The following is a 40,620-nucleotide window of genomic DNA, read 5'->3' as shown; positions in this document are numbered from 1 at the left end:
ACGTGGCAGCATTGGTGTGCTCTTCATAACAAAACGCCCTAGGCCAGCGAGGCCCAGGGTGGTGAAGATGTCAAAAATCCGGTATCCGGTTAACCGCAAGGCTGCTCCGCTTAAGTGAACAGCATTGCGGTCATGACCGGGCTCCGTACAGGTAGCCGTTAATTCAGGCCTGGCGCCACACCACTTGTTCTATGCCGAATTTCTCTGCCATGGGTTTGCTGGTTTTGCGCACTTTTTCCAGCCCGAACCGGCCGATACGGCCCACGCCAGCGTCGCAACTGGCCCAGTGCCAAGCGTTAGCGTTATCCATGTTGTCGGCGCGGATGATGAACGACTTGGCTGCACCGTGCTGGGTGTAATCGATGACGAATAGTTTTGCGCTCATGTCTAGTTCCCTCTCGTATTGAAAGGAGAAACCAAACGGCGCAAATAATTCAGTCTAATTGCTGGGCAACCGGAACCTGTGTGTTTTAAGGGACACGGTTCAGGCGCTCAGCAGCTCTAAGGTTTTAGCGTCTTGCTGGCCCTTGAAATAGCGGCTCAACAGGCCTTCGAACACTGCATCACCACTGGATGCCCGAAGAAAAAGCGTTAAACAAGAGTGCAGCTTCATAGCATCGACGCTGCCAAAAATCCCTTCGGCGCTGGTATTGGCAGGGTTATCGAGTAGCTCGCAGCATTCGCGCAAGCGCGGCCCGAGGGTAGGGTGGTCCCAGTACGCCAACGCTTCGGCGGCACCACTAAGGCCGTAATAATGAGCGGTATCGCTGCGGCCCAAGCCACGAAGCTGAGGAAACACAAACCACATCCAGTGGCTGGTCTTATGCCCCGAGCGCAGCTCTTTCACCGCCTGAGCATAGACAGGCGCCTGGGCTTCCACGAAACGTTGTAGGTCAAAGTCAGCGCTCATCAGGTAGCTCCCTAAGGTTTGCAAAGGCGCAACGGGAGCCCAATGACTCCCGAAACCACCTTGCACTTATGGCAGTGGATCGCCGCCCGTTACGCCGAATATTTCACCGGTGATGTAGCTGGATTCTTGCGACGCCAAGAACACATACAGCGGCGCACATTCGGCCGGTTGGCCAGGGCGCTTCATCGGGGTCTGCTCGCCGAAGTGAGGGATCTTTTCCCGCGGTTGGCCACCACTGGGTTGCAGCACGGTCCAGATCGGGCCCGGTGCGACCGCATTAACGCGGATACCTTTCTCGATGACCTGCTTGGACAACGCCTTGGTAAAGGCAACGATCCCGGCTTTGGTGGTAGCGTAGTCGAGCAGGGTAGCCGAGGGCTGGTAGGACTGGATGGACGCGGTATTGATAATGGTCGCGCCGGCTGGCAGAAGGGGGACCGCAGCCTTGCAGATCCAGAACAGGCCATACAGGTTGGTCTTTAGGGTAGCATCGAACTGCTCGGTACTGACCTCTTCGATGCTCTGGCGAGCGGTTTGCTTGCCGGCTACGTTGGCCACGATATCCAAGCCGCCCAAGGCCTTGTGGGCGTCTGCTACAAGGCGCTGGCAGAAAGCTTCGTCTTTAAGGTCCCCTGCAATGCCAACGGCTTTGCCGCCTTCGCTTTCGATCAAACGAATCACTGCCTGAGCATCTGCTTCTTCTTCATGCAGGTAGTTGATCACCACACTGGCTCCTTCACGGGCGAAGGCAATCGCAGTGGCACGGCCTATACCGGAGTCACCACCGGTGATCAGCGCCTTGCGGCCTAGCAAGCGTTCGGCGCCTTTATAGGTGCTTTCGCCATGATCGGGCTCGGGCGACATTTTGCTGTCCAACCCAGGGGCGTCTTGCGGTTGGTCCTTAAAGGGCGGCTGTGGATACTGAGTAAGGGGGTTTTGCATCTGGTATTGGTTCTTTGGCGTAGACACAGGTCTTTTCCTCTTGAGTGATAATGATTTTTCGAAAGGCACTCAAGGGCAGGCGTTTCACCGGACCGCGATAGTTTACGACCAGCGGACATTTGCCATCTGGTTCGCTACCGCCCCGGCTGAAAGGGTTATGCGGCGGGATCCAGTCGGCAATAGCGGAGGGCGGCGTTTTGCCGCGCGGTTAAGGTGTTGCCAGCAGTTACGTTGGTTTGCTGGGGGGGTGCCTGGGGTCTATAACTCAAGAGCAAGCCCGGGGATTGATGCGCTGTTGTGCTTCATCGCTTTCGCGGCCCGGCCATTGCCCTAGGAGAGTCACCATGAGAACCATCGGCCTAAGTGCCCTCGAAATGAGAGGTATCGTTGAGCGTGCGTTTGAACCCCTTACCTGCGTCTGCGAGACTACCTTCGGTCACTGCTTCAACCTTCGCATCGAAGACCCCCATACCAGCAAGGTGTACCTTGTCGTCGAAGGTATATCCGAGGATCGATTCGCCAGCAGCCGAGAAATCAGTAACCTGATCGCCCAACTACGCGCTGAACTGGAAAGCATCAAGTCGCCTATGCACCCGCTTTTGGGCAGCCAGCGAACCGCTTCGCGCGCCTTCTGAGGTACGGCCAATCGCTCAAGCCATGCGGCTCGCGGTCTGCATAGCCATAGGGCGCTGCAAGGCGCTACAGGGTCAAAACCCCTCCAGCACAATTTTGCCCTGTGCGCGATGGCTTTCGATCAACCGATGAGCCCTACGCAGGTTGGCGGCATTGATGGTGCCGTAATGCTCGCCGAGGGTGGTCTTGATGACGCCCGCATCGACCAGGCGGGCAACACGGTCGAGCAATTCGTGCTGCGCGATCATATCCGGGGTATTGAACAGGGAGCGGGTGAACATAAGCTCCCAATGCAGGGATAACGACTTGCGCTTGAGAGGCATTGCGTCCAAGGCCGCTGGATCATCGATCAATGCCAGTTGGCCTTGGGGCGCAAGGGCCGCGATCAATTGCTCGTAGTGAGCATCCGTATGGGTCAGGCTGGCAACGTGAGTCACCTCAGGTACGCCGAGCGCTTCAAGCTGAGGCGCCAAGGGCTGGCTATGGTCCACCACATGGTGGGCGCCAAGTTTTGTTACCCAATTGCGGGTTTGCTCGCGCGATGCCGTACCGATGACGATCAGTCGCGTCAGCTGGCGAGCCAACTGCACCAGCGTGGAGCCTACACCGCCCGCGGCGCCTACGATCAACAGGCTTTGGCCTTCACCACCGCCTTCGGGTACTTTCAGGCGGTCGAACAGTAGCTCCCAGGCTGTGATACTGGTCAGCGGCAGGGCCGCCGCTTCGGCGTCACTTAAGCTGCTTGGCTTGCGCCCAACCAAGCGTTCATCCACCAGTTGGTATTCACTGTAGCTACCTGGGCGCTCAAGGGCACCGGCGTAATACACCACGTCACCGGGCTTGAACAGGCTCACCCGCGCCCCCGTTTCAACCACAACACCCACTGCATCCCAACCCAATACCCGCGGCTCGGTTACTGGGGCGCGTGCTCTGACCTTGGTATCTACGGGGTTTACCGCGATAGCACGCACCTGCACCAGCACGTCTCGGGGCCCTGGCGTGGGTTGAGGCAGTTCGATATCCAGCAGGCTGTCTGGGTGATCGATAGGCAGCCCGGCTTCGAGGTAGGCAACGGCTTTCATGGCAAAGTACTCAAGGTAGTAGGGGGGGCTATAGTGAGGCTTTGTGTTTTCATGAAAAACGGGCAAAATCCAGCAACACTTTCTTGATATTAGTGAAAATGGTCCGGCTGGACGACTTGGCTTTATTCATTCGTACCGCGGCTTTAGGTAGCTTTTCCAATGCCGCGAGGGAGGCCAACGTGCTGCCTGGCCAGGTGAGCGCGGCGATCAGGCGGCTGGAGCTGGCGCTAGAGATCCGCCTGTTTGCGCGCTCCACCCGAAGCTTGAGGCTTACGCCCGAAGGCCAGCAGTATTTGCCTTTTGCTCGCCAAGCCTTGGATGCTCTAAGCGAAGGGGCGGGGCGGCTGCATCACGCCCGGCAAGCCTTACAGGGCGACCTGCAACTTTCAGCACCTTCGGATCTGGGCCGCAACCTGTTGCTGGGCTGGCTAGGCGAATTCCGTGAGTACTACCCTGGCGTTAGCCTGCGGTTGCGCTTGTCTGATCAACTGGCCGACGTGTTTCGTGACCCAGTGGACGTCGCTATTCGCTATGCGGTCAAGCACGATGCCAGTTTCGTAGCCCTGCCACTTTCCCAAGGCAACCGCCGGGTCGTCGTCGCCGCGCCCAGCTACTTGGCTCGGGCTGGGCGCCCCGCTACCCCGCAAGCCCTGGCCAACCACACCTGCTTACGGTACTTACTGGGCGGCGCCGTTTATGACAAATGGGGTTTCGAGCATACCGACGGCGCGCGGCTCAACGTGACGGTGGCCGGCAGCCTGGTCAGTGACGATGCCGATGTGGTGCGCCGTTGGGCGGTAGCCGGGGAGGGCATTGCGTACAAGTCCTGGCTGGACGTGTGCATGGATGTACAGGATGGGCGCCTGGAAGTGCTGCTATCGGCCTGGCGGGGCGAGCCGGTGCCACTGTATTTGGTGTGCCCCCATCGCGGGCAATTTTCGCCCGTGGTTCAGGCGTTGCACCTGTGGCTGCGCGAACGCCTGGCGCGGATGCCGCTGGCGCCAACGCAGCTGTAAATACCGCTCGCAAGCGCTTGGCGTGCCTAGGCTGTGCAAACCACAGCCTAGGAGCCTGTTCATGCCTGCCAGTTCTGACATCACACCGTTGTACCATGCCCTGATCAAGTCACGCTTACCCTTGTGGCTAGCGAAGGCTGGCCCCGATGATCTTCAGCGCCTCAATACCCTGGCCCAGCATGCCGAAGTCTCTCGCCGTGCGCTGGCGGCAGAGGCAGCTCATTTGCCTCAATACACAGACTATGCTGCCCAGGCATTGGCAAGCCTACTGGCCGAGTCAGGTCAGTCTAGGGTCGACCCCACTACCGCGGTGCTGCACTGGACCGACCCGGACGGCGAGAAGCCGGCCCTGACGTGTACCTTGGTCGAGGCGGCATTACGCAACTTTGCCGAAGCCGACGCCCTACCAGAAGCCTTTGGCCCAGGCTCTGGCGTATTTCGCGAGCGTCAAGCCCAGGACGCGCCAGTGCCCGCGACTCAACTCGGGATCACGCCATGGGCCTTTGCCCAGGCTTGCCGGCGATTGGATATCGGGGGTGGTTTCATGCGCCACCTGGCCGCTGAACTGCCGCTGCGTGTTACCCAAGGTGATTCTGACGAGGCCTCAAGCCTGCCGCGGCTGTTTTGCCAGGCTGACCGCGATGCGCTGGCGGCCGAGGCCTGCATCGCAAAACTCAAGGGCGAGGTGGACAACACGGGCCTGAGACTATTGGCTACCTGGGGGCTGGCCCCGGAAGCGGCGCTGGCGCCCCTGCCGGGCAGCGCCAAACGCCTACGCCTGAGCGGCTTCGAACTGGACCGCGTGCTCGTGATACTGTCTGATCACAATCAGGCTCAAGGCCGAACCTGCTTGCTATACGTCCCCAACGACCCGCGTGCCCCGCTGACTCAGTTCTCCAGCGTCGATGCCATGGCCAACGCCTTGAACGCCCGCTTGGAGGACCCTGGCTACCTGCGCTTTTTCGCAGGCTTTGTCGCCCTGGCACAGGAAGCCGCGTTCATCCGCGCAATGGAACGCGTACCGGCGCAAGACTTCGATGTGGTATTCCGAACCGCTTTGAATCCGCTCAAAGCATTGACGCTTGCGATCGGGGTGTTAAAAGGCGAACCAGTATTGCGTCGGCCTCGGTTGGTCATGGGCTTTTTACCGCTGCATGAGCTGTTCAGCGACCGCTACGCCAACTGGGCCCAGCGGACATTGGCCGACACCCAGGTACTAGCGGTGCCCACCGCCCGGGCCGACCGCCTGGCAACCATGGCTCGGCATGAACATTGGCTGGGGTTAGGGGAGCAGTTGGGCCTGTTCGTGTTGTCGTTCGTGCCGGGGGTGGGCCAGGCCATCGCGGTGTATTCTATGGTCCAGGCGCTGCACAGCGTATTCGAGGCCTCTCAGGCCTGGCTCGAAGGGGATGAAGCCCTGGCTCGTTCCCTGTTGATGGGTGCTGTAGAGAACTCCCGCAACCTGCTGCCCAGTCAGCCTCGCCCCGGCGAGGCCGAGCCCCAGGACTTACTCGACCGCCTGCGCCTGATCGCCCGCCCCAACGGCGAAACCCGCTTGTGGTTACCAGACTTGCACATGCGGAGCACAGCCCAACTGCCCGGCGGCGAAGGCGTGGCGGCCGTGGACGGGGTGTACAGGCAAGGCGGGCGGGCCTGGGTCAAGCTCGACGAGCGCTATGTGGAAGTACGCCCCAGCGCTACCCCCTATCGGGCCGAGCCGCTTATGCCGGTGGGGTTCACAGGCTATGTTCCCCGTTTGCTGGGCAACGGCGCTGGAGGTTGGCACGCCGAACATGAGCGGCCCTCGCAATGGCCGTTGGCGGCGTTGGTCCGCCGCAGTGGGAATGAGGCCATAGGATTAAGTGACGCGACCATCGCACAGGCATGGCGCTTCGCCGGCTTGGCCGAGCATGAGTTGCAGGCTGCCACTGGGCGCGGGGAGCGCCTGCCTGGACTGCTGCGCTATTGGCTGCATAGGCGAGCCAAGGCAGCGCAACTGGAGCAGGCCATTACCTTGTTGCGCGGCCAGGCGCGACAACCCGTGGCGCATCCGGCGGTGGTCCGCACGTTGCTTGACGTACCAGGCTGGCCGTCGGAAATCGGTGTGGCCCTAAAGCAGGCAGACGGCACCTTCCTCGAGCTGAAGGCCCAAACCATCCATAGCGTGCGCCTGACGGCAAAGCAATTGGCCAACGGTGACTGGGTGTCGGCCTTGGTGACTCAGTTGGGCGTGAACGACCTGGCTTCCTTGCTCGATGAACCCGGTGCTCTGACAAACGCGGCTCGGCGCCTGGCGGCGAGATGGGCGCGGGTATTGGAGGCCGAGCGCGGTAATGTGCTACGCGACTTGAGCGAAGCGTCAACGGATAACGCGCCAGAGCAGGCTAACGCGCTGTCTACCCTGGGCAGGCACTTTCCCTCCGTGCCTCGAACAGTGCTGAAGGACGTTCTGGACCTGGCTGACAGCGCGCAGCGCGAGCGACTGGAACAGGGCCGCGTGCCACTGCCCCTCGCTGAAGTGGCAGTGCAGTGTCAACGCCAGCTACGCATCGGCCTGGCCTGCGAGGCCTTGCAGGAAGGGCTGTCTACCCCTGACCGTGACGTTCTGCTCATGGGCCTCTTGAGCCGGCTGGAGGGTTGGCCACCTACGTTGGCCCTCGAACTGCGCCAGGCAGGCCCCTTTGGCCGCCTGGTCGGCCGGACAGGCCCCGCCGAAGGGCCGGCCCGAGTAATCGCCCTTTCCGCTGGCCAGTACCGGACCTACAACGCGCCCAACACCCCGCCAATGCAGGCGGCCAGCCTGGAGCAGGCGGTGGCGGATGCGGTTCGGGGCCAGGGCGGCATGCTTGCCACGAGCCTCGCCGATGGCACGGCGTTGCGCGAACGGCTTGTCCCTCTGGCGTTGGCCAGTCGCGCCGAAGTCGCCAGGTTGTTGGGCATGGCCAGTCAAAGCGCTCGTTTATTCCGACCGCCTACCCGCCTGGCCGACGGCCGCCTAGGCTACCCGCTGAGCGGGCGAGGCGCTGGCCACCCAGTAAGGGCTATTGAGAGTGAAATCGTCCAGCAACTCATAGAACTGTACCCAGAAGCGGACGGGCGCACTCACCACCTGCTCAGAGTCGAAATCGGTCAAGGCGCCGCGGCTTTGGAGGAACTGGCCCGCCGTCGACAAGCGCTGGCGGACTTGAGGGCCGAATTGGGCGAGTGGTTACGTTCCTCCACGGCTGAGGGTGCTAGCCAGAGCGCTTTACGGCCAGCGCGGGAGTTGGCAAGCCGGATCCTCCTGCAAGCCTGGCAACGGCGTTTTGTCAGCCCCCTGGCGGTCCATGCCGATGGGGTGGTACGCCATGCGTTGAGTCTGGCCTACTTACGTTTGGGCAACCGCCTGCCTGTGTTGAGCGCAAGCTTTACCCACATTCTCGAACTCGACCTCAGCGGCATGGAGCTGGAAACCATCGACCCGGCGTTCTTACGCATGTTCCCCAATGCCCGCGTGCTACGCCTCAATGACAATCCACTGAGGACGTTGCCCAGCGGTCCCGCCTGGCTCACGCAGCTTCGTGAACTGCACCTGCGTAATATCGGCCAGGAATGCGCCGGGCAATTTCTGAATTGGTTGCAACCGCTTACCGCCACCCTTAGACGCTTCCAGCTATCGGATAACCCAGGCCTTCCCGTTAACCAGCTAATGCCGCGGCTGAGTCATTTCCCTGGCCTGCAAAGCTTAGGTCTCGAGAATAACCAGATCCGCCTCACCCCTGAGACGCAAGGCGCGTTCAGCACGCTCGTCCGGTTGGGCTACCTCTCCCTGGATAACAACCCTCTGGGCCTGGCGCCGCATGTACAAGGCCTGCGGGAGTTGACCTGGCTATCACTGGCCGATACGCAGATAGACAGGTTGCCAATGGGGCTTGAGCAGTTGATGGCCGAACCTAACCTGCGGTTGATGTATGTCAATCTGTCAGGCAATGCCATCACTCACGTGCCCGACCTGTCAGCGACTGAGTTCTTCCGCCGTGCCGCCCGAGAACCGGAAGAGCCAGCGGCAGTGGAGTTCAACTTGGAGATAAACCCCTTGGACGCCGAGTCGGTGGCGCTGTTGGATCGTAGCGGCTTTGCTCCCGAGCAGCGCCTGGACGGCGAAAACGATGTGCCCGATCGCGACCCCGACCGTTGGCTCGAAGGCTGCCCAGAGCCATTGCAAGGGTTGATTCGCAACGCTCGGCAGGCACGCGACGGGGCAGACTTTTATGCCTTGCTTGGGCACGTTACGGATACAGCGTTGTACAGACGCGCGCGCTCGGTCGAAGAACGCGCCCAGTTGAGGGCACGAGCCTGGGCACTGGCGCAACGCTTCTTGATGCCGGGTGAAGATACCCTACCAGGCCTGACGGTGCTGCGGGACCACTTCTACGACATCGCCAGGGACGCCAGGGGCACCTGTGGCGATGGCGTAGCCTTGACCCTGGACCACTTCGAAGGGGAGTTCAACGTCTGGCAAGCCATTGCCGGGTCTATGCGGCCGGGCGAGGAACAGGCATTGATCGGGGCGCTGGGGCCTGCTCGACGCCTGTTCCGGCAAGCATTGGTCGATGCACAGGCGCAGCGGCTGGTGCAAGCTCGGCTCGCGCGGTTGGCTGGAGAGGTTGCTACGGACCCCGCCGCGGACCTCGCCGACAATGTACCCCCGCACCAATTGGACATGGGCGTGGACGAAGTCGAACTCCGGCTGGTGTTGCGCCAGCGTCTGGAAACCGCCTTGGACCTGCCGCCCACCAGTGCGCGGCTGTACGATTCAGTGGTCGGCGAGAGTACGGTGAACAGGATCGCCGGGCGTGTGCGCGCGCTGGACAGCAATGAAGCGTTTGCCCAATGGCTGGTGAACCATCAGCACATCTGGCGCATGGCGTTGGAACATCACTATGCTAGCCGGTTTGCCGAGGCCAGGGCGCCCTACGATGCCGCGCTGGAGTATGTGCTTGGCACCGCGGCCGGCGATGCCGTGGAGCCATTGTCTGATTCGGCTGTCGCCTTGCTCGAAGCCCTGGACCCCGAGGTCCAGTGGCGCCAAGAGACGGACCAGGGGCCGAGGCTGACCGAACAACAAGCCTACGACCTAAGCAACCGCTTGAGCGAAGCCTGCACCCGCACGGCCGATGCACTGCGGCTGCGCTTGACCCTCGCGTTGTTGAGCTGAAACCACGCAGGCCCCGAATCGCGGGGCCTGCGCGCTGCCCGTTCCATGGGGAACGAAGGCGGTTTCACCTTATACGGCACGATTGCGTGATGATGAACACGGGAAAGGGCCGTTACAGATCAGACAGGGAACAGTTCGCTTAGCTTCATGGCAAGCATCATGTCGCCTTCAGCTCGCAACTTGCCCTGCATGAACGCTTGCATGCCATCGGTTTCGCCGCTCACGATCCCGTTTAGGGTATCGCTGTCCATCACCAGGGTGACATTCGCATCGGGGTTTTCACCCTCCTGGATGTCACAGGTGCTGTCTTTCACGACCAAGTTGTAATGCTTGGTCTCGTCGATACGAAAACCAAATACCAGGTCGAGGCCCGCGGCAGCGGCGGCGTTGAACTTGCTTTTCATGGTCTGGATGGCTGAATTGACGTCGCTCATGGAATAATCCTGTTCAGATAAATGAAGGTTGGCGCTCGCGCCCAGTGATAAGTTCGGGTACCTGGCACACCCTGTTGGCGATAGCACGTCAGGGTTCCGAGCACCGAAGGACGCCCGACCAGGCTGAATAGGTAGGGGTTACCCATGCGCTATACCGCCGCTGCCAATGGAGGCAGGTTAGGGGGTGCCCCAGGCCCTGTCAACGGTGGTTCATACAAGCGTTTCAAAAGGCCGTTTCATCGTGCTTCACCCTTCGCACGCTCGTTAATCCCGCCCACCGTCCAGGGCGGCTATGCCGCGGCAGCGCTCGCCGGTATGCTGATGCACTTTCTACCCGCCGCAGGAGTCACCGTGGAGTTCCTCTCCGAATACCTGGGTTTTCTCGCCCGTACCGTTACCTTGGTCATCGCTGTACTGGTGGTGTTCGCCGGCATTGCCTCGTTGCGCGCCAAGAGCCGTCGCAAAGGGGGCGGGCAATTGCAGGTCACCCGGCTCAATGATCTTTATAAAGGCCTGCGCGAGCGCCTGGAGGCTTCGCTTCTGGACAAAGACGGCCTGAAGCGGCTTCGCAAGCAGCAGGCCCGAGACGACAAGGCACAGCGCAAAGCCAAGGTAAAGCTGGGGGACACCAAGGGGCGGGTATTCGTGCTGGACTTCGACGGTGATATCAAGGCTTCGGCCACCGAAAGCCTGCGCCATGAAATCACCGCCTTGCTTACCCTGGCCACCCCTAAAGACGAGGTTGTGCTGCGGCTGGAGAGTGGCGGCGGCATGGTCCATAGCTACGGCCTGGCGTCCTCCCAATTGGCGCGTATTCGCCAGGCGGGCGTGCCCTTGACCGTGTGCGTGGATAAGGTCGCTGCCAGTGGTGGCTACATGATGGCCTGCATTGGCGAAAAAATCCTCAGCGCGCCTTTTGCCGTGCTGGGCTCGATCGGGGTAGTGGCGCAGTTGCCCAACCTGCATCGCCTGCTGCGCAAGCATGACATCGACGTGGAATTGCACACGGCGGGTGAGTACAAGCGTACCTTGACCGTATTTGGCGAAAACACCGAGAAGGGGCGGGAGAAGTTCCAGGAAGACCTAGACGTTACCCACAAGCTGTTCAAGAATTTCGTGGTGCACTACCGCCCGCAACTGTCCATCGACGAAGTGGCCACCGGTGAAGTGTGGTTAGGGGTAGCGGCCCTGGAGCGCAAGCTGGTGGACGAGATCAAGACCAGCGATGAATACCTGGCCGAATGCGCGCGCGGCGCGGACGTGTTCCACCTGCATTATGCCGAGCGTAAAAGCCTTACCGAACGGGTAGGGCTGGCGGCCAGTGGGTCATTGGAGCACCTGGTGGGGCGCTTATGGAATACCCTCGGCGCCGGACGCTTTTGGTAACCCCTATATACCACTGAGCTTGGCGCCACAGCGCTACCCTCGGGCCTCCAGACAAGGAGGCCCCATGCCCAATACCCTGATCGTTCCACCGCTGCCCCACCAAGGTTTCCTACTGTCCCGCCTGCCCGCGTGGCTGGCGCGAGCGCAACCTGAGCAACGCCAGCGCCTTCATCAACTGATACAGGCAGCGGAAAACGCTCGATACGATCTCAAGGCTGCCATTGCCAAGTTGCCCACCGTAGAGGCCTTTGCCCTGTCACACTTGCAGCCTGTGCTGGCACGGCTGCTCGACGCAGGCCAGGACCCTCGTAAAGCGGTACTGCACTGGGTAGATCCGCAAGGCATGCGCCCGCCTATCGAACGTACCCTCCTGCAGGCGGCCTTGCAAAACTTCCATCAGCGAGAGACCCACGCCAGCGCCTACGGGGATGGCTCCGGGCTGTTCGCTGGGCTTGGGAGCGATGGCAAGGCTGACCGAAGCCGGGCGCTGGGCTTGCGCCCGGAAGCGTTCGCCAAGGCCTGTCGGGGCCTGGACTTGGGCGGGCGGTTTCAGCGCGCGCTTGCAGTGCAGGTTCCGGCACGCTTGCCCGGCGAGGGAGACCCCGTTACAGGCGTAACTTCCCTGGCCTGGCTCATGTTCACCTGCCAGCAGGCCGCGTTCATGGCGGATGCCTGCATTGCGCGCCTTGTCGGGCGCCTTGGGGCCGAAGGCCTGGCCTTGCTGGCCCATTGGCGGATGTCCCCTGAGCCGGTGGCGCCCATAGAGGCTCAGGCACAGCGGCTGACCCTGTTAGGCTTCCCACTCGCCCAGGTCATTGTGGTTGGCAGGCAGGCGCCTGGTCGCTCGGCGGCGACCGTGGTGGCCTACCTCCCGGGAGACCCGGAGGGTTCCGTGGCCGAGTATGCCGACAAGCGTAGCCTGGCGATGGCCTTGGGCGAGAGGCTTCGTTCCTCGGCCTTCTTGAAGTTCCTTGCAGGCTTTGTGCCTCCGACCCAGCGAACGGCGTTCATGGAGCGGGTGAAGCATGCGATCACCGCGGGGCGTTGGCTACCGCCCCATTTGGAATGGGTGCCGGTAAACGTGCCCGGCAATCCATTCGTAGAGGGTTACCGTATTTGGGCGCAACAGGCCATGGCAGAGGCCGCCACCGTGGCGGTGCCGACTTCATGGGTGGACCATCAGGACAGTTTCGAACGCTACGCTCATTGGGTAGAGGTGGGCGAGCAGTTAGGCCTGAGCCTGACCCTCATGGTGGGCTCGGCCATCCCAGGGGTAAACGTGATCGCCGACGCGGTGATGTTAGGGCAAGGCCTCTATAACGTGTACGAAGGCGTACAAGCATGGCAACGTGGCGATACCCGAGGGGCCATCGACCATGTGTTCGGCGCGGTGGAAAACGCCGCGTTCTTCGGCCTTGGCAAGCGACCAGAACCCGCTACGGTAGATTTCGCTACCCGACTGGTACCGGTGACCGGTGCCGATGGTCAGGTCCGCCTGTGGCAGCCGGCCTTGGAAGACTTTCGCGCCCATGACCTGCCTCCTACATCCATCAGGCCTGATAGCAGCGGGTTATACCGCCATGATGGCCGAACCTGGCTATGTATCGAGGACAGGTTCCATGAGGTTGTACCTCAGGGGGCGAACGTAGCGCGCCTGATTCATCCCACGCGCGAAGGCTATGCGCCAATGCTTTATGGGGACGGCTACGGTGGCTGGCGCACCGCTCATGAAAACCCGGCGCACTGGAGCAGCGCGACGCTGATCCGAAGGTTCGCTGATCGCTACCAGGCGCTGTCTGATCAAGCCCTGTTGCAGGCGCAACGCCTGGCAGGTATCAGCGATGCACAGTTGCGCCAGGCACACCTGGATAGAACGGGCATGCCGACGCCATTGGCCCATCTATTGGCACGTCAATTAGCGGCGAGGCAACTGGACACCGCCTTGGTCGCCTTAAATGGCAATGGTGCACCCACAGCTCCGGCTCCAGCTCCAGCACTGGTGGACGTACTGCGTGCTGTTCCTGGCTGGCCAGCAGAGGTGGCTGTGGCGTATCGAGCCGGGGAAAATACCGAAGTGTTTGGCTCGGCAACTGCCACACGGCGAATCCACCTGGATGAGGCGGACTTTACTGAGGGCAGCTGGGCCGGCAAGATAATCTCTCAACTGGACCCTACAACCATCAATGCTGTATTGGGTATGGATACGTCCCTGGTACCTGCTGATCTGGCACATCGGGTCTTGGCCGGCGCGTGGGCCCGGGTATTGGCGTCGCGTAGAGCGTCACTGGTTCAGCGCCTGGCCGAGCCCATCGCGCCCGCGGACCCAGCCCACGGTACGCTGCGCAGACACTTCCCAGGGCTTGTGCCGGAATCGATCGAGGCGTTGATGCAGGGTTGCCCCCGGACGGAACGACAGGCCCTGGCAGCTGGGCGACTGCCACCAGGGCTGGGTGAGCAAGCAGCCGAGGCCCTACGCCAGTTACGGCTAGCCAGGGCCTGCGAGGCATTGGGGCAGGGGGAAGCCAGCCCCGATCGCGACCGGCTGGCGTTCGGGCTGTTTTCAAGCCTGGGGCAGTGGGCTGGCACCCTGCGTCTAGAGTTGCGGGCCGACCATTTCCATGGCCGGGTACTGGAAACAGCTGGCGAGCCGATCGCTCCGCGCTGGGTCATCGTTCGCCATGGCGATGGTTATCAACCCTTCGACGACCAAGGCCTTGAGCTTGGGCCGCGCTCCCAGTTGGAGCAGGCCATCATGGCCACCCTCCCGGACAGGGTCCGGGCAGCCGCCGCTGGGCAAGCCGCGGATGCCGGCACCCTGCGCGAAGTACTGCTGGAGCGGGCGCTGGCTCGGCGAGACATGCTGCGCCAGTTGCTGGGCATGGCTCCAGATAACCGCCGGTTCTTCAGGCCTCCCGCGCGACAGGCCAGCGGCGCGGTAGGATATGCGCTCAGTGGGCGCGGTCTGCCAATCCCACGTGTGCTGGCGCCCCAGGATCCTCACCGGTTGGCTTTAGAAACGCTGTATCCAGAAATCAGCGAGGCCGAACGGGAGGAGTTGCGTGAGTCCCTAGGCGAAGGCGAAGCAGCTACCACGTCTCTGGCCCGGCTAAACGCGGACCTGGCCCGGTTGCGCGTGGAGTTGGGCCGTTGGGTCGCGCAAGCGGAGGCTAACCCTTCGCAGCAGGCCCTGGCCCATGAGGCGGAGCACCGCAGAACCTTTGCCGACAGAATGATCGACCTGTGGCAGCGACGGCTGAGCACCTTGGGGTTTGGCACGCACGGGTATGGGCTGACCGTGCGTGGCCTGGATATTGGTGAGTTGCCTACCCTTACCGTGCGTTTCGACCATGTGCGGCGGGTGGCCCTGCTGGACATGGGCCTGAACCAAGTGAATGACGGTTTCCTGGCCAATTTCCCCAATATGGTCTGGCTTGACCTGAGCCTGAATCACCTGCAAGTGCTACCGAACGTGAGTAGATTTCAGCAACTTGAACGCCTGAGTCTGGACTACGTGGGCAGGCAGGAAGCCCCGGCGGTGTTGGAAATGGCGACGCCCCTGGCTGCAAGCCTGGCGCACCTGGACTTGGCGGGGCTGGGCTTGAACCTTGGGCCTGCCGAGTTTCAGACCCTGGCCCAGTTCACCCGGTTGCACACCCTCGATTTGGAAGGCAATGCCATCACCCTTACCGAGCAAACCGCCATGGGCTTTGCCCTGTTGCCACTGTTGCAAAACCTCTCCCTTGGGACCAACCCACTTGGCCGGCCGCCGGTGGTCACGCATCTGGCAAACCTGGCCGTCCTGGACCTTAGCGATACCGCAATACGGAGCTTTCCACCCGGTCTGGTCGAGCTAATGGACCAGGAGCCGACCCGGCTGCGTGAAATCAACCTGTCCGATAACCTGATCCAGGAATTGCCCAATTTTTCCAACACGCGTTTCGCGCAGCTTTCACGGGACTATCACGACAACATCGAGTCCCTTCACTACGGCGCGGGAATCAACCTTCATGGCAACCCTTTGTCCGGCGACGCCAGGCAGAGGCTGCGTCGAGCGGGCCTGAGCTTCTTTGCTCGTTGGCACGCCTCCAGCGAATCGGAGAACGACGTGGGCCAGCCGGACCAGGACCAGTGGTTGCAAGATTGCCCGCCAACCCTTGCGCGGGCCATCAGCCAGGAACGCGCGCGGCACGAGGCTGCTGAGTTCTATCAATTGCTCAGCCGGGTAGTAGACACCGCGGACTACCAGGCCCAACCACTGCAAACCCGCCAGCGGGTGTGGGCCCTGGTACAAACCTGGCTGTTGCCGGGTGATCAGGTACTGCCGGGGCTTGAAGCCCTGCGTGACAGGCTGTTTGCCATGGCGCAGGACACCATGGGTACCTGCGGCGACGGTGTGTCCTTGACCTTGGACGAAATGGAGCATGAGGTCGAAAGCTGGAGAACGGTCGCCAACTCAAGCGCGCCTGGGGAGGGCCCCTTGAGGGAGTTGCTCGATTACCAGCGCCGAGTATGGCGGCGGGTGCTAGTAGACGACGCCGCCCGGCGCTTGGTCAGGGCCCGGGTGGCGCGCGAGGAAGGTCTCAGAGGTGCTCACCCCGAGCAGGCGCCACCGCTCGACCCACTGGACGACTTGCCCGACGCGCTGCTTGAGGAGGGCCTTGATGAAGTCGAGGTGCGCTTCTATCTGTTCCAGCAATTGGAAACCACCCTGGGCCTGCCGGCCAGCCGCGGCATGCGCTATAGCACGCGAGTGAGCGCTCAGACCGTCAACCGCGTGGGCACCGAGGTGTTGGCGCGCGATACCGTCGATGCCTTCGCCCGTTGGGTCGCTCATAGCTCAGGCTTTAGAACGTACTTGGAGCATGGCCACGCCGAGGCGTTCTCCCCTGTGCGCGAGCGCTGGCAGGAGGCCGCTGATTACCTGTATGCGGTGAGCAGCGACAGTGGCGAGCCCGCCCCTGAATGGCCCTCGACCCTCGACGGGCTAAGGGAGCAGTTGCCGAACGTAAGCTGGCCGGCGCCTGGTGAAGGCTTGACTGAACTCAACGATCAGCAGGTACGCACGGCCTACGCCTGGGTAAGCCAGCGGCAGCAGCAGGAGATGGACGCGCTGGCGCTTGAGTTGACGCAACGATTGCTGGGGCTTGAAAGGCCGGAGGCGTGAAGCATGACCGGCCCGGCGCACTCCTGTAAGGCGCCGGGTCGCCCGCAAGCCGGGGCTCGAGGGGTCGCACCGTCGCGGACGACAGCTGAACGCCCCTGTTTATCAACGACGTCGGAACAGCGGTCGGGGTTCGTCACTCGCGCCTTGGTAGGCTACGGAGAAGTCCCGCAGGCCTTCCAGCGCTTCGTAGGGGTCTTTATCGGCTCGCACGGCGAAGGCGTCAAAACCACACCGGTGCATGTAAAACAACTGATCACGCAGCACATCGCCTATGGCCCGCAGTTCCCCCTTAAAGCCGTAGCGATCCCGCAGCAACCTGGCATTGGAATAGCTGCGCCCGTCGGTGAACGCAGGGAAATTAAGCGCGATAACTTGAAAGTGACTCAGGTCACTGGCGATTTCCTCGGCTTGCTCATCGGCATCCAGCCAAACGCCCACGCCACCATCGCGGGCCTTGAGCGCGTGGGCATGTTCACGCCACAGGGCCAGTGGCACGATGTAATCATCGCAGTTGCTCAACTCGTCCAAGGTGACGGTCTTGGGCAATAGGTGCCAGGTTTCATCCACCACCTGGTTGTTTTTAATGATTCGCTGCATAGACGCGCTCCTTGAAGGGTTCGATGCCGATACGCTGATAGGTATCGATGAAGCGCTCGTCTTCAGTGCGCTTTTCCACGTACACGTCGATAAGTTTGCCGATCACATTCGCCATGTCGTCTTGGGCAAAGGAGGGCCCAAGGATCTTGCCGATGCTGGCGTCGCGGGTCGCGCTGCCGCCCAGGGACACCTGATAAAACTCCTCGCCTTTTTTATCAACGCCCAGAATGCCGATATGCCCCACATGGTGGTGGCCACAGGCGTTCATGCAGCCGGAAATGTTCAGGTCTAGCTCGCCGATGTCGAACAGGTAATCCAGGTCGTCGAAACGGCGTTGGATGGATTCGGCGATCGGAATGGACTTGGCGTTGGCCAGGGAGCAGAAGTCGCCGCCCGGGCAGCAGATGATATCGGTCAGCAGGCCGATGTTTGGCGTTGCAAAGCCAAACTCGCGGGCTTCGAGCCACAGGGCGTGCAACTGGGCTTGTTCTACGTCGGCCAGGATCACGTTTTGCTCATGGGAGGTACGCAGCTGGCCGAAGCTGTAACGCTCGGCAAGGTCAGCGATGGCATCGAGCTGCTTGTCGGTCAGGTCGCCCGGGGCGGTGCCGGTGGGTTTGAGCGAGAGGGTAACGGCCGCGTAACCCGGGCGCTTGTGGGCGAAAACGTTGCGCTGTCGCCAGCGGGCAAAACCTGGGTGCTCGGCGCTCAGGCGGGCGAGGGTGTCGGCCTGGTCACTCAACGCTTTATAGGCCGGGTCAACGAAGTGGCGCGCAACACGTTGCACTTCGGCCTCGGTCAGGGTGGTCGCGCCCCCACGCAAGTGGGCCATCTCGGCCTCGACCTTCTGCGCGAATACTTGGGGGGTCAGTGCCTTGACCAGGATTTTGATCCGCGCCTTGTACTTGTTGTCCCGACGGCCATAGCGGTTGTACACCCGCAAAATGGCATCCAGGTAGCTCAGTAGGTCTTGCCAGTGCAGGAACTCATTGATAAAGGCACCCACCACCGGAGTGCGCCCCAAGCCACCGCCAACCAACACACGAAAGCCCAACTCGCCCGCGCCATTACGCACCGGCTCCAGGCCAATATCATGGACCTCGATAGCGGCACGGTCGCTGTGGGCACCGTTGACCGCGATCTTGAACTTGCGCGGCAAGTAGGCGAACTCTGGGTGAAAGGTGGTCCACTGGCGCACGATCTCGCACCATGGGCGGGGGTCGACCAGCTCATCGGCGGCCACGCCCGCGAACTGGTCGGTGGTCACATTGCGCAGGCAGTTGCCACTGGTCTGAATGGCGTGCATCTGCACCGTGGCCAGCTCGGCCAGAATGTCAGGCACGTCTTCTAGCGCGGGCCAGTTGAACTGTACGTTCTGCCGTGTGCTGATGTGAGCGTAGCCTTTGTCGTAATCCCGAGCGATCTTGGCCAGCATGCGCGTCTGTCGCGAGCTTAACTGACCGTAAGGCACCGCGACCCGCAGCATAGGGGCAAAACGCTGGATATAGAGGCCGTTCTGCAGGCGCAGCGGGCGGAATTCTTCCTCGCTGAGCTCGCCGGCAAGGTAGCGGCGGGTCTGGTCACGGAACTGCTTTACGCGGTCCTCGATGATCTGTTGGTCGTAGTCGTCGTAAACGTACATAGGTGTCCTGTCTTCAGGCGGGTCAGCGCTCACGGTTGCGCACTCTTCGCAGAGCCGACGGAAGATACCTTTTTTGGCTTATCCACTGAAGCGAAGTTTTCTTATAAGGAAATAGCTAAAGTCGATATGCAAAGTGATTGATCCCGGGGCGTTCAGCGCGCAGGTGGCGAGTTACCCCAAGCTGAGCTTAACTGGGACTAACGTCCTACGTTGTGGACGAACAACAATAAAGGTATCGACCATGCGCCACCTTTCTGTGAAGCCTAAAAAAACCAGCCATCCTATCGACGCTTGGGCCACGGCCTTTATGGCCGTGATCGTCATTGCCGCCGTAGTGTTTTGGGCGACGACCCATTAGCTGATAAATTGGATTAGCCAGTGGAGGTAAGTTGTTGAAAAAACGCTTAGGAACGAGCAAAGCTTGCGAATTTTACCCTTTCTTATGATGGTATTCGCCAGCTAGCGCTGGCTCCTACAGAAGGAAGTTAGGTGTGAGTGGCAAATAACTGAAATCGTTATACTTTCTGTAGGAGCAAGCAAAGCTCGCGAATCCTGGCATGTCTGCCGATGGCATTCGCCAGCTAACGCTGGCTCCTGCAGTTCTATTTAAATAAACCAGGTAGGTTATTGTTTTAAAAGGGTTATGCCTCGTATCCCAGGTTTGGCGAGAGCCACCGTTCGGTTAGGGTCATGTCCTGCGCCTTGCGCTTGGAATAGCTAGTCACCTGGTCCCGGTCTACTTTGCCCACGGCAAAGTACTGGGCCTGTGGGTGAGCAAAGTACCAGCCGCTCACGGCCGCCGTGGGGAACATTGCATAATGTTCGGTCAGGGTCACGCCGCTGATGCCTTGCGGGTCAAGCAAGGTGAACAGGGTGCCTTTCTCGGTATGATCGGGGCAGGCCGGGTAACCAGGGGCTGGGCGGATGCCACGGTATTGCTCACGGATCAGGGCGTCGTTATCGAGCTGTTCGTCGTTGGCGTACCCCCAATGCTCCTTGCGAACCTGCAAGTGCAGCCACTCGGCGCAGGCCTCGGCCAGGCGGTCTGCCAACGCCTTGACCATGATGGAATTGTAATCGTCGCCAGCATCTTGGTAGGCCTTGGCTACTTCCTCGGCACCAATGCCGGCGGTGGTAATGAAACCGCCGATGTAGTCCGTCACGCCGCTGTCCTTGGGCGCCACGAAATCCGCCAGGCTCAAGTTCGGCTTGCCGTCAGGCTTGATGGTCTGCTGACGCAGGTGGTGCAGTAGGGCAACGGGCCGACCCTCGGTGCCGTAGACCTCGATGTCGTCGTCGGCCACCTGGTTAGCCGGCCAGAAGCCGAACACCGCCTTGGCCTTGATCAGCTTCTCGTCGATGAGCTTGTGCAACATGGCCTGCGCATCTTCAAACAGTGCCGTCGCGGCTTCGCCTACCACCTCATCGGTCAGAATGCGTGGGTATTTGCCGGCCAGGTCCCAGGAAATGAAAAAGGGCGTCCAGTCGATAAATTCCGCCAGCATCTTTAGGTCAATGTCTTCCAGCACTTTGACGCCAGTGAAGGTAGGGCATACCGGGGTATAGGAAGCCCAGTCCCACTTCGGTTTGGCCGCTACCGCCTGGGGATAGCTCAAGCGCTCGGTGCGGCTGCCACGGGCGGCGGTACGTTCGCGAACTTCCTGGTAATCCACGCGCGTGCGCGCCACGAAGGCCGGCTTGAGTTCCTTGGACAGCAGCTGGGTGGCCACCCCCACCGCGCGGGATGCGTCAGTAACGTAGATCACTGCATCATTGCTATAGCGCGGCTCGATCTTCACCGCCGTATGGGCCTTGGAGGTCGTAGCGCCGCCGATCATCAGCGGCAGGGTAAAGCCCTGGCGCTGCATCTCCCGTGCCACGTGGACCATTTCGTCCAAGGACGGAGTGATCAGGCCCGAGAGCCCAATGATGTCGCACTTTTGTTCCTTGGCAACCTGCAGGATTTTCTCTGCCGGCACCATCACCCCAAGGTCGACGATGTCATAGCCGTTGCAGCCGAGCACCACGCCCACGATGTTCTTACCGATGTCGTGTACGTCGCCCTTTACGGTAGCCATCAGGATCTTGCCCTTGGCCTCGGGCTTGTCGCCTTTTTCCGCTTCGATGAACGGAATCAGGTGCGCCACGGCCTGCTTCATGACCCGAGCGGATTTGACCACCTGGGGCAGGAACATCTTGCCCGCGCCGAACAGGTCACCGACCACGTTCATCCCAGCCATCAGCGGGCCTTCGATCACCTCGATGGGGCGCTTGAAGCCCTGCCGGGACAGTTCGGTATCCTCCACGATGTAGGTCGTGATCCCCTTGACCAAGGCGTGCTCCAGCCGCTTGTTCACGTCCCAGCCGCGCCACTCCTCGGTTTCGGCTTCCTTGGTGCTGCCATCGCCCCGGTACTGGTCAGCGATGGCCAGCAGCGCCTCGGTGCCTTCGGGGGTGCGGTTGAGCACCACATCCTCGACCCGGTCACGCAGGGCGGCGGGGATTTCGTCATAGATCTCCAGTTGACCGGCGTTGACGATACCCATGGTCAAACCATTGCGAATGGCGTGCAACAGAAACACCGAATGGATCGCCTCGCGTACCGGGTTATTGCCGCGGAACGAGAAAGAGACGTTGGACACGCCGCCGGAGGTCAGCGCATAGGGCAGGTTGTCGCGAATCCAGCCGCAGGCGTTGATGAAGTCCACCGCATAGTTGTTGTGTTCTTCGATACCGGTGGCCACGGCAAAGATGTTGGGGTCGAAGATGATGTCTTCCGGTGGAAAGCCGACCTGGTTCACCAGGATATCGTAGGAGCGGGCGCAGATACTCACCTTGCGTTGCTCGGTATCGGCCTGGCCGTCTTCGTCGAAGGCCATTACCACCACGGCCGCGCCGTAGCGTTTGCATAGGCGGGCATGATGAATAAAGGCCTCCACGCCTTCTTTCATGCTGATGGAGTTGACGATGCCCTTGCCCTGGATGCACTTAAGGCCTGCTTCGATGACCTCCCACTTGGACGAATCGATCATGATGGGCACGCGGGAGATGTCCGGCTCGCCAGCGATCAGGTTCAAGAAGGTCACCATGGCCTTCTTGGAGTCGAGCATGCCCTCGTCCATGTTGATATCGATGACCTGGGCCCCGGCTTCCACCTGCTGCAGCGCCACCTCCAGGGCTTCGGTGTAATTCTCTTCGCGGATCAGCCTGGCGAAACGGGCCGAGCCTGTGATGTTGGTACGCTCGCCCACGTTGACGAACAGCGACTGGCGGTCGATGGTGAAGGGCTCAAGGCCAGATAACCGGCAGGCACGAGGAATGTCTGGAATGGCGCGGGGCGCGTGGCGGGCCACGGCGTGGGCAATGGCGGCAATATGCGCCGGGGTAGTGCCGCAGCAACCCCCTACAATGTTAAGAAAGCCGCTTTGCGCGAAGTCCTCGACGGTTTCAGCCATTTGCTCGGGGGTTTCATCGTACTCGCCGAAGGCATTAGGCAAGCCTGCGTTAGGGTGCGCCGATACATAGGTACCTGCTTTGGTGGCCAGCTCTTCCAGGTAGGGGCGCAACTCCTTGGCGCCCAGGGCGCAGTTCAAACCCACCGAAATAGGGTTGGCGTGGCGCACCGAGTTCCAGAACGCCTCGGTGGTTTGCCCGGAGAGCGTACGGCCGGAGGCGTCGGTAATGGTGCCGGAGATCATGATCGGCAATTCAAAGCCCAGTTCGTCGAACACGTCCTGCACCGCGAAGATCGCCGCCTTGGCGTTCAAGGTATCGAAGATGGTTTCGATCAGGATCAGGTCAGCGCCACCTTCGATCAAGCCACGGGTGGCTTCGGTGTAGTTATCCACCAGTTCGTCGAAGGTTACATTGCGGTAGCCGGGGTTGTTGACGTCTGGCGACAACGAACAGGTGCGGCTGGTCGGGCCCAATACCCCGGCAACGAAGCGAGGTTTATGTGGGGTTTGCTGCGTTTTGGCATCGGCTACCTGGCGCGCTACTTTTGCCCCTTGCACGTTGAGCTCGTACACCAGCGCTTCCATGCCATAGTCGGCCTGGGACACTTGAGTGGCATTGAAGGTGTTGGTTTCCAGAATGTCCGCGCCAGCGTCCAAGTAAGCCGCTTCGATTTGGGCGATCACGTCCGGGCGTGACAGCAATAGCAGGTCGTTATTGCCCTTTACATCACTGGGCCAATCGGCAAAGCGCTCGCCTCGATAATCGCTTTCCTCCAGCCGATAGCTCTGGATCATGGTGCCCATGCCACCGTCGAGGATCAGGATGCGTGATTTCAACGCGTCTTGCAGGGCAGTGAGGCGGGCTTGGCGATCATTCATGGAAGGTGGGCTCTGGCGCGTGCGGTAAAGCCGAAGATGATAGCAAAGCTAAGGCGGGTTACGACGGGGCAGGAATGAACATGAACTCTATTCATGTTGAGGCGATCATTGTGTTGCTATAAAGCCGGGCAAGTACGTTCTGTTGCAACAACCAGGATGAGAGAGGGTCGCATGTACGAGGTCGCGCCTGACACGCGTGGTAAAGTTTTGCGGCAAAGGTAATGCAGATGTTGATTTCGATTCAGGCGCTTCGGGCTATCGCGGCATGGTTGGTAGTCTTTCATCACTTTATGCAGGTGTTCTTTGATTTCAAAGGGGGCGGAGCGCTGGGCCACCTGTTTTCAGCCAAGGGGTCAGTAGGCGTGGACATTTTCTTTGTCATCAGCGGCTTGGTGATTTACCTCTCCACCTATGACAAACCCCTTCAGGCCAAGGAATTCCTGCTCAATCGAGCCATTCGTATCATTCCAGCGTATTGGTTCTACACCCTGGCCATGGGGCTTATGCTGTGGACTGTCGGGCGTTATATGCCCCATGGGGTAGTGAACTGGCCAACCTTCATTTTATCGCTGCTGTTCATACCGGCAGAAAACCCTGGCGGTTATGGCTTGTACCCTACGCTCAACGTAGGCTGGACACTGAACTACGAAATGTTCTTCTACTTGGTGTTCTCCCTGGCCTTCGTCGTGCCAAAGGCATGGCGAGCGTTGAGTGTTGCTGTCGCGCTGCTTGCCGCCAGTCAGGTGCTTAGCCACCTGGGCTGGTCGTCTCGTTTTTATGCCAACAACATCATGTATGAATTCCTGCTAGGCATGGTGTTGGGCGTGGCTTGGCGCCGCGGCTGGATACGCAACGGCCTATGGCTGCCCTTGGCCTTGGTCGGCGCCTGCGCGTTGATGATTTATCACCTGGAGCCGAGCAATCGCCTGCTCAACTGGGGCCTGCCCAGTGCCGGCATCGTGGCCAGCTGCCTGGCGTTGGAATCCCGCTTTGCCCACAACCGCGTGCTCAAGGCCCTGGGGGACTGTTCCTATTCGGTATACCTGGTGCACCTGCTGGTACTGTACGCGGGCTGGTTCATCACAACGCGGTTTGGCATCAATGCCTATGCGGTGTTCGGCCTGTTCTGCGTACCCACCATTCTCGGGCTGTCATGGTTGAGCTACCAGTGGATTGAAAAGCGCCTCTATTACCGAATGAAGGGCTGGCTGATGGAGCCGCGCGTGAAACCTGCTCATGCTATAACCCGACAAAATTACTAGGACTTTCTCCAGCGCTCGCTTTGCCGTAAACTGCGGGCCAGTCTGTGAGGAATGTACATGAGCGCCATAACGATTACCGACGCGGCTCAAGAATACCTGGGCGACCTGCTGAGCAAGCAGAACACTCCCGGTATCGGCATCCGTGTATTCATCACCCAGCCGGGTACCCAGTACGCTGAAACCTGTATTGCCTACTGCAAGCCCGGTGAAGAAAAGCCCGATGACAGCCCGCTGGGCCTTAAGCGCTTTACGGCCTGGATCGATGCGGTCAGCGAGCCCTTCCTGGATGCCGCGGTAGTGGATTACGCCACTGACCGCATGGGCGGCCAGTTGACCATCAAGGCACCCAACGCCAAGGTGCCTATGGTCAATGAAGACAGCCCCATTAATGAGCGCATCAATTATTACCTGCAAACCGAGATCAACCCCGGCTTGGCTAGCCACGGTGGCCAGGTCACCCTGATCGAAGTGGTCGAAGACGGTGTAGCCGTGTTGCAGTTCGGTGGCGGCTGCCAAGGCTGCGGCCAGGCGGACGTGACGCTCAGAGAAGGTATCGAGCGCACGTTGCTTGAGCGCATTCCTGAGCTCAAGGGCGTGCGCGATGTAACCGACCACACTGTGAAAGAAAACGCCTACTACTGAGTAAGCCGTGAACCGAGGCCGCGCTTAGTCGCGGCCTTGGCTATGGCCATGCTTGCCTAAGCTGGCCGGTAAAGGTGTGCACGCCCGGCGCGGTACAGCGCAGACTCGTCGAACACCTCATTGCCCAGCACGCGGCCCACGATAATCAGTGCCGTACGCCGGAAGCCCTTTTTCGTGACCAAGGCTTCGATCGTGGCCAGGGTGCCTAAGGCCCAGTCCTGCTCCGGCCAGCTGGCTTTGTAAATCACTGCCACGGGGCAGCCCGCGCCGTAACTGGGCATCAGCGTTTCGACAATTGCTGGCAAATGGCTTACGCCCAGGTGAATGGCCAGAGTGGCGCCGTGGCGGGCCAAGTCAGCTAACGCCTCCCCAGGGGGCATGGGCGAATGGGCGCCGTAGCGAGTGAGGATCAGGGTTTGGGACACCCCAGGCAGGGTCAGCTCACTGCCCAACAACGCCGCGCAGGCCGCCACGGCTGTGACGCCTGGTACGATTTCATAAGGAATGTTCAGTGCCCGCAGGCAGCGGATCTGTTCGCCGATAGCGCCGTACAGGCTGGGGTCGCCCGAATGCACCCGTGCAACGTCCTGGCCGCGCCCATGGGCTTGGGCGATTTCTTCGAGGATTGCATCCAGGTCTAACTCAGCGCTATTGATCACGCGCTCGGCGGTATGCTGGTGCAAAACCGCTTCTGGTACCAGGGAGCCGGCGTAGATAATCACGGGGCAGCGCTGTATCAGCCGCTGGCCCTTTACCGTGATGAGATCCGGGTCACCGGGGCCTGCGCCGATGAAATAGACAGTCATTGCATATACCTTGGGTCAAGCCTGTTCAGCTGGGAATGGGGACGCCAGGGCAACCGTGGCGTAGGCGTTCTGTAAGCGTGCCACCACCAGCCGGGGTGCGCCGCCGTACAACTGGTGGCAATGGTTCAGGGCTGCGCTTTCGGCAATCCCATAACAGCCGGTGTGGCGCCAACTAACGACCGAGCGATGGCTCAGCTGGGCCTCGAAGCACGCCAGGGCCGGCGCGCCATAGCCTACCAGAGGGAAACCCAACGCCTGTGCCACGGCCAACAGCCCAGGCTCCTGGGTGCGCCGCTCGAAAGTGGCAAGGCCTTGCAGGTCCTCAAGCTGTGCGCCAATCAGCAGCAAGGCCTTATGCAACACTGCCCATACCTGTGCTTGCGGGCAGCCCTGGCGGCAGCCGAAACCGGCCACCAGGGGTTGGAGCGCATTCATGGCCGTTCAGGCGCCGGGGCTGCGGCGAAATAGCCAGGCACTGGCCAGGCCCAGGGCCAACCAGAAGGCCACGTTGATCCCTTGGGCAGCCCAGCGGAACTGCTGCGCCAGGGCTTGCGGTGCCAGGCTTTCATGCTGAGGTGGCTGGGGGGCGCCTATCAGGTGGGGAAGCACTAGCAGGGCCAGCCCCGTTACTTTTAGCGCCCAGCCCCTGGCAAACACCAATAGCGCCAAGGCCGCAGCGGTCGAGGCCGCGGTGCCGATCCACCACAATTGCCGGCTGCCCAGGTCAGCGGCCGCCGTGCCGGGCAACTCTGGCGGCAGGCCTAGAGTCGGCGCCAAGATAAACACGGTGTAGCCCGCCAGGCCCCAGAGCAAACCCTCAGGGGTACGGCCTGGGGCACGCAGTGTATAGAGCCCGGCCAACATCAAGCCAAAACCTACCGCAACCACCAGGTTACCCCCGGTGGTGGAGGCTAGTCGCTGCCAACCGTCTTCAGGCTCCCAGGCTGGCGCTTGGGCGCCAGGTTCATGGTCATGGGGCGCGGCCGCGGCGGTCTCGAAGGTCTCGGCCTTGAGAATCAGCGGCGTGAGCCACAGGCTTTGCAGCAGGGAGAGGAGCAGGGCGGCGAGCAGGCCGGCAAAGCCTGCCGTACGCAGGATACGAGCGATCATGGCAGGCACCTCAGTGGCAAGGGAAAGCGGCGCTGTGGCGGGTGTCATGGGCGGCGTTATGCACTGCGGGGATATGGGAGAAACCGGCGAAATACACCAGGCTTGCGCCCAATACGGTGGCTACACAGGCGGCTATGGCACGCTCGGCCAAACTGGCGGTGGCGGGAATGGACGACGGGCGGGCGGTGGTAACAGTAGGCATGGCGCTTCCCTCAGGTAATTAGCGGGCAGGCGCGCCGAACCCTTGCCTGATTTGGCAAGGCCGGACAGCCCGCCCACCGCGGGTGTGTCTAGAAAGGTCGACCGGGCCGGTCTCCGGGCTCGCGAGGGGCTGGCGCGAGTGCGTGGCACTCACGCTGCCTGAACGCTCCCCCTTCCCATGCCAGGGCACAGTGGTTTGGAAGCGCGCTCGCTTACCGTTGCGGGGGCAGCACCGGACTCACCTTGCGGCACACCGGTTTCCCGTTTCACCCTGTGAAGGGCACCCGAACGAAGGGCGTAAGCAAAGCACGAGCAGGGCAATCGGTCAATTCGAGTAGGCGCGAAAGGAGGAGGGGAAAGCGGGCAGGCGGCGTTTCAGGGCCCGCGCCTGCTAGAACAGGCACCGGTCACCGTCAGCTAGATATGCAGCGCATGCCCCAAGGCTCGCATCGCCGCCTCCTGGACCGCTTCCCCCAGGGTGGGATGGGCGTGGATGGTGCCGGCGATATCCTCTAGGCGCGCGCCCAGCTCCAGGGACTGGCTAAAGGCCGCCGCCAACTCCGAGACCCCAGGGCCTACTGCCTGCCAGCCGAGGATCAAATGATCATCTGCCCGCGCCACCACCCGCACGAACCCACTGGTGTCGCCCAGGCTCATGGCGCGCCCGTTGGCAGCGAAGGGGAAGCTCGCCACCAGGGGGGCGGCCCCGGCCTGTTCCGGTAGCTTACCGACCACGACGATCTCAGGATCGGTGTAGCACACCGCGGCAATGGCCGCGGGCATAAAGCTACGGGTATACCCGGCAATGATCTCAGCCACCATTTCGCCCTGGGCCATGGCGCGGTGGGCCAACATAGGCTCACCGGCCAGGTCGCCGATGGCCCAAACGTTGGTCATGCTGGTGTGGCAACGGGCATCCACCTGTACCGCCCGGCCAGCCATGGCCAGGTCCAGGCATTCGAGGTTAAAGCCCTGGGTGCAAGGCGTTCTGCCTACCGCCACCAGTACACTGTCAACGCTCAGCTCGACCGGGTCGCCGCCTTGGGTAGGCCGTGCAATCAGTCGTTTGGCCTGGGCATCGAAGCCTTCCACGGCATGGCCGGGCAGGGCGTGAATACCTAACGCAGCCAAACGCTCTATCACCGGGCGGGTCAGTTCAGCGTCGTAGGCCGGCAACAGCCGCGGCTGGGCCTCGATCACGCTCACCTGTACCCCCAGCTTGCGGTAGGCGATACCCAACTCCAGGCCAATATAGCCACCCCCCACAACGGCCATGCGCTTAGGCAAATGGGTAGGCGACAGGGCTAGGGTGGAATCCATGACTGCGCCGCCAACGGGTAGGTTCGGCAACTCCACGCTATTCGAACCGGTGGCCAGCAGCAGGTGTTGGCAGTGGATACGCGTATCGCCTACCTCTACGGTTTTGCCATCCACGAGGCGGCCCAGGCCATGGATCACCTGCACCTTGTACTTTTTCAGCAGCGCCGCTACGCCAGTGGTCAAGCGGTCTACCAGGGTGTCCTTCCAGCCTACGGCCTGGGCCAGGTCCAGGGTAGGCTGGCCCGCGCTTACGCCAAAAGGCGTGGGTTCGCTCGCCTGATGGAAGCGCTCGGCCACATGGATCAGCGCTTTGGAGGGGATACAGCCTACATTCAGGCAGGTGCCACCGAGGGCCGAGGCTTCCACCAGCACCGTTGGAATGCCCAGCTGGCCGGCACGGATGGCAGCTACATAACCGCCGGGGCCGCCACCGAGCACCAACAGCCGGGTTTGCAATGTGTGCATGGACGGGCCTTATTCAATGAAAAGGGTGGCAGGTTGTTCGAGCAGTAGCCGTACCGCCTGGATAAACCGCGCGGCATCCATGCCATCGACTACTCGGTGATCGAAAGAGCTGGACAGGTTCATCATCTTGCGTATTACCACGTGGCCGTCGACTGCCATGGGGCGCTCAACCATGCGGTTGATGCCAACGATGGCCACTTCAGGCAGGTTCAGCACCGGTGTGGACACAATACCGCCCAGCGCGCCGAGGCTGGTTAAGGTGATGGTCGAACCCGAGAGGATTTCCCGCTCTGCTTTGCCATGGCGCGCAGCCTCGGCGATGCGGGAAATTTCACGCGCGCTGTCCCACAGGTTCTGGCTGTGCGCGTTACGCAGCACGGGCACCAACAGGCCTTGGTCACCCTGGGTAGCGATGCCCACATGCACGGCGCCGTGACGCTCGATCACCTGGCGTTCGTCGTCGTAGCGAGCGTTGAGTTGTGGGAAATCCCGCAGGGCCACCACCAAAGCGCGTACCAGTAGAGGCAGCAAGGTCAGCCGGCCTCGGGATTCACCCCAACGGCCGTTGAGCTGTTGGCGCAGTGCCTCCAGGGCGGTGACGTCGATTTCTTCCACGTAACTGAAGTGAGCCGCGCGGCGCACGGCCTCTTGCATCCGCTCGGCGATCTTGCGCCGCAAGCCGATCACCGATACTTCTTGAATATCACCCGCGGGGGTGGCGGCGCGCGTGGCGCTTGGGCCCTGGCGCCAGGCGTCCAGGTCAGCGTGAACGATACGGCCTGCCGGGCCGCTGCCTTGTAGCTGGGCCAGATCGATGCCTTCATCCCAAGCACGCTTGCGCACCGCTGGCGAGGCCAAGGGGCGCTCGCCTGGGGCGGGCGCGCGGGCGCCCATGGCAGGGCATGCAGGCGTGGCGGCAGCGGTGGGGCTCTTCGTGGGTTCTGGTGCCGGCTTGCTCAGTGCTGCGAAGGCTGGCAGGGCAGGTTCGTGTTCAGCACCGGGCTTGAGGTTGCCGGTACCTTCGACTTCCAGGCGAATCAGTTCGCTGCCCACCGCCATGGTTTGCCCTGGCGTGGCCCCCAGGGCGAGCACGCGGCCAGTGACTGGGCTGGGAATTTCCACCGTGGCCTTGTCGGTCATCACATCGGCCAACACCTGGTCTTCGATAACGGTGTCGCCGACCTTTACGAACCATTCCACCAGCTCTACCTGAGCGATACCTTCGCCAATGTCCGGCATCCTGATCACATGCTGGCCCATCAACGCACCTCCATGACACGTTTCAAGGCCGCTCCAACCCGGTCTGGCCCTGGAAAGTAAGCCCATTCCTGGGCATGGGGGTAGGGGGTGTCCCAACCGGCCACACGCTCAATGGGCGCTTCAAGCCAGTAGAAGCAATGTTCCTGCACCAAGGCCAGCAGCTCGGCGCCCAGCCCGCAGGTTTGCGTGGCCTCGTGGACGATCACGCAGCGGCGGGTCTTCTTCACCGATTCCACCAGGGTGTCCAGGTCTAGCGGCCATAGGCTGCGCAGGTCGATCACCTCAGCGTCTACGCCGGCTTCCTCGGCCGCGGTTACTGCTACGTGCACCGTGGTGCCGTAGGTGATCACGGTTACGTCCTTGCCAGGGCGTACGATGGCTGCGCTGTCGAGGGGTACGCTGTAGTAGCCCTCTGGCACTTGGGCTGCGGCATGGCCGGCCCAGGCCGTCACCGGTCGGTCGTGATGACCATCGAAGGGGCCGTTATAGAGGCGCTTGGGCTCAAGGAAGATCACCGGATCGTCGCATTCGATGGCGGCGATCAGCAGCCCCTTGGCGTCATAGGGGGTCGAAGGCATCAGGGTGCGTAGGCCGCATACCTGGGTGAAGATAGCCTCCGGGCTCTGGCTGTGGGTTTGCCCACCGTAAATGCCGCCGCCGCAAGGCATGCGCACGGTGATCGGCGCGGTGAAATCCCCAGCGGAGCGAAAACGCAGGCGGGCAGCTTCAGAGGTCAGTTGGTCGTAGGCCGGGTACACGTAATCAGCGAACTGAATCTCGGCCACCGGGCGCAGGCCATAGGCCCCCATACCCACGGCTACGCCCACGATTCCGCTTTCGGAAATAGGCGTGTCGAATACCCGGCTGTTGCCGTATTTGGCTTGCAGCCCTTCGGTGCAGCGGAACACACCGCCAAAGTACCCCACGTCTTGGCCGAAGGTGACCACGGTCGGGTGTCGATCGAGCATTACGTCCAGGGCTGAGCGTATGGCCTGGACCATGGTCATGGCCCGGGTCTGTTCCGCCACCTGTGGGGGCTCGATCCGTTGTGCGATATTCATGGTCAGATCCCCATCTGCTGGCGTTGGCGACGAAGGTGCGCGGGCATTTCCTGGTACACGTCCTCGAAAATGGTCGCCGCGCTGGCATAGGAGTCCCCGCCCAAGGTGCCGTGGCTTTCGGCTTCGCGGGTGGCGGTAATCACCTCTTGCTCCAGTTCGGCCACCAGCGCCTCGTGCCGGGCTTCGGACCATTCGCCGATGGCAATCATGTGCTGCTTGAGGCGCTGGACAGGATCACCCAGGGGGAAGTGGGACCAGTCGTCCGCGGGGCGGTATTTAGAGGGGTCGTCCGATGTGGAATGAGGGCCGCCACGGTAGGTGACCCACTCAATCAGCACCGGGCCCAGGTTGCTTCGGGCACGCTCGGCAGCCCAGCGCGACACTGCATGCACGGCGAGAAAGTCATTGCCGTCCACGCGCAGGGACGCGATCCCGCTGCCCACCCCACGGCCGGCGAAGGTGCTGGCCTCGCCCCCGGCAATGTGCTGGAAGCTTGAAATCGCCCACTGGTTGTTTACCACGTTAAGGATCACCGGCGCCCGGTAAACGTGGGCGAAGGTCAGGGCGGTGTGAAAGTCAGACTCTGCGGTGGAGCCGTCGCCAATCCAGGCGGAGGCAATACGGGTGTCGCCACGAATGGCCGACGCCATGGCCCAGCCCACCCCTTGCACGAATTGCGTGGCCAGGTTGCCGGAAATACTAAAAAAGCCCGCGGCCTTGTTGGAGTACATCACCGGCAGCTGACGACCCTTGAGCGGGTCCTTATCGTTGGAGAACAACTGGCAGATCATCTCGAACAAGGGCACCTGGCGCGCCAGCAGGATGCTTTGCTGGCGGTAGGTGGGGAAGCACATGTCATCGTCGCGCAGGGCCAGCGCATGGGCAGTGCCAATGGCTTCTTCGCCCAGGCTTTGCACATAGAAAGACATTTTCTTCTGGCGCTGAGCAGTGACCATGCGGGCGTCGAAGACCCGGGTCTTGATCATCCCGCGCAGCCCTGCATGGAGGGTTTCCATGGGGATGGGTTCGGCCCAGGGGCCAACGGCCTGGCCGTTGTCGTCCAATACCCGCACCAAGCCGGTAGCCAGGTCAGCGGTGTCTTGGGCATCGATGTCCACGGGTGGCTTACGGGCGCTGCCGGCAGGGCTCAATTGAAGGTAGCTAAAATCAGTCTGGCACCCCGGGCGGCCCGAAGGCTCAGGCACATGCAGGCGTAACGGTTCTTGGGCATTCACGTCTCACAACCCTCGATTTTGTGTTTATTGGGGAGTTGCTGGAGCAGTAGAGCGTTGATTCTAGGCCCAGGGCAGGAGAGTTTTTTTCTCTTTTGGATCACGCGCGGCTGCACGCGTAGGTCAGATATTCTTAATCAAAGGCTAAAGCAGGAATAAATCACCTGCCATAACCCAACTCTATGGCGTTGGGGAAACGGATCGAAACTTTTTGCCGCCCTCTGTTACTAAGCCACAGGCAACTTCAGGTGAGGGTATGGATCGGTACGCGCCACGCACATGGCAACCCCATGAAAAGCCCAACCTGCCGGGTTCACCCTCGACCCCGGTGCATCCCACCCCGCGCCGCGTCGCCTATGCCTTAGTGGGCCTGCTGGTGGGCATCACGGGAGGGCTGGGCAACGCCTTGGTTACCGCCAACCTGATTTACCTGCAAGGGGCGCTGGGCGTGACCAGCGCGGAGATTGCCTGGCTGCCGGCCGCTTATGTGATGACCAACGTCACCATGAACCTGCTGCTGGTGAAGTTCCGTCAGCAGTTCGGCCTGCGCGCCTTTACCGAGGTGTTTCTGGCGCTGTACGTGGTCGTGACCCTGGCGCACCTGTTCGTCAACGATTTGGGTTCGGCCATCGCCGTGCGGGCTGCTCATGGCATGGTGGGGGCAGCGCTCAGTTCCCTGGGCCTGTATTACATGATCCAGGCGCTGCCTGCGAAATGGCGCCTCAAAGCCTTGGTATTGGGCTTGGGCACGGCCCAGCTGGCCCTGCCCATGGCTCGGCTAGTGTCCGAGGACCTGCTGCAAATCGCTGAGTGGCGCGGGCTGTACCTGTTCGAGCTGGGCCTGGCGATCAGCGCGCTGGGCTGTGTACTGTGGCTCAAGCTGCCCCCAGGGGACCGTTTCAAAACCTTCGAACCCTTGGATTTTCTGACCTTTGCCTTGCTGGCGCCGGGTATTGGCCTATTGGTGGCAGTGCTATCGCTGGGGCGGGTCGATTGGTGGCTGGAGGCCCGTTGGATCGGCATCGCCTTGGCTGCGGCTATCGTGCTGATCCTGGTAGGGCTGTGCATTGAGCATAACCGCCGCAACCCCTTGCTGATGACCCGCTGGCTGGGCAGTGGGCCAATCCTGCGCCTAGGCCTGGCAGTGGTGCTCATTCGCATGGTGGGTTCGGAGCAATCCACCGGTGCGGTGGGCTTTATGCAGTACCTGAACATGGGCAGCGAGCAGCTGTTCGGCCTCTATATGGTGATGTTGATCGGCAGTGTAGCGGGCCTGGTCATCAGCGCCTTGACCATCGACCCGGATCACCTGTTCAGGCCGCTCTTGCTCTCGGTAGGCCTGATGGCCATCGGCGCGTTGATGGACAGCTTCTCTAGCAATATCACCCGGCCCCCGCAACTCTATGTCAGCCAATTTCTGCTGGCGTTCGGCAGTACGTTCTTCCTGGGCCCGACCATGGTGCTGGGCACCCGCAACGTGATCGCCAATCCGCGCAACCTGGTGAGCTTTTCGGTGATGTTCGGGATCGCGCAAAACCTCGGGGGCTTGCTAGGTTCGGCCCTGTTGGGCACCTGGCAGGTGATCCGGGAAAAATTCCACTCCAGCCTGATCGTCGAGCAGTTGATGGCAACCGACCCCAGGGTTGCGGCCAGGGTGCAAAGTGGCGCGGCGGCCTATGCCCAGGCCATTGGCGATACGCAGGCCCGGGCCACTCAAGGCGTGCGCGCTCTGGCGTCGGCCGCTACCCGAGAGGCCAACGTCATGGCCTACAACGACGTATTTATGCTGATCGCCATCATCGCTATTCTGACCTTGATCTGGATGTCAGTGCGCGTGCTCTGGCTGGCGACTAAAACGCGCGCCGCGCAGGCGGCGGCAAACGCTCAAACCCCTGGCAAACCTTCATGACCGAACCGAACCAAGCCCCTCAAGCGACCACCACCACGGCCATCGCCGCCACCCCCGAAGGGCAGACGCCACCGTCGGTGGACGCCGTACAACCACGCTCGCCCAAGGCTCGGGTGTTGTCTGCCCTGACCTTTGGCGGCCTGGCGCTGTTGGGCGTGGCCGTGGTGCTCTACGCCTGGCAGCTGCCACCCTTCGCCAGTGCCATCGAGAGCACCGAAAACGCGCTGATCCGAGGCCAAGTCACCCTTATCAGCCCGCAACTGAGCGGCTATGTCTTTGAGGTGCCGGTGCAGGATTTTCAGTTCGTCAAAGCCGGTGACCTGTTGGTACGGCTCGACGACCGTATCTATCGCCAGCGCCTGGCCCAGGCCGAGGCCAATCTGGCGTCTCAGCAGGCAGCGCTGGCCAATAATCGTCAGCAAAAGCGCAGCGCCCAGGCTACCTTGGAACAACGCAAGGCTGCCATTGGTAGCGCCGAGGCCCAGCGACGCAAGGCTGCGGCCGACCTGCGCCGGAGCTTGGCGCTGGTCACCGACGGTTCGATTTCCCAAAGCGAGCTGGATGTCAGCCGGGCCGCGTCAGCCCAGGCCGACGCCAGCTTGGCTCAGGCCCAGGCTTCGGTGCGTATCGCTGAAGAAGACCTGCGCAGTGCGGACGTTAACCGAGAGTCCTTGGTGGCCGCCGTGAGCAATGCCCAGGCGGCCCTAGAACTGGCCCGTATTGATTTGGCCAACACCCGCGTGCTGGCCCCGCGGGACGGCCAACTGGGGCAAGTCGGTGTGCGCCTGGGGGCTTGGGTGAATTCCGGCGCGCAGCTGATGGCCCTGGTGCCTGATACCTATTGGGTGGTCGCCAATTACAAGGAAACCCAGATGGCGGAGGTGCGGATTGGCCAGCCTGCCACCTTTACCGTGGATGCCTTTAACCATGCGCGCTTAACGGGCCGGGTGCAGGAAATTTCCCCCGCCACCGGTTCAGAGTTCAGCCTGCTGCAAGCCGACAACGCCACGGGTAACTTCGTCAAGATCGCCCAGCGCATCCCTGTGCGCATTCTGGTAGACCCGGATCAACCCAACGCCCGGCGTTTGAGACCGGGTATGTCTGTGGTGGTCAGTATCGATACCAGCGAAGTGCCGGAGCAGGACAGGCAGCACCCAGCGCCCTAAACGCTGAGTGTCTGGGAGGAGGTCGACGCTGTGAGCTGATCGTGCGCCACCGGTAGCCACAACTGAGCGGTGGTGCCTCCCGGGCGAGTGCTGCTAAGCACAAAACGCCCGCCCAATTGTTCGGCCAGCCCGTGAACCATGGACAGGCCCAGCCCCGTACCCTGGCCGGGCGCCTTGGTGGTAAAGAAAGGTTCCGTTGCCCTGGCCAGGGTAGGGGCGTCCATGCCTTCCCCGGTATCGCGCAGGGAGAGGCACACATAGTCGCCAGGGCGCAGGCCGTGGTGCTGTATATCCACTGTGTGAGCACGTGCCTCGATGATCAAGGCGCCGCCCTCTGGCATGGCGTCTCGCGCATTTACGGCCAGATTGAGCACCGCCAGCTCTAGCTGGTTGATGTCACCCATCACCGGGGACAGCCACAGCGGGAAACGGGTTTCGATATGCACCCGTGGGCCAAGCGAACTTTGCAGCAGTTCGGACATGCCGCGAATCAGCGCCAGCAGGTCGATGGGCTCCAGGCAGAGTTGCTGACGCCGCGCGAACGCCAGCATGCGCCGGGTGAGCGCCGCCCCGCGCTGTGCGCCCTGAATGGCGTTATCCAGCAACGGGCTGATGCGTGGGTCGGCGGGCAAGCGTTTGCGCAGCATTTCCAGGCTGCCCAGTACCACCATCAGCAGGTTGTTGAAGTCATGGGCGATGCCACCGGTCAGCTGGCCCAGCGCTTCCATTTTTTGCGACTGGAACAAGGCTTCCTGGGCTTGGCCCAAAGCAAGCTCTCGATCTCGAGCTTCGGTGATATCCCTCGTGACCTTGGCATAACCGATCAAGGTACCCGCCTCATCGACGACAGGGTCGATCACCACGCTGGCCCAGAACCGCGTGCCATCCTTGCGCACCCGCCAGCCTTGCTGCTCGAAGCGCCCAGCGTTGGCGGCCAAGCGTAGTGCGCGTTGGGGCAGGCCTGCCGCACGGTCTTCTTGGGTATAAAAACGCGAGAAATGCTGGCCGAGGATTTCTGCTTCCTCGTAGCCCTTGAGCCGACGCGCGCCTGTGTTCCAGCTAGTGACCTCACCCTGCGGGCCCAGCAGGTAAATCGCATAGTCGGTAACGGCATCGACCAACAAGCGGTATAGGCTGCTTTCATCGTTTATTGGAATACGCGGGCTGTACGACATCAAGGTTCACTCGAGCAAGGCGGGGCGGTGCGGGCGGAGCATTGCATACGACCACAGTTGCAGGGATTCTACTGTTGCAAACAAAAAGGGTATAGCACGGGCGAAGGACGACTTGCCGCAGGCGACGGAAGAAACTTTCCACCCCGTTCGGTTTTCATAGGTACAGGCGCTCTGAAACATTGGAGGCCATCGGAAGCGGGCCGTAACCCGCGTGAAACGAGGTGAACGATGCGCAACACAACATCTGCGGTACTGCTGGCCGGTTTCTTGTGCATGACGCCATTGCTGGCGAATGCCACCGACGAAGTAAAAAGCGACTGCAAGGCGGACCAGGTATGGACGGATTTCCTCGGCCATGGCAGATGCTATAGCCACGGCGATAAGGCACCTGACCCGTACACCCGTGACGATACGGCCATCAAGGATTGGAAAAGCAAAGGCCTGACCGCCCCTGACGACAATGCCCAGTGGGTTGAGATCAGCGGCAAGTACGTGATGATCAACCGCGAGAACTCGGTGATTAAAGAGATCCATGGCGCCAAGAAGTAAGCGCTAGGTTGTTTTCGCGAGCTGTGCTCGCGCCTACATGGGGTATGCATCGTTGACCCTGCCTGTAGGCGGGAGCGCTAGCTCGCGAATCGGCACGGGTTGCATGATAAAAGCGGTGCCCCATGGGTGCAGCCTTGTCATTCGAGAGAAGCTTCTTAAGCCAATCAGCCGCTCAACTAAAAAAGGGCCGATACTAAATCGGCCCTTTTTTATTACGCGTCAATCAGCGGTGTAGGCTGGATGATTTCTACCCAATAACCGTCTGGGTCTTTAATAAACGCCAGGCTTTTCATACGGCCATCGCTCAGGCGCTTCTGGAAACTCACGCCAAGCTCTTCAAAGCGAGCACAGGCTGTTTTGATGTCTGGCACCGAAACGCAAATATGACCAAACCCGCGAGGGTCGCTGTTGCCGTCATGGTAAGCGAAGGCTGCGTCTTTCTCGGTCCCGTGATTGTGGGTCAGTTCAAGTACGCCAGGAATGCCTTTCATCCAGCGGTTGCGCTCAACGGCGTCGACCGGAATGCGCTCGCGATCAACCAGCGCCAGGAAGTACAGGCTGAATTCGGCCTCTGGGAAATCACGTTTTTCAACCAGGCTAAAGCCCAATACGCGTGTATAAAAGTCCAACGATTGCGTGATGTCTTTGACCCGCAACATGGTGTGGTTGAATACGAAGCCGTGAGTGGCCGCTTCCGGCTGCGCGGTAACGCCTGGCACGGTGTCGAGTTCTCTAAGGGTCATAGGGACTCCAGTTTCTTGCTTAACGAAGAGGGGTTCAGGGAAGGGGGGCACGGCAGGAATGAAGGCTGGCTCAAGGCCAAAAAGAAGAAGCCCGCCGAAGCGGGCATATGGGGCGCTATTCCTTTAGCGATCTTCATCCTGCGCGCCGGCCTGTGAAAAAAGCGTGAAGCCGTTTGCCATTCAGCGGCGTACCCAGCTTTCTACGGTTTCAGCGCCGTATTGGTCTTTCCAGGCCCGCAGCCCGCGGTGGTTGCCGCCTTTGGTCTCGATCAATTCACCCGTTTCGGGGTTCTCGTAAACCTTGACGACACGGGCGCGGCGGGACTTGGGCACAGGCGACGCCGCCGCGGCGCGAGGCGTGGAACTTTTGCTAGGGTCGAGCAGTGCGACAATATCACGCAGGCTTTTGTCATAGTGTTTCATCATATCAAGCAACTTTTGCTCGAATTCGATTTCGCGCTTGAGGCCTGCATCGTTTTTCATGACTTCAAGTTGAGCGAGTTGCTCTTGTAACGCTTTTTCGGCAGCGCGAAATTCAGCGAGTCTGGACATTGTCGGCGGCTCCGGCTAATGGGTATGCCTCCAGAGCATAGTGCCTGTTCAGGTTGAAGTAAATAATATAGCAGGCCTGTTTTAAGCGTGTTTTCTACGTACTAATAACCCTTAATTTACCAACGTCTCTGATGTAACGATCCTTACAACGGCACTGGAATATGTTGGCGGTACCGCTCATATACCTTTTGATAAGCTTCGACCTGTGCCGGCGCGGGTTCGCAACGGGTGCTGTCATTTACTTCTATACAGCCGGCGCAGAGCGCTTCCAGGCGTCGTGGCCCGCCGCCGTCGGCGCACCATGCCGCCTGAATCGCAGCGCCTAACGCAGCGGCCTCGGGCTCGCTGGTGCAGACCACTGGCGTGGCCATGACGTCGGCCACCAGTTGCCGCCACACCGGGCTTTTAGCCCCGCCACCCACTAGGCGGATATCCGCGCTGTGCATGCCCGCGCCGCGTAGCAGGTCCAGGCCATAGCGCAGGCCGAAGGTGGTGCCTTCCACGGCGGCGCGGCACAGGTTGGCTGGGGTCAGGTTGGTGGCGGTCAGCCCTAACAGCGTGCCTGTAGCGTGGGGCAGCGCAGGCACTCGCTCACCGTTGAGAAAGGGCAACATCAGTACCCCGTCGGCGCCAATGGGCGCTTGCGCTACCTGCTGGTTGAAGCCGGCCAGGTCCAGCCCGAACAGGCCCCGCACGGTACTGGTGACGTTAGTAAGGTTCATGGTGCAGATCAGCGGCAGCCAGCCTCCCGAGGACGAGCAGAAGGTGGCCACCGCAGGCTCGTCGCATATCACCGGCGTATCGGTATAGCCGCATACCGTTCCGGACGATCCCAGGCTCATGGTGAACAAACCCGGGCGGATATTACCCGTGCCAATGGCTGACATCATGTTGTCGCCGCCGCCACTGGCCACCACGGCATTGGCGTTTATGCCCAGTTGTGCCGCAACATTGGGCAGCAGGGTACCAATGGGCTGGTCGGCGCTTACGAGCTCCGGCAAACCCCGGCTCAAGCGGCCAGAGGGGTCGATCCCATCGAGCAGGTCTTGGTCCCACCGGCGCTGGCGCACATCGAAGTAACCGGTGCCCGACGCATCGCCGAATTCGCTGCAGCGCCGGCCGGTCAGCCAGAAGTTCAGGTAATCGTGGGGCAGCAGCAGGCTGTGGGCTTGCTCGAAGATGGCCGGGTGTTGCGCCTTGGTCCAAAGCAGCTTTGACACTGTATAACCAGGCGCAATGGCCACCCCCAGCCGCGCAAGGGAGCCTTGTGGCCCCCCAAGCTCGGTAAGCAGGCGGTCGTTTTCGTCGGTGGTTTCCGTATCACACCACAGCTTGGCCGGGCGCAGCACTTGGCCGTATCTGTCCAGCAGTACAAGGCCATGTTGTTGGCCAGAGACGCCCACGCCGCGGATCCGTTGGCCCTCCACGCCGGCCTCTGACACGGCGGCTTTACAGGCGGTAATCAATGCACTAACCCACTGAGCAGGGTCTTGCTCGCGGCGGCCATTGGCGCCGCTGATCATGCTGTGCTCAGCGGCGCCCCGCCCTAGCACCCGGCCCGTGGCCGTATCGAGTACCAGGGCCTTGGTGCCCTGGGTGCCACAGTCGATGCCTAGGAACATGGCGCATTCCTCTCGGCATTGAGGGCTTTGAGGGCGCCGTCCACGCCATGGGCGCGCAGTTGCCGCAGCTGGTGCTCGAAAGCTTCGACAAAGGCCGCGGAGGCGGGCACTTCAGTCCCGAAGATCTCTTCGCTGCCCAGCAGCCGCTGAGCCAGGCCTTCATCTTCGGCCACCAGACCCTGGCAGAAGGCCGCGCGGGGGTCTGGGA

Annotated in this window: 31 protein-coding genes, 1 pseudogene and 1 riboswitch (1 of these 33 running past the window's edge); of the genes and pseudogenes, 11 read left to right on the top strand and 21 right to left on the bottom strand. The window is 61.4% G+C overall.

What is annotated here, in order from left to right; translation table 11 throughout:
- Positions 1 to 163: 163 nt before the first annotated feature.
- The 3 genes from ACWKV4_RS07610 to ACWKV4_RS07600 form a co-directional block, all read right to left on the bottom strand.
- Positions 164 to 385 (bottom strand): DUF6555 family protein, encoded by a 222-nt coding sequence (locus tag ACWKV4_RS07610; RefSeq protein ID WP_483831457.1) that lies wholly within the window; start codon positions 383 to 385, stop codon positions 164 to 166.
- Positions 386 to 484: 99 nt separating this feature from the next.
- Positions 485 to 910 carry a DUF1810 domain-containing protein gene (locus tag ACWKV4_RS07605; RefSeq protein ID WP_483831456.1) on the bottom strand — a complete coding sequence of 142 codons (426 nt, stop codon included), beginning with the start codon at positions 908 to 910 and terminating at the stop codon, positions 485 to 487.
- A 66-nt stretch (positions 911 to 976) separates the two neighbouring features.
- Positions 977 to 1,879 carry an SDR family oxidoreductase gene (locus ACWKV4_RS07600; protein WP_483831455.1) on the bottom strand — a complete coding sequence of 301 codons (903 nt, stop codon included), beginning with the start codon at positions 1,877 to 1,879 and terminating at the stop codon, positions 977 to 979.
- A 317-nt stretch (positions 1,880 to 2,196) separates the two neighbouring features.
- Here ACWKV4_RS07600 and ACWKV4_RS07595 point away from each other — a divergent pair, with 317 nt between their 5' ends.
- Entirely contained in the window at positions 2,197 to 2,487 is a 291-nt protein-coding gene (locus ACWKV4_RS07595; RefSeq protein ID WP_483831454.1) for a DUF1652 domain-containing protein, read from the top strand.
- 72 nt (positions 2,488 to 2,559) lie between these two features.
- Here the strand turns inward: ACWKV4_RS07595 and ACWKV4_RS07590 are convergent, their stop codons facing one another.
- Complete coding sequence (locus ACWKV4_RS07590; RefSeq protein WP_483831453.1) at positions 2,560 to 3,567, bottom strand: zinc-binding alcohol dehydrogenase family protein; 1,008 nt, start codon at positions 3,565 to 3,567, stop codon at positions 2,560 to 2,562.
- Between the two features lie 98 nt (positions 3,568 to 3,665).
- Between ACWKV4_RS07590 and ACWKV4_RS07585 the strand changes: the two genes are divergently transcribed.
- Together ACWKV4_RS07585 and ACWKV4_RS07580 are read left to right on the top strand one after the other, a co-directional pair.
- Positions 3,666 to 4,583, top strand: a complete 918-nt coding sequence (locus tag ACWKV4_RS07585; protein WP_483831475.1) for a LysR family transcriptional regulator — start codon at positions 3,666 to 3,668, stop codon at positions 4,581 to 4,583.
- 61 nt (positions 4,584 to 4,644) lie between these two features.
- On the top strand, positions 4,645 to 9,780 hold the full coding sequence (locus ACWKV4_RS07580) for a dermonecrotic toxin domain-containing protein (RefSeq protein WP_483831452.1): 5,136 nt from the start codon (positions 4,645 to 4,647) through the stop codon (positions 9,778 to 9,780).
- A 119-nt stretch (positions 9,781 to 9,899) separates the two neighbouring features.
- Here ACWKV4_RS07580 and ACWKV4_RS07575 read toward each other — a convergent pair whose 3' ends face one another.
- Positions 9,900 to 10,214 carry an SCP2 sterol-binding domain-containing protein gene (locus tag ACWKV4_RS07575; RefSeq protein WP_483831451.1) on the bottom strand — a complete coding sequence of 105 codons (315 nt, stop codon included), beginning with the start codon at positions 10,212 to 10,214 and terminating at the stop codon, positions 9,900 to 9,902.
- Between the two features lie 351 nt (positions 10,215 to 10,565).
- Between ACWKV4_RS07575 and sohB the strand changes: the two genes are divergently transcribed.
- Both sohB and ACWKV4_RS07565 read left to right on the top strand, forming a co-directional pair.
- Entirely contained in the window at positions 10,566 to 11,600 is a 1,035-nt protein-coding gene (gene sohB, locus ACWKV4_RS07570; protein ID WP_483831474.1) for a protease SohB, read from the top strand.
- 64 nt (positions 11,601 to 11,664) lie between these two features.
- Positions 11,665 to 16,764, top strand: a complete 5,100-nt coding sequence (locus ACWKV4_RS07565; protein ID WP_483831450.1) for a dermonecrotic toxin domain-containing protein — start codon at positions 11,665 to 11,667, stop codon at positions 16,762 to 16,764.
- Positions 16,765 to 16,866: 102 nt separating this feature from the next.
- On the opposite strand, the gene ACWKV4_RS07560 is transcribed toward ACWKV4_RS07565, so the two are convergent.
- The 3 genes from ACWKV4_RS07560 to metH form a co-directional block, all read right to left on the bottom strand.
- Entirely contained in the window at positions 16,867 to 17,361 is a 495-nt protein-coding gene (locus ACWKV4_RS07560) for a DUF934 domain-containing protein (protein ID WP_483831449.1), read from the bottom strand.
- The gene (locus ACWKV4_RS07555; RefSeq protein WP_483831448.1) at positions 17,345 to 19,003 is read right to left on the bottom strand and encodes a nitrite/sulfite reductase; all 1,659 of its coding nucleotides are present in this window, start codon (positions 19,001 to 19,003) and stop codon (positions 17,345 to 17,347) included. Before ACWKV4_RS07555 ends, ACWKV4_RS07560 begins: the two co-directional genes overlap by 17 nt.
- A gap of 641 nt (positions 19,004 to 19,644) precedes the next feature.
- Positions 19,645 to 23,337: a methionine synthase gene (gene metH, locus ACWKV4_RS07550; protein ID WP_483831447.1), complete on the bottom strand. Its 3,693-nt coding sequence runs from the start codon at positions 23,335 to 23,337 to the stop codon at positions 19,645 to 19,647.
- A gap of 227 nt (positions 23,338 to 23,564) precedes the next feature.
- On the opposite strand from metH, the gene ACWKV4_RS07545 reads away from it, so the two are divergent.
- Together ACWKV4_RS07545 and nfuA are read left to right on the top strand one after the other, a co-directional pair.
- On the top strand, positions 23,565 to 24,599 hold the full coding sequence (locus ACWKV4_RS07545) for an acyltransferase family protein (protein ID WP_483831446.1): 1,035 nt from the start codon (positions 23,565 to 23,567) through the stop codon (positions 24,597 to 24,599).
- Between the two features lie 57 nt (positions 24,600 to 24,656).
- On the top strand, positions 24,657 to 25,241 hold the full coding sequence (gene nfuA / locus ACWKV4_RS07540) for a Fe-S biogenesis protein NfuA (RefSeq protein ID WP_483831445.1): 585 nt from the start codon (positions 24,657 to 24,659) through the stop codon (positions 25,239 to 25,241).
- Positions 25,242 to 25,297: 56 nt separating this feature from the next.
- Here nfuA and cobM read toward each other — a convergent pair whose 3' ends face one another.
- From cobM to ACWKV4_RS07500, 8 genes are all read right to left on the bottom strand, one after another.
- Positions 25,298 to 26,047, bottom strand: coding sequence for a precorrin-4 C(11)-methyltransferase (gene cobM / locus ACWKV4_RS07535; protein WP_483831444.1), 750 nt, complete (start codon positions 26,045 to 26,047; stop codon positions 25,298 to 25,300).
- 15 nt (positions 26,048 to 26,062) lie between these two features.
- Positions 26,063 to 26,482, bottom strand: coding sequence for a cobalamin biosynthesis protein (locus ACWKV4_RS07530; RefSeq protein WP_483831443.1), 420 nt, complete (start codon positions 26,480 to 26,482; stop codon positions 26,063 to 26,065).
- 6 nt (positions 26,483 to 26,488) lie between these two features.
- Positions 26,489 to 27,157, bottom strand: a complete 669-nt coding sequence (locus ACWKV4_RS07525; RefSeq protein WP_483831442.1) for a CbtA family protein — start codon at positions 27,155 to 27,157, stop codon at positions 26,489 to 26,491.
- Between the two features lie 10 nt (positions 27,158 to 27,167).
- Entirely contained in the window at positions 27,168 to 27,359 is a 192-nt protein-coding gene (locus tag ACWKV4_RS07520) for a CbtB domain-containing protein (protein WP_483831441.1), read from the bottom strand.
- Positions 27,360 to 27,446: 87 nt separating this feature from the next.
- A riboswitch (cobalamin riboswitch) is annotated at positions 27,447 to 27,661 on the bottom strand.
- Positions 27,662 to 27,775: 114 nt separating this feature from the next.
- Entirely contained in the window at positions 27,776 to 29,143 is a 1,368-nt protein-coding gene (gene lpdA, locus ACWKV4_RS07515) for a dihydrolipoyl dehydrogenase (protein WP_483831440.1), read from the bottom strand.
- Between the two features lie 9 nt (positions 29,144 to 29,152).
- A complete protein-coding gene (locus ACWKV4_RS07510; protein WP_483831439.1) occupies positions 29,153 to 30,403 on the bottom strand; it encodes a dihydrolipoamide acetyltransferase family protein in 1,251 nt (416 codons plus the stop codon).
- Positions 30,403 to 31,464: an alpha-ketoacid dehydrogenase subunit beta gene (locus ACWKV4_RS07505; RefSeq protein WP_483831438.1), complete on the bottom strand. Its 1,062-nt coding sequence runs from the start codon at positions 31,462 to 31,464 to the stop codon at positions 30,403 to 30,405. Before ACWKV4_RS07505 ends, ACWKV4_RS07510 begins: the two co-directional genes overlap by 1 nt.
- A 2-nt stretch (positions 31,465 to 31,466) precedes the next feature.
- Positions 31,467 to 32,699 (bottom strand): thiamine pyrophosphate-dependent enzyme, encoded by a 1,233-nt coding sequence (locus ACWKV4_RS07500; protein ID WP_483831437.1) that lies wholly within the window; start codon positions 32,697 to 32,699, stop codon positions 31,467 to 31,469.
- Between the two features lie 253 nt (positions 32,700 to 32,952).
- Between ACWKV4_RS07500 and ACWKV4_RS07495 the strand changes: the two genes are divergently transcribed.
- Together ACWKV4_RS07495 and ACWKV4_RS07490 are read left to right on the top strand one after the other, a co-directional pair.
- Positions 32,953 to 34,605: an MFS transporter gene (locus tag ACWKV4_RS07495; RefSeq protein WP_483831436.1), complete on the top strand. Its 1,653-nt coding sequence runs from the start codon at positions 32,953 to 32,955 to the stop codon at positions 34,603 to 34,605.
- The gene (locus ACWKV4_RS07490) at positions 34,602 to 35,771 is read left to right on the top strand and encodes an HlyD family secretion protein (RefSeq protein WP_483831435.1); all 1,170 of its coding nucleotides are present in this window, start codon (positions 34,602 to 34,604) and stop codon (positions 35,769 to 35,771) included. The genes ACWKV4_RS07495 and ACWKV4_RS07490 overlap by 4 nt, the downstream gene beginning before the upstream one ends.
- A 20-nt stretch (positions 35,772 to 35,791) precedes the next feature.
- On the opposite strand, the pseudogene ACWKV4_RS07485 reads toward ACWKV4_RS07490, so the two are convergent.
- A pseudogene (locus tag ACWKV4_RS07485) lies at positions 35,792 to 36,901 on the bottom strand (ATP-binding protein); the annotation flags it as partial.
- 273 nt (positions 36,902 to 37,174) lie between these two features.
- Between ACWKV4_RS07485 and ACWKV4_RS07480 the strand changes: the two are divergent.
- Positions 37,175 to 37,495 carry an RcnB family protein gene (locus ACWKV4_RS07480; RefSeq protein ID WP_483831434.1) on the top strand — a complete coding sequence of 107 codons (321 nt, stop codon included), beginning with the start codon at positions 37,175 to 37,177 and terminating at the stop codon, positions 37,493 to 37,495.
- Positions 37,496 to 37,707: 212 nt separating this feature from the next.
- Here the strand turns inward: ACWKV4_RS07480 and gloA are convergent, their stop codons facing one another.
- Positions 37,708 to 38,238 (bottom strand): lactoylglutathione lyase, encoded by a 531-nt coding sequence (gene gloA / locus ACWKV4_RS07475; protein WP_483831433.1) that lies wholly within the window; start codon positions 38,236 to 38,238, stop codon positions 37,708 to 37,710.
- 15 nt (positions 38,239 to 38,253) lie between these two features.
- Here gloA and ACWKV4_RS07470 point away from each other — a divergent pair, with 15 nt between their 5' ends.
- A complete protein-coding gene (locus ACWKV4_RS07470; RefSeq protein ID WP_483831432.1) occupies positions 38,254 to 38,394 on the top strand; it encodes a hypothetical protein in 141 nt (46 codons plus the stop codon).
- Positions 38,395 to 38,418: 24 nt separating this feature from the next.
- Here the strand turns inward: ACWKV4_RS07470 and ACWKV4_RS07465 are convergent, their stop codons facing one another.
- The 3 genes from ACWKV4_RS07465 to ACWKV4_RS07455 form a co-directional block, all read right to left on the bottom strand.
- On the bottom strand, positions 38,419 to 38,790 hold the full coding sequence (locus tag ACWKV4_RS07465) for a histone-like nucleoid-structuring protein, MvaT/MvaU family (protein WP_483831431.1): 372 nt from the start codon (positions 38,788 to 38,790) through the stop codon (positions 38,419 to 38,421).
- A gap of 143 nt (positions 38,791 to 38,933) precedes the next feature.
- Entirely contained in the window at positions 38,934 to 40,412 is a 1,479-nt protein-coding gene (gene xylB, locus ACWKV4_RS07460) for a xylulokinase (protein WP_483831430.1), read from the bottom strand.
- Positions 40,403 to 40,620, bottom strand: the end of a protein-coding gene (locus ACWKV4_RS07455; protein ID WP_483831429.1) for a mannitol dehydrogenase family protein. Its footprint extends 1,303 nt past the window's final position; 218 of the gene's 1,521 nt are visible here — the last part of the coding sequence; the start codon falls outside the window, past its right edge; the stop codon is at positions 40,403 to 40,405. Before ACWKV4_RS07455 ends, xylB begins: the two co-directional genes overlap by 10 nt.

This window comes from Pseudomonas artemisiae (genome assembly GCF_057128685.1).
The sequence above is the reverse complement of the archived record's forward strand: the minus strand, read 5'-3'. Positions and strand labels throughout refer to the sequence as shown.

What these genes read in the sequence shown, in the direction of transcription:
- ACWKV4_RS07610 (WP_483831457.1), bottom strand. Translation starts at nt 385, where the DNA reads ATGAGCGCAAAACTATTCGTCATCGATTACACCCAGCACGGTGCAGCC.
- ACWKV4_RS07605 (WP_483831456.1), bottom strand. Translation starts at nt 910, where the DNA reads ATGAGCGCTGACTTTGACCTACAACGTTTCGTGGAAGCCCAGGCGCCT.
- ACWKV4_RS07595 (WP_483831454.1), top strand. Translation starts at nt 2,197, where the DNA reads ATGAGAACCATCGGCCTAAGTGCCCTCGAAATGAGAGGTATCGTTGAG.
- ACWKV4_RS07590 (WP_483831453.1), bottom strand. Translation starts at nt 3,567, where the DNA reads ATGAAAGCCGTTGCCTACCTCGAAGCCGGGCTGCCTATCGATCACCCA.
- ACWKV4_RS07585 (WP_483831475.1), top strand. Translation starts at nt 3,666, where the DNA reads ATGGTCCGGCTGGACGACTTGGCTTTATTCATTCGTACCGCGGCTTTA.
- ACWKV4_RS07580 (WP_483831452.1), top strand. Translation starts at nt 4,645, where the DNA reads ATGCCTGCCAGTTCTGACATCACACCGTTGTACCATGCCCTGATCAAG.
- ACWKV4_RS07575 (WP_483831451.1), bottom strand. Translation starts at nt 10,214, where the DNA reads ATGAGCGACGTCAATTCAGCCATCCAGACCATGAAAAGCAAGTTCAAC.
- ACWKV4_RS07565 (WP_483831450.1), top strand. Translation starts at nt 11,665, where the DNA reads ATGCCCAATACCCTGATCGTTCCACCGCTGCCCCACCAAGGTTTCCTA.
- ACWKV4_RS07560 (WP_483831449.1), bottom strand. Translation starts at nt 17,361, where the DNA reads ATGCAGCGAATCATTAAAAACAACCAGGTGGTGGATGAAACCTGGCAC.
- ACWKV4_RS07555 (WP_483831448.1), bottom strand. Translation starts at nt 19,003, where the DNA reads ATGTACGTTTACGACGACTACGACCAACAGATCATCGAGGACCGCGTA.
- metH (WP_483831447.1), bottom strand. Translation starts at nt 23,337, where the DNA reads ATGAATGATCGCCAAGCCCGCCTCACTGCCCTGCAAGACGCGTTGAAA.
- ACWKV4_RS07545 (WP_483831446.1), top strand. Translation starts at nt 23,565, where the DNA reads ATGTTGATTTCGATTCAGGCGCTTCGGGCTATCGCGGCATGGTTGGTA.
- nfuA (WP_483831445.1), top strand. Translation starts at nt 24,657, where the DNA reads ATGAGCGCCATAACGATTACCGACGCGGCTCAAGAATACCTGGGCGAC.
- cobM (WP_483831444.1), bottom strand. Translation starts at nt 26,047, where the DNA reads ATGACTGTCTATTTCATCGGCGCAGGCCCCGGTGACCCGGATCTCATC.
- ACWKV4_RS07530 (WP_483831443.1), bottom strand. Translation starts at nt 26,482, where the DNA reads ATGAATGCGCTCCAACCCCTGGTGGCCGGTTTCGGCTGCCGCCAGGGC.
- ACWKV4_RS07525 (WP_483831442.1), bottom strand. Translation starts at nt 27,157, where the DNA reads ATGATCGCTCGTATCCTGCGTACGGCAGGCTTTGCCGGCCTGCTCGCC.
- ACWKV4_RS07520 (WP_483831441.1), bottom strand. Translation starts at nt 27,359, where the DNA reads ATGCCTACTGTTACCACCGCCCGCCCGTCGTCCATTCCCGCCACCGCC.
- lpdA (WP_483831440.1), bottom strand. Translation starts at nt 29,143, where the DNA reads ATGCACACATTGCAAACCCGGCTGTTGGTGCTCGGTGGCGGCCCCGGC.
- ACWKV4_RS07510 (WP_483831439.1), bottom strand. Translation starts at nt 30,403, where the DNA reads ATGGGCCAGCATGTGATCAGGATGCCGGACATTGGCGAAGGTATCGCT.
- ACWKV4_RS07505 (WP_483831438.1), bottom strand. Translation starts at nt 31,464, where the DNA reads ATGAATATCGCACAACGGATCGAGCCCCCACAGGTGGCGGAACAGACC.
- ACWKV4_RS07495 (WP_483831436.1), top strand. Translation starts at nt 32,953, where the DNA reads ATGGATCGGTACGCGCCACGCACATGGCAACCCCATGAAAAGCCCAAC.
- ACWKV4_RS07490 (WP_483831435.1), top strand. Translation starts at nt 34,602, where the DNA reads ATGACCGAACCGAACCAAGCCCCTCAAGCGACCACCACCACGGCCATC.
- ACWKV4_RS07480 (WP_483831434.1), top strand. Translation starts at nt 37,175, where the DNA reads ATGCGCAACACAACATCTGCGGTACTGCTGGCCGGTTTCTTGTGCATG.
- gloA (WP_483831433.1), bottom strand. Translation starts at nt 38,238, where the DNA reads ATGACCCTTAGAGAACTCGACACCGTGCCAGGCGTTACCGCGCAGCCG.
- ACWKV4_RS07465 (WP_483831431.1), bottom strand. Translation starts at nt 38,790, where the DNA reads ATGTCCAGACTCGCTGAATTTCGCGCTGCCGAAAAAGCGTTACAAGAG.
- xylB (WP_483831430.1), bottom strand. Translation starts at nt 40,412, where the DNA reads ATGTTCCTAGGCATCGACTGTGGCACCCAGGGCACCAAGGCCCTGGTA.